The 57,671-nt window shown below is 53.2% G+C and carries 53 protein-coding genes and 1 pseudogene (2 of these 54 cut by a window edge); 38 read left to right on the top strand and 16 right to left on the bottom strand.

Annotated features, from left to right (window positions below):
- From nrdE to DNH61_RS26120, 7 genes are all read left to right on the top strand, one after another.
- Positions 1-1,959, top strand: partial view of a class 1b ribonucleoside-diphosphate reductase subunit alpha gene (gene nrdE, locus DNH61_RS16890; RefSeq protein ID WP_111147859.1) — the 3' portion only. Its footprint begins 126 nt before the window's first position; only the last 1,959 of its 2,085 coding nucleotides appear in the window; its start codon lies beyond the left edge, outside the window; its stop codon occupies positions 1,957-1,959.
- Positions 1,960-1,994: 35 nt separating this feature from the next.
- Entirely contained in the window at positions 1,995-2,987 is a 993-nt protein-coding gene (nrdF, locus tag DNH61_RS16885) for a class 1b ribonucleoside-diphosphate reductase subunit beta (RefSeq protein ID WP_111147980.1), read from the top strand.
- Between the two features lie 368 nt (positions 2,988-3,355).
- Positions 3,356-3,754: a GNAT family N-acetyltransferase gene (locus tag DNH61_RS16880; RefSeq protein ID WP_111147858.1), complete on the top strand. Its 399-nt coding sequence runs from the start codon at positions 3,356-3,358 to the stop codon at positions 3,752-3,754.
- 135 nt (positions 3,755-3,889) lie between these two features.
- A complete protein-coding gene (locus tag DNH61_RS16875) occupies positions 3,890-5,800 on the top strand; it encodes a sensor histidine kinase (protein WP_111147857.1) in 1,911 nt (636 codons plus the stop codon).
- The gene (locus DNH61_RS16870) at positions 5,797-7,128 is read left to right on the top strand and encodes an ABC transporter substrate-binding protein (RefSeq protein WP_245948217.1); all 1,332 of its coding nucleotides are present in this window, start codon (positions 5,797-5,799) and stop codon (positions 7,126-7,128) included. The genes DNH61_RS16875 and DNH61_RS16870 overlap by 4 nt, the downstream gene beginning before the upstream one ends.
- Before the next feature lie 69 nt (positions 7,129-7,197).
- Entirely contained in the window at positions 7,198-8,259 is a 1,062-nt protein-coding gene (locus DNH61_RS16865) for a LacI family DNA-binding transcriptional regulator (protein WP_111147856.1), read from the top strand.
- 48 nt (positions 8,260-8,307) lie between these two features.
- Complete coding sequence (locus DNH61_RS26120; RefSeq protein ID WP_146241066.1) at positions 8,308-8,547, top strand: hypothetical protein; 240 nt, start codon at positions 8,308-8,310, stop codon at positions 8,545-8,547.
- A gap of 945 nt (positions 8,548-9,492) precedes the next feature.
- Here the strand turns inward: DNH61_RS26120 and DNH61_RS16855 are convergent.
- The 4 genes from DNH61_RS16855 to DNH61_RS16840 all read right to left on the bottom strand — a co-directional run bounded on the left by DNH61_RS16855 (position 9,493) and on the right by DNH61_RS16840 (position 14,338).
- Positions 9,493-10,179 carry a DUF559 domain-containing protein gene (locus DNH61_RS16855; protein ID WP_111147854.1) on the bottom strand — a complete coding sequence of 229 codons (687 nt, stop codon included), beginning with the start codon at positions 10,177-10,179 and terminating at the stop codon, positions 9,493-9,495.
- A gap of 781 nt (positions 10,180-10,960) precedes the next feature.
- Positions 10,961-12,139 carry a glycoside hydrolase family 130 protein gene (locus DNH61_RS16850; RefSeq protein WP_111147853.1) on the bottom strand — a complete coding sequence of 393 codons (1,179 nt, stop codon included), beginning with the start codon at positions 12,137-12,139 and terminating at the stop codon, positions 10,961-10,963.
- 13 nt (positions 12,140-12,152) lie between these two features.
- Positions 12,153-13,373, bottom strand: coding sequence for an AGE family epimerase/isomerase (locus tag DNH61_RS16845; protein WP_111147852.1), 1,221 nt, complete (start codon positions 13,371-13,373; stop codon positions 12,153-12,155).
- Positions 13,374-13,387: 14 nt separating this feature from the next.
- Positions 13,388-14,338 (bottom strand): glycoside hydrolase family 113, encoded by a 951-nt coding sequence (locus tag DNH61_RS16840; RefSeq protein WP_425452266.1) that lies wholly within the window; start codon positions 14,336-14,338, stop codon positions 13,388-13,390.
- 370 nt (positions 14,339-14,708) lie between these two features.
- Between DNH61_RS16840 and DNH61_RS16835 the strand changes: the two genes are divergently transcribed.
- From DNH61_RS16835 to DNH61_RS16820, 4 genes are all read left to right on the top strand, one after another.
- On the top strand, positions 14,709-16,016 hold the full coding sequence (locus DNH61_RS16835) for an ABC transporter substrate-binding protein (RefSeq protein WP_111147850.1): 1,308 nt from the start codon (positions 14,709-14,711) through the stop codon (positions 16,014-16,016).
- Between the two features lie 105 nt (positions 16,017-16,121).
- Complete coding sequence (locus DNH61_RS16830; RefSeq protein WP_111147849.1) at positions 16,122-17,006, top strand: carbohydrate ABC transporter permease; 885 nt, start codon at positions 16,122-16,124, stop codon at positions 17,004-17,006.
- 2 nt (positions 17,007-17,008) lie between these two features.
- Positions 17,009-17,839 (top strand): carbohydrate ABC transporter permease, encoded by an 831-nt coding sequence (locus DNH61_RS16825; protein WP_111147848.1) that lies wholly within the window; start codon positions 17,009-17,011, stop codon positions 17,837-17,839.
- Between the two features lie 135 nt (positions 17,840-17,974).
- Positions 17,975-18,721 (top strand): response regulator, encoded by a 747-nt coding sequence (locus tag DNH61_RS16820; RefSeq protein WP_111147847.1) that lies wholly within the window; start codon positions 17,975-17,977, stop codon positions 18,719-18,721.
- Positions 18,722-18,791: 70 nt separating this feature from the next.
- On the opposite strand, the gene DNH61_RS16815 is transcribed toward DNH61_RS16820, so the two are convergent.
- Positions 18,792-19,127 carry a LytTR family transcriptional regulator DNA-binding domain-containing protein gene (locus tag DNH61_RS16815; RefSeq protein WP_111147846.1) on the bottom strand — a complete coding sequence of 112 codons (336 nt, stop codon included), beginning with the start codon at positions 19,125-19,127 and terminating at the stop codon, positions 18,792-18,794.
- A 192-nt stretch (positions 19,128-19,319) separates the two neighbouring features.
- Between DNH61_RS16815 and msrA the strand changes: the two genes are divergently transcribed.
- Positions 19,320-20,321, top strand: a complete 1,002-nt coding sequence (msrA, locus tag DNH61_RS16810; RefSeq protein ID WP_111147845.1) for a peptide-methionine (S)-S-oxide reductase MsrA — start codon at positions 19,320-19,322, stop codon at positions 20,319-20,321.
- A gap of 106 nt (positions 20,322-20,427) precedes the next feature.
- Here the strand turns inward: msrA and DNH61_RS16805 are convergent, their stop codons facing one another.
- Positions 20,428-20,862: a pyridoxamine 5'-phosphate oxidase family protein gene (locus DNH61_RS16805; protein WP_111147844.1), complete on the bottom strand. Its 435-nt coding sequence runs from the start codon at positions 20,860-20,862 to the stop codon at positions 20,428-20,430.
- A 154-nt stretch (positions 20,863-21,016) separates the two neighbouring features.
- Between DNH61_RS16805 and DNH61_RS16800 the strand changes: the two genes are divergently transcribed.
- Positions 21,017-22,942: an MHYT domain-containing protein gene (locus DNH61_RS16800; protein ID WP_111147843.1), complete on the top strand. Its 1,926-nt coding sequence runs from the start codon at positions 21,017-21,019 to the stop codon at positions 22,940-22,942.
- Between the two features lie 138 nt (positions 22,943-23,080).
- Here DNH61_RS16800 and DNH61_RS16795 read toward each other — a convergent pair whose 3' ends face one another.
- The 4 genes from DNH61_RS16795 to mnmL all read right to left on the bottom strand — a co-directional run bounded on the left by DNH61_RS16795 (position 23,081) and on the right by mnmL (position 26,181).
- Positions 23,081-24,052 (bottom strand): type I phosphomannose isomerase catalytic subunit, encoded by a 972-nt coding sequence (locus DNH61_RS16795; RefSeq protein WP_111147842.1) that lies wholly within the window; start codon positions 24,050-24,052, stop codon positions 23,081-23,083.
- A gap of 125 nt (positions 24,053-24,177) precedes the next feature.
- Positions 24,178-24,570 (bottom strand): VOC family protein, encoded by a 393-nt coding sequence (locus tag DNH61_RS16790; RefSeq protein WP_111147841.1) that lies wholly within the window; start codon positions 24,568-24,570, stop codon positions 24,178-24,180.
- Between the two features lie 58 nt (positions 24,571-24,628).
- Positions 24,629-25,216, bottom strand: coding sequence for a tRNA 5-(aminomethyl)-2-thiouridylate-methyltransferase MnmM (mnmM, locus tag DNH61_RS16785; protein WP_111147840.1), 588 nt, complete (start codon positions 25,214-25,216; stop codon positions 24,629-24,631).
- Entirely contained in the window at positions 25,216-26,181 is a 966-nt protein-coding gene (gene mnmL / locus DNH61_RS16780) for a tRNA modification radical SAM protein MnmL/YtqA (protein ID WP_245948216.1), read from the bottom strand. Before mnmL ends, mnmM begins: the two co-directional genes overlap by 1 nt.
- Before the next feature lie 391 nt (positions 26,182-26,572).
- Between mnmL and DNH61_RS16775 the strand changes: the two genes are divergently transcribed.
- A complete protein-coding gene (locus DNH61_RS16775; RefSeq protein WP_111147839.1) occupies positions 26,573-26,773 on the top strand; it encodes a hypothetical protein in 201 nt (66 codons plus the stop codon).
- A 120-nt stretch (positions 26,774-26,893) separates the two neighbouring features.
- Positions 26,894-27,664, top strand: a pseudogene (gene trmB, locus DNH61_RS16770) (tRNA (guanosine(46)-N7)-methyltransferase TrmB); the annotation flags it as partial.
- 40 nt (positions 27,665-27,704) lie between these two features.
- Here trmB and DNH61_RS16765 read toward each other — a convergent pair.
- Positions 27,705-28,289, bottom strand: coding sequence for a phosphatase PAP2 family protein (locus DNH61_RS16765; RefSeq protein ID WP_245948215.1), 585 nt, complete (start codon positions 28,287-28,289; stop codon positions 27,705-27,707).
- Between the two features lie 270 nt (positions 28,290-28,559).
- Here DNH61_RS16765 and DNH61_RS16760 point away from each other — a divergent pair, with 270 nt between their 5' ends.
- From DNH61_RS16760 to DNH61_RS16735, 6 genes are all read left to right on the top strand, one after another.
- Positions 28,560-29,738, top strand: a complete 1,179-nt coding sequence (locus DNH61_RS16760) for a glycosyltransferase family 4 protein (RefSeq protein ID WP_111147837.1) — start codon at positions 28,560-28,562, stop codon at positions 29,736-29,738.
- Between the two features lie 305 nt (positions 29,739-30,043).
- Positions 30,044-31,285, top strand: coding sequence for a glycosyltransferase family 2 protein (locus tag DNH61_RS16755; protein ID WP_111147836.1), 1,242 nt, complete (start codon positions 30,044-30,046; stop codon positions 31,283-31,285).
- A 254-nt stretch (positions 31,286-31,539) separates the two neighbouring features.
- Entirely contained in the window at positions 31,540-32,088 is a 549-nt protein-coding gene (infC, locus tag DNH61_RS16750) for a translation initiation factor IF-3 (protein ID WP_111147835.1), read from the top strand.
- Between the two features lie 39 nt (positions 32,089-32,127).
- On the top strand, positions 32,128-32,328 hold the full coding sequence (gene rpmI, locus DNH61_RS16745; RefSeq protein ID WP_111147834.1) for a 50S ribosomal protein L35: 201 nt from the start codon (positions 32,128-32,130) through the stop codon (positions 32,326-32,328).
- A gap of 47 nt (positions 32,329-32,375) precedes the next feature.
- Complete coding sequence (rplT, locus tag DNH61_RS16740) at positions 32,376-32,741, top strand: 50S ribosomal protein L20 (RefSeq protein ID WP_111147833.1); 366 nt, start codon at positions 32,376-32,378, stop codon at positions 32,739-32,741.
- A 190-nt stretch (positions 32,742-32,931) separates the two neighbouring features.
- A complete protein-coding gene (locus tag DNH61_RS16735) occupies positions 32,932-33,288 on the top strand; it encodes a hypothetical protein (protein ID WP_111147832.1) in 357 nt (118 codons plus the stop codon).
- Here the strand turns inward: DNH61_RS16735 and DNH61_RS16730 are convergent.
- Positions 33,285-33,773: a GNAT family N-acetyltransferase gene (locus DNH61_RS16730; RefSeq protein ID WP_181438751.1), complete on the bottom strand. Its 489-nt coding sequence runs from the start codon at positions 33,771-33,773 to the stop codon at positions 33,285-33,287. The two genes, DNH61_RS16735 and DNH61_RS16730, sit on opposite strands and share 4 nt — an antisense overlap.
- A gap of 553 nt (positions 33,774-34,326) precedes the next feature.
- Between DNH61_RS16730 and ilvB the strand changes: the two genes are divergently transcribed.
- The 14 genes from ilvB (at position 34,327) to DNH61_RS27275 (ending at position 50,201) form a co-directional block, all read left to right on the top strand.
- A complete protein-coding gene (gene ilvB / locus DNH61_RS16725; RefSeq protein WP_111147830.1) occupies positions 34,327-36,069 on the top strand; it encodes a biosynthetic-type acetolactate synthase large subunit in 1,743 nt (580 codons plus the stop codon).
- A gap of 2 nt (positions 36,070-36,071) precedes the next feature.
- Positions 36,072-36,563 carry an acetolactate synthase small subunit gene (ilvN, locus tag DNH61_RS16720; protein WP_111147829.1) on the top strand — a complete coding sequence of 164 codons (492 nt, stop codon included), beginning with the start codon at positions 36,072-36,074 and terminating at the stop codon, positions 36,561-36,563.
- A gap of 315 nt (positions 36,564-36,878) precedes the next feature.
- Positions 36,879-37,871, top strand: coding sequence for a ketol-acid reductoisomerase (gene ilvC / locus DNH61_RS16715; protein WP_111147828.1), 993 nt, complete (start codon positions 36,879-36,881; stop codon positions 37,869-37,871).
- A gap of 182 nt (positions 37,872-38,053) precedes the next feature.
- On the top strand, positions 38,054-39,598 hold the full coding sequence (locus tag DNH61_RS16710) for a 2-isopropylmalate synthase (RefSeq protein ID WP_111147827.1): 1,545 nt from the start codon (positions 38,054-38,056) through the stop codon (positions 39,596-39,598).
- 28 nt (positions 39,599-39,626) lie between these two features.
- Positions 39,627-40,703, top strand: coding sequence for a 3-isopropylmalate dehydrogenase (gene leuB / locus DNH61_RS16705; RefSeq protein WP_111147826.1), 1,077 nt, complete (start codon positions 39,627-39,629; stop codon positions 40,701-40,703).
- Positions 40,704-40,923: 220 nt separating this feature from the next.
- Entirely contained in the window at positions 40,924-41,346 is a 423-nt protein-coding gene (locus DNH61_RS16700) for a hypothetical protein (protein WP_111147976.1), read from the top strand.
- Positions 41,347-41,496: 150 nt separating this feature from the next.
- On the top strand, positions 41,497-42,339 hold the full coding sequence (sigI, locus tag DNH61_RS16695) for an RNA polymerase sigma factor SigI (protein WP_342771452.1): 843 nt from the start codon (positions 41,497-41,499) through the stop codon (positions 42,337-42,339).
- Positions 42,336-44,186 carry an anti-sigma factor domain-containing protein gene (locus DNH61_RS16690; protein WP_111147824.1) on the top strand — a complete coding sequence of 617 codons (1,851 nt, stop codon included), beginning with the start codon at positions 42,336-42,338 and terminating at the stop codon, positions 44,184-44,186. The genes sigI and DNH61_RS16690 overlap by 4 nt, the downstream gene beginning before the upstream one ends.
- A gap of 264 nt (positions 44,187-44,450) precedes the next feature.
- Positions 44,451-44,858 (top strand): ATP-binding protein, encoded by a 408-nt coding sequence (locus DNH61_RS16685; RefSeq protein ID WP_111147823.1) that lies wholly within the window; start codon positions 44,451-44,453, stop codon positions 44,856-44,858.
- Position 44,859: 1 nt separating this feature from the next.
- Positions 44,860-46,233, top strand: a complete 1,374-nt coding sequence (locus DNH61_RS16680) for an ATP-binding protein (protein ID WP_111147822.1) — start codon at positions 44,860-44,862, stop codon at positions 46,231-46,233.
- 118 nt (positions 46,234-46,351) lie between these two features.
- Positions 46,352-47,881: a leucyl aminopeptidase gene (locus DNH61_RS16675; protein ID WP_111147821.1), complete on the top strand. Its 1,530-nt coding sequence runs from the start codon at positions 46,352-46,354 to the stop codon at positions 47,879-47,881.
- Between the two features lie 55 nt (positions 47,882-47,936).
- On the top strand, positions 47,937-49,217 hold the full coding sequence (locus DNH61_RS16670) for an MFS transporter (RefSeq protein WP_111147820.1): 1,281 nt from the start codon (positions 47,937-47,939) through the stop codon (positions 49,215-49,217).
- Positions 49,218-49,327: 110 nt separating this feature from the next.
- Complete coding sequence (locus DNH61_RS16665; RefSeq protein ID WP_111147819.1) at positions 49,328-49,906, top strand: sulfite oxidase-like oxidoreductase; 579 nt, start codon at positions 49,328-49,330, stop codon at positions 49,904-49,906.
- Positions 49,907-50,069: 163 nt separating this feature from the next.
- Positions 50,070-50,201, top strand: a complete 132-nt coding sequence (locus DNH61_RS27275; protein ID WP_220036951.1) for a putative holin-like toxin — start codon at positions 50,070-50,072, stop codon at positions 50,199-50,201.
- 190 nt (positions 50,202-50,391) lie between these two features.
- On the opposite strand, the gene DNH61_RS16660 is transcribed toward DNH61_RS27275, so the two are convergent.
- Positions 50,392-50,961 (bottom strand): nucleotidyltransferase family protein, encoded by a 570-nt coding sequence (locus DNH61_RS16660; RefSeq protein ID WP_111147818.1) that lies wholly within the window; start codon positions 50,959-50,961, stop codon positions 50,392-50,394.
- A 120-nt stretch (positions 50,962-51,081) separates the two neighbouring features.
- Here DNH61_RS16660 and DNH61_RS16655 point away from each other — a divergent pair, with 120 nt between their 5' ends.
- Complete coding sequence (locus tag DNH61_RS16655; RefSeq protein ID WP_111147817.1) at positions 51,082-51,501, top strand: HD domain-containing protein; 420 nt, start codon at positions 51,082-51,084, stop codon at positions 51,499-51,501.
- Positions 51,502-51,575: 74 nt separating this feature from the next.
- Here DNH61_RS16655 and DNH61_RS16650 read toward each other — a convergent pair whose 3' ends face one another.
- Genes DNH61_RS16650 through DNH61_RS16640 form a run of 3 tightly spaced genes read right to left on the bottom strand, consistent with a single transcriptional unit; the run spans position 51,576 to position 54,684 of the window.
- The gene (locus tag DNH61_RS16650) at positions 51,576-52,619 is read right to left on the bottom strand and encodes an ABC transporter substrate-binding protein (RefSeq protein WP_181438750.1); all 1,044 of its coding nucleotides are present in this window, start codon (positions 52,617-52,619) and stop codon (positions 51,576-51,578) included.
- A gap of 60 nt (positions 52,620-52,679) precedes the next feature.
- The gene (locus DNH61_RS16645) at positions 52,680-53,681 is read right to left on the bottom strand and encodes a FecCD family ABC transporter permease (protein ID WP_245948214.1); all 1,002 of its coding nucleotides are present in this window, start codon (positions 53,679-53,681) and stop codon (positions 52,680-52,682) included.
- Entirely contained in the window at positions 53,671-54,684 is a 1,014-nt protein-coding gene (locus tag DNH61_RS16640) for a FecCD family ABC transporter permease (RefSeq protein ID WP_111147973.1), read from the bottom strand. Before DNH61_RS16640 ends, DNH61_RS16645 begins: the two co-directional genes overlap by 11 nt.
- Before the next feature lie 216 nt (positions 54,685-54,900).
- On the opposite strand from DNH61_RS16640, the gene DNH61_RS16635 reads away from it, so the two are divergent.
- Together DNH61_RS16635 and DNH61_RS16630 are read left to right on the top strand one after the other, a co-directional pair.
- Positions 54,901-56,493: a helix-turn-helix domain-containing protein gene (locus DNH61_RS16635; protein ID WP_111147816.1), complete on the top strand. Its 1,593-nt coding sequence runs from the start codon at positions 54,901-54,903 to the stop codon at positions 56,491-56,493.
- A gap of 88 nt (positions 56,494-56,581) precedes the next feature.
- On the top strand, positions 56,582-57,671 hold the 5' end (the start) of the coding sequence (locus DNH61_RS16630) for a glycoside hydrolase family 3 N-terminal domain-containing protein (protein WP_111147815.1). 1,178 nt of this gene lie beyond the right edge of the window; 1,090 of the gene's 2,268 nt are visible here — the first part of the coding sequence; its start codon is at positions 56,582-56,584; its stop codon lies beyond the right edge, outside the window.

Below are 57,671 nucleotides of genomic sequence, written 5' to 3'. Positions count from 1 at the left end.
GCTTCGACGTCAGAGAAAGTCAGATATATGATTGACAATGACTATTACGAGAATGTTTACCTCCGCTATTCCGAAGCGGATGTGGAGGAAATTTATGATATAACGCACAGCTACCGGTTTGAATTCCCTTCTTATATGGCGGCTTCGAAGTTCTATACCGACTATGCGGTGAAGAGCAATGACCGCTCGCTTTACTTGGAGCACTACGAAGACCGTGTGGCGATTGTGGCGCTACATCTGGCGAGAGGGGACATGGACCATGCCAGAGCGCTTGCCGCTTCGATGATGGAGCAGCGCGTACAGCCGGCGACACCAACCTTCCTTAATGCGGGCAAGAGCAGACGCGGCGAGATGGTATCCTGCTTCCTGCTGGAGATGGATGACTCACTCAATTCCATTAACTATGTTCTCGGCACCTGCATGCAGCTGTCCAAGATTGGCGGAGGCGTAGCCGTTAACCTGTCGAAGCTGCGCGGACGCGGAGAGCCGATTAAGGGCGTAGAAGGCGCTGCGAAAGGCATCATGCCGGTTCTGAAGCTGATGGAGGATGCCTTCTCCTACGCGGACCAGATGGGACAGCGCAAGGGCTCAGGCGCAGGCTATTACAATATTTTCGGCTGGGATGTCATGGAGTTTCTGGACAGCAAGAAGATCAACGCCGACGAGAAGACACGCCTCAAGACGCTGTCGATCGGCCTGATCGTTCCGGATAAATTCTATGAGCTGGCTGAACGCAATCAACCGCTTCATGTCTTCGGGCCTCACTCGGTACATAAAGCATATGGCATCCATATGGACGATATGAACCTCGATGAGATGTATGACACGCTGCTGGCTGATGACCGGGTTAAGAAGAAAGTCATTATGAGCGCACGTGACATGCTGGTCAAAATTGCTACGATTCAGCTTGAATCCGGCTATCCGTATATCATGAACAAGAGCAATGCAAATCGCGGCCATGCGCTTAAAGCGATCGGTGCGATCAAGATGTCGAACCTGTGCACGGAGATTTTCCAGCTGCAGGAGACATCCGAGATCGGCGACTACGGCCATGAGGATATCATCCGGAAGGATATCAGCTGCAACCTGGCATCGCTGAACATTGTCAATGTCATGGAGCATAAGAAGATCCGCGAGTCGGTACATGAAGGCATGACCGCCCTGACTGCTGTAAGCGACATGACGCGCGTTGCAAATGCGCCGGGTGTTGCCAAAGCGAACAGCGAGCTGCACTCAGTGGGTCTTGGCGCCATGAACCTGCACGGCTTCTTGGCGAAGAACGGCATTGCGTATGACAGCGATGATGCCAAGGCATTTGCCCGTACCTTCTTCATGATGGTGAATTTCCATTCCATCGAACGGAGCATGGAGATTGCCCGTGAGCGCGGCATCGTCTTCGAAGGCTTCGAGCGTTCGGATTATGCGACAGGCGAATACTTCGAGCGTTACGAGCAGACGGATTACCGTCCTTCCTCCGAGCGTGTGAAGGCTCTGTTTGACGGTATACCGGTGCCAACGCCTGCTGACTGGACGGAGCTGAAGAACCAGGTGGCGCGGTATGGCCTTTATCACGCTTACCGTCTGGCGATTGCGCCGACGCAGAGCATCTCGTATGTGCAAAATGCCACATCGAGCGTTATGCCGATTGTGGAACAGATTGAGACACGGACTTACGCGAACTCGACAACGTATTATCCGATGCCGTATTTGAACCGCGATAACATGTTCTTCTACAAGTCGGCTTATCATATGGACCAGTTCAAGGTGATTGATCTGATTGCCGAAATTCAGAGTCATGTTGACCAAGGCATTTCCACTGTCCTGCATGTAAACAGTGACGTGACGACCAGACAGCTTGCCCGCTACTATATTTACGCGGCCAAGAAAGGGCTGAAATCTCTCTACTACACCCGGACGAACCGGCTGTCCGTAGAAGAGTGCATCAGCTGCTCCGTGTAAGTAAGGAACGGAACAGGGAAGGGGAGCGCAGCAAAATGAGCAGCAAGGAAGCAGCAGGCGCCAGAGGCGCGATCAAGGCGGTTAACTGGAACCGCCCGGATGATGATTTTACGGCAATGTTCTGGAATCAGAACATTATGCAGTTTTGGACGGATGAGGAAATTCCGCTCTCGGATGACAAGATGTCATGGATGACATTAAACGATGCCGAGCGCGAGCTATATATGAAGGTGCTTGGCGGCCTGACCCTGCTGGATACGGTTCAGGGCGGCGTAGGCATGCCGAAGATTCTCGAACACGTGGATGGCCTGCAGCGTAAAGCAGTGCTTGGCTTCATGGGCATGATGGAGCAAATTCATGCGAAGTCCTACAGCAGCATCTTCACGACGCTTGCGTCGACCGAAGAGATTGACGGCGTATTCCGCTGGGTGGAGAACCATCCGCTGCTGCAGACGAAGGCGGATACGATCTCTCAGTATTACAAGAACATTGAGACACCTAAGGATCTGTGGCTGGCAATGGCCGCTTCCGTGCTGCTCGAAAGCTATCTGTTCTACAGCGGCTTCTTCTACCCGCTGTACCTGGCTGGACAAGGCAAGATGACCAGCAGCGGCGAGATCATTGACCTGATTCTTCGTGATGAGAGCATTCACGGTCTGTACGTCGGCGTGCTCGCACAGGAGCTGTATGCCGAGCTGGATGCTGAGGACCGCAAGGATGCGCTGGAAGCCTTCCACGGCCTGTTCCAATATCTGCACCGCAACGAAGAACTGTACACGGATGAGCTGTATACGGCGCTGGGCCTGGCTGAGGAAGTGAAGGATTTTGTCCGCTATAATGCGAACAAAGCCTTGATGAACCTGGGACTTGATCCGCTCTTCCCGGAGCAGGAGGTCAATCCGATCGTGTTCAACGGTATCAGCACACGGACGAAGCAGCATGACTTCTTCTCGAAGAAGGGTAATGGCTATGTGCGTACGACCAACGTGCAGTATCTGACAGATGATGATTTTAAGTTCGATCTATAATCACACCCTATAACGATATGCCTAAACACCTCATATTACGTAAATCGGTTAAATACTCCGGTGTCGGAGCCGATATACGCAGATGAGGTGTTTTTTTGTGCAAGCTGGCCATACTAGCAAAGAGGATCATAGTACTAGTTTCAGGGGAGGGAAGACCATGTATCGAAAGTGGATGTGCAAGGAGCACGGTCGGCAGCTCCATGCGTATACATGTCCGCACTGTCAGCGGGATATGCAGGCGGTATACGTACCGATTTTCCATGCTGGATCTGTAAAGAAATAAGGAGGATTATCCTACCAAATGCTCTGTTAACCTGCTATAATCAAGCAAAATAAACAGCCATATGGCAGCTAACGGAGGCAGAAGTATGGGAATCGTATACAAGCTTAACGCGGCGGTACAAACCGAGGATGTCATTCGCGTATTCAGGAGCAGCGGGATCAAGCGTCCAGTCGATCAGCCTGAGCGAATCGCGCAGATGCTTGCTGAAGCAAATCTTACCATCACAGCATGGGATGGTGACAAGCTTGTTGGCATTGCCCGGGCGCTGACGGATTTCAGCTACTGCTGCTATCTCTCGGATCTGGCGGTAGATGCGGACTACCAGAAAGGCGGCGTAGGAAAGGAACTGCTGGGTCTCGTCAGGCAGCATATTGGGGAGGAAGTCTCACTTATTCTGCTATCGGCACCGGAGGCCATGGAGTACTATCCGAAGGTTGGCCTGGACAAGCTGGATAATGCATTTGGTGTCCGCCGTCTTCGCTGATCCCTTCTGTATGTTTGCAGCGTCCTTTTCCTGTCAGGAAAGGGGCGCTAACATTGCATTAATTTGTTATAATAGATGTTAGGTTTTAATGATAGCGCTTACAAGTTTGTAGGCAGAAGAGATGAGTGTGCAGCAATGAATAATTCTAGTTGGCTGAAGCGGGTATGGCACGGAATTCTTGATATGCGGATGGAGCGGAAGCTGCTGTTTATTTTCGTCGTCGTCATTACGATTCCCCTTGGCTTTATCGGCTATATATCATACAGTAATTACTCCCGTTCCATAGAGGAGACGACAATCGCTTATTCAACCAATCTGCTCGAGAATATGATGCAGCGGGTGGATGATTATATCGAAGATATGACGAGGATTTCATCCATACCAGCTTATCAGGATGACATTAAGCACAATCTGATCCGCTCCAACCGGTATTATGAGCAGCAGAAGAGGCTGGAGCAGCATACGGACCAGACGGTCCCTGCAGACTTTAACCAGCTGCTGTCGATCCAGCGGGGGATTCAGTCGGATATCAAATTTATTAATAATATCAAGCGCGGCGCTAACTCGGTTTATATTTTTGACAAATACGGCTCAGGCTACTTCTCGGCGGAGGCCGGCGGCATCCGGCTTAATATTGAGGAGAGCTACATGTATTGGATGGAACGGGCGGAGCAGTCGGGCGGGGAGGCGGTGCTGTTCGGGACCCAGAAGTACACCAGCAGCCTGAAGAGCACCCGCTATGCGTTCACGGTCGTTCGTAAAATTATGGATCAAACGCTGCGGCCGATCGGTTTAATCGCGGTAGATGCCAATATTGATGTGATTGAGGACCAGATTACGCGCCTGGACAAGCTGACAATGGGCAGCTCGGTAATCATTGATGGGAATGGGAATGTAATTTATGACAGCGGCAGGGAGCGGCTTGCCCTGTCTATTGCCGAGGATCCAATCGTCCGTGCTTCTGAAGGGGCGGCAAGGGGGAGCTTTTACCATAAGGTGAACGGTGAGCGCCAGCTGCATATCTTCACGACTTCTCCCAATACAAACTGGAAAGTAATCATCTCCATTCCGGTTCACGAGCTGATGCGGGATTCAATTGTGACCCGTAATGTGACATGGATTGCGACCTTCCTGACCATCGGGGCAGCACTTATCCTCTCCATTATCTTTTCCTTTACATTGACGAAGCCACTGCGTAAAATGATGCGGCTGATGCGGACTGTGCAGCAGGGGGACTTCAATGTGAAGTTTCCGGTCAGGAATCGCGATGAGATCGGTCAGCTCGGCAGCCAGTTTAACCGGATGATCGTCAGGATTGATGAGCTGATTCAGGATATTTATCAGATGGAAGCCAAGAAGAAGGAAGCAGAGCTGCATGCGCTGCAGACCCAGATCAATCCGCATTTTATGTACAACACACTGGAAGCCATCCGAATGGTGGCCGAGCTGAACGACGATGATAAGGCAGCTGATATGCTGGCGGTATTCGGCAAGCTGCTGCGTTACAGTGTGGGCAGCCTGCATCAGCACACGACGCTGGAACGGGAGATTCAGCATGTCAGAGATTATATCAGCCTGCTGAATTACCGCTACCCAGGACGGTTCCGCCTGGACATATCGCTGCCATCTGAACTCGCTGATTATCCGATGATCCGGCTGCTGCTGCAGCCCATTGTGGAAAATGCCGTCTATCACGGTTTGGACGACCGGAAGCGGCAGATGGTCATCGGCGTGAAAGCTTGGCTGGATGAGCGGCGGTATCTAACCGTCCAAATTCACGATGACGGGCTTGGTATGCATGCGGACAAGCTTGCGAGGCTCAACTTTTCGTTCCGCCAGGTACAGCAGTCTGATCAGGAGCATGGCGGAATCGGGCTCAAAAATATTAATGAGCGGATGATGCTCCATTACGGGAGCGATTACGGACTGCAGGCCTCTGCCCGCGAAGGGGGCGGGACAGTCGTACGGATGCTGTTCCCTCCTGAGACAGCCTCATCATCACAACTACAGTCATTACATCATCCGGCAGGGAGGGGGGGCCAATGAGGAGACCCATGAAGAGACCGATGAAGAGATATCGTGTCGCTGCACTGATTCAGCTGATGCTTGTATTGTGTATGACTGCAGGTTTGAGCGGATGCGTAACAGGCGGCGCAGACAGGGAGCATCTTCGTGAAGAGGTGGTTAAGCTGAACCCGGAAGCCGCCGGTTCGGAGACGTTAACCGTGCTGACCAACCGGATTGATTTAATCGAGAATGGGGTTCTGCAGCAGTATGCCGAGCGCTTCGAGCAGGAGCATCCGGGTGTGCAGGTAGAATTTGAAGGCTTAACGAACTACGCCACGGATATTATGGTCCGTCTGTCGACCCGGAGCATGGGGGATGTGCTGCTGCTGCCCACAAACTTGATGGCTCAGGATCTTCCGGCGTATTTCGAGCCGCTGCCGGAGGACATGTTTAAGGAGATGCGCTTTGCTGATTATAAGTCTTACAACGGCAGCCGTTACGGCATCGCAACAGGTGCGACGACAGACGGGATCGTGTATAACAAGCGGGCGTTCGAACAGGCCGGGATTACAGAAATTCCCCGGACGCTTGATGCGTTCTATCAGGCATGCGAGAAGCTCAAGCGCAGCGGGATTACCCCCATCTATATTAATTATGGGGCCCAGTGGCCGATGAAGCTGTGGGGAGAGGATCTGGTGAGCTTCCGGACGGGTGATGCAGACTATCTGAATGCGATGGCCCTGCAGGATGCTCCATGGCAGATGAATAATCCATGGGGAGAGTCGATCTCGATCGTTCGCACCCTGATCGACCGAGGGTTCGTTGAGGAGGATTTAATCGCGAACAATTGGGAGAAGTCGAAGACAGACCTGGCGGAAGGCAGGGCGGGCATGTATCTCATGGGCAACTGGGTCATCAGCCAAGTGATTGACGCTGGTGCTGCACCAGAGGATATCGGATTTTTTCCATTTCCGTATGACAATAATCCCGATGAACGATATGCGCCTCTTGTTGCCGACTGGTTCATAGGGGTGAGTAAATTCAGCGGCAGTAAGCCGCTCGCAAAGGCATGGGTGGAATACTTCGTGAAGTCGTCTGGCTATGTGGATGACGGGGGCTTCCTTCCTGTTTTACGGAACGCGAGTCCTGAACTGCCGCAGTTTCAGGAGTTTCTATCGTTCTCGCCAATCTTTGTCGAGAGTGAGCCCCCAAGTGACTTGTTCCTCGAGGTTGCGGAGCAGGCGGGAATTTCCTTTTGGTCGGGAGATTATATTCAGGAGTTGATTGCAGCGGAGGATTTAAGTGAAGCCTTTGCCCAGTTCAATGTACGCTGGATGGAAGCGCGAAGGACAATTCCGGCGGACTAGCATGATGCATGACGGCGCTTGCTTCAGATGGTATACTAAGAGGAATGTGAAAGCGGTTGGAGTGGGATTATGTCAAAAAAAGTCACCATGCAGCAAATAGCCGATTACCTGGGTGTTTCCAAATTCGTCGTCTCCAAGGCGCTCTCTGGAAAAGGCGGCGTCAGTGCCGCTACGAAGGAACGGGTTATACAGACTGCATCACAGCTCGGTTATTTTGCACAGAAGAATGCATATGTCAAGAATATTAACCTGGGGCAGCCGCTCCCGATAAGCACGGCGGGCAGCAGGCAGTCTGTACTCGTCTTGATGCCAAATATTCGTTTTCAGACGAAGGACTCCGTGTATTGGGGCCGAATCCTGGATGGAATCTCAGCGAAGACAGAGGCGGAAGGGCTTGGGATGGTAATTGTGTCCGAGCAGAATGTTGATAACTTCCTGCACATTCTGAACCCAAACGGCATACTGGGGATGGTCGGAGTCGGGCAGATTAGTTCGTCTCTGCTGCTCGAGGCGCACAGAGTTGGCGTCACCATGGTGCTCGTCGATCATGAGGACCCGCTGATTCCAACCGATACGGTGTTCGTCAATAACTATGATTGCATGTACCGTCTGACTAAGCATCTGCTGGCAACCGGTCATCAGGAGATCCGGTTTGTAGGCGATGTCCGTTACTCCAGGAGCTTCCTCGACCGGTTCGCCGGTTTCCGGAGTGCGCTGGAGGAGCAGGGCATACCGCTGAGGGATGACAACCTGACCCGGCTGGGTGAGGAGGGAGAAGGCGAAGAGGTGATCCGGCAGTGGGCAGCGCGGAAGAAGAGAGCCCATACTCTGCCGACAGCTATTGTCTGCGCGAATGATTCCATCGCACGCGACATGATCCGGGTCCTGTCCGAGCTTGGCGTATCGGTGCCGGGCGAAGTGTCCGTTACAGGCTTCGATAATATTGAGGATGCCTACCGCATCAGCCCGGCCTTGTCTACCGTTCATGTGCCGAAGGAAGCGCTTGGGGAGAGGGCGGTGATCCGTCTGCTGGAGCGTGTGCGGCATCCGGGAGAGCCGCTTGAGAAGATTTTATTGGCAGGCGAAGTGATCTACAGGGATTCTACAGCAGATAACCGAATGCGCAGCTAGGCGGCGTCAGCCGCTTGCCGCGCATTCTTCTGTTTGGGGGGCGTTAACATGCTGTGCCATTTGTGTCATGTGGAGAGTGGGCTTGGCTCTGCGGCGTTTGGGAAGCTGGCGCCGCAGCCTGCAGCCTGGCTGGTACGGCGCGCGGAGGTGCGGCGTGCGGGGGAGGCATGCGGTGGAGGCATGCGGAGGTGCGGCGTGCGGGGGAGGCATGCGGTGGAGGCATGCGGAGGTGTGGCCAGCGGTGAAGTGGCGTGCGGTGGTGGCGCGCGGAGGTGTGGCCAGCGGTGAAGTGTGGCGTGCAGTGGCGGCGTGCGGAGGTGTGGCCAGCGATGATGCGGCGGCGGTGGGGTGCTTTGCATAGTGGGCTGGGGAGGGACGTTGGCGCAGCATGCGCCTGTGGGGTGTTCTTTTGCACGCTAGGGGGCGTCCTATGGGAGCGCCATTATGGGAGGACCTAGAATTTAGAGTGCCACATAGCCGGGAGAATGAATAGTTGCGCCTGTGGGGCATATCTTTTGCGGGTAACATGCTCTGGTACATAAAATTCCTGCTAAAGTGCAGGCTTTTCTACTCGTGTTTGCAAGCCGGATCAAAAGCCTGCGATTGTGCAGGTATTTTCATTGCGCTCGAATGAAATGAGCCTGACGTGCTCAAAAGCCTGCACTTTTGCAGGTATTTCAGCAATTTCCCCTGATTTCTCCTGAAAAGGATGCATTTTTGCAGGAATTTCACCGGCATGCCAGCATAGCCTAGAGCAGCCTAACAGCCCAGCTCAACATTGCTCAGAACAGCACAGCCCACCATAGAGTAAGTACAGCCCACCATAGAATAAGCACAGCCCAGCATGGTATAGCCAAGAGCAGCCCAAAACAACCGGCCCAACACAGATCAGTACAACCAAATCCAGTACGTAACAGTCCAGCCAGCCCAGCATGGTATAGCCAAGAGCAGCCCAAAACAACCGGCCCAACACAGATCAGTACAACCAAATCCAGTACGTAACAGTCCAGCCAGCCCAACACGGAATAGCCCAGAGCAGCCCAACACAGCCGACCCTCCAACACAGCCCAACACAGTCTAGCCCAGAGTAGCCCAGCCCAGACCGTTCCAGAACACGCCTATGTGGTTGACTCAAGTCATGCTACAACGAGCATCGCGCGCTAGCCCCCTCATCCCCCTCCCGGAAATGACCATTAACCTCGCAGAAATGTTAATCCGTCCAAAAAAGCAGTGTTAGTAGCTTAGCAAGGTGTGCAGATGCTGCATATTGTGGCTTTGGAGCCGATATCTGACAACATGCTTGCCGTCTGTTCCGGTAGCGGATGTAAACCAGCCTTGTGAGCATAGGGATTGAAGATAACGGACAGCGGTGCGATGATTCACGCCGAGATGCTTCTGCACATCGATTGGTCTTAGAGGACGCGCGAGTGTGCAGGCTAGCCGGACAATCTCTTTTTCTATAAGTCTCGGGAGGCCATGACAGGTCATGCTTGACTGGTAACGGCTCAGTACCATACGAAGCAGAGTTATACATAATTCAGGCCGGTAAGCAACGTCATCGTAAGAAAATGAGATCAGATGATAACCCATCGCGGTTAGAAAAGTCTCCCTGTTCAGCTCGCTGCAGTACTTTTGCCGATCCATATCCCGTACATGCGGACCATAGCCTTTGATCTCAATGATCAGTCTTACCGCATTCGTGATCCATACAAAGTCGCAGAAGTAGGAATATCCGCGCCAATCCAGCACCTCATATTCCGGAAGCAGATTCTCGAAACTTCCTCTAAGCGGCCACCATACGTTACGGCAAAATAACATTTCGGCCTCTCTGTGTCCGCGTTCAAGCCGGCCTTTGCGTTCTCCGTTCCTTCTCTCCATGTGGTGCGAAATAAATGCGGCATGCGCTTGGTCAAAATCCAATTCCTACACCTCCGAAAAATAGAAAACGCCCCGTTTCTCTCCAAGATGGAAAGACCGGGACGTTCTTCGTCTTATGTATGATTATAACGATAGTGTGCGGAGAAACCAAGGTGAAAATTATAAGGTCGGTGCTATAAGTTAGGCGGTGACTAATCAACGACGACTAATCAATAAGGAAATCTGCTGCTAATCCTGAGAGCTACAGGCTATTCCCATGGAGAAGCATACCGCCGGTTACTAGTAGAAAGCGATAGAATGGAAGTACAGACAAGAAAGCAGTGATCGGGAGCAAGCACAACATCAAGTGTAGAGCAGGTTTACTTGAAACCAGTTACAGGTTATAGTGGAATAAGATGGTGAAGTGACGCGGCCTGGGATCCGCGAAATATTCGTTATCAAGAAGGGTCTGGCAGCCTGCTGAAGTGATCCTACAAGCAGGGCATTTAGCAGAGTAGTTTCTCAAAACTATCAAATGGAGGTCCAATCATGAGATGGCTTAGAAGGAATTGGTGGTTTGTACTGGTTGCCGTATTCCTCGGGTACTGGCTGTTCATGGCTGCAATAGCCAGCTGGTGGTTAAACGGGGATTGGGGAGGATGAGGGGTTGTTTCCAGCAATTTTGCCGGAAGCAGCCTCTTCTATTTACTAAAGCAATCTCATCCTACAGCCAGAAGCAGCCTCATCCTGCTGTATGAGCAATCTAGTCTTGTACTGTCTGAGGATCTAGTCCTGTACTGTATGAGCAATCTCATCCTATGCTGTTTAAGCAGCCTATCCCTTATTACTTTAAATAAGCGAGGTTTCGGTCAATCAGTTCGATACGCTGCTGCACGCAGGCATAAGAGCGCAGCGGGTCCTCTGGCGTATTCATAACGTAGTCGAGCAGTCTATCGACTGTCGAGGTGGCGACATGACAGCGGGTATCCGAAGAGGCGTAGTAGATATACACGTCGCCGTTGTCGCGGGCAATGACACCATTGCAGAAGACAACGTTCGAGACATCGCCGATCCGCTCGATTCCTTCGGGAGCAATGAAATGACCGCCTGGGCGATGGGTAACCTGGTAAGGCTTGTCCAGATCCGAGAGAAAGGCATACAGCACATAGCGCAGACCGGCGGCCGTATTGCGGACGCCATGCGCGATATGAAGCCAGCCCTTGTCGGTCTTGATCGGAGCAGGCCCTTGGCCGTTCTTCACTTCCTTGATCGTATGGTAATGGCGCTCATCGATAATGATTTCCTGCTTCACCTCGGCATTCTCGATGGAATCCGATAACCCCCAGCCAATGCCTCCGCCTGACCCCGTATCAATAAAACCGTCCTGCGGGCGTGTGTAGAAGGCGTACTTCCCGTCGATAAATTCCGGATGCAGTACAACGTTGCGCTGCTGGTTGGAACCGGTCTTCAGATCGGCGAGCCGTTCCCAGCTCTTCAAATCCTTCGTGCGCGCTATGCCACATTGGGCGATAGCGCTCGACAGGTCGCCGCGCGGCGCATCCGGGTCTTTGCGCTCCGTGCAGAACAGGCCGTATATCCAGCCGTCCTCATGCTGGACCAGACGCATGTCATAGACATTGACGTCCGGATCATCCGTCTCCGGCATGACGACCGGGTGATCCCAGAACCGGAAGCCGTCTACGCCACTTCTGCTCTCGGCAATGGCAAAGAATGACTTGCGGTCATCGCCTTCAACGCGGGCAACCAGATAAAACTTCCCATTCAGCTCAATAGCGCCTGGGTTAAACACACAGTTAATGCCGAGCCTTTCCATGAAGTGGGGGTTGGTTGCGGGATTGAAGTCATAACGCCAGATCAGAGGAGCATGCTGTGCAGTAAGCACAGGGTCTCGGTACCTGTCATAGACACCATTGCCTAGTGGTTCCTTCTCATTCCTGCGGGCCAGAAGCTCTTCGTACTGCTCTGTCAGCTGCTGCTTGCGCGATTGAAACAGATTGTTCATTGTAGTCATCCTCCTATTCATTTCCTGTATAATTGCCAAGACGTTGGATCATCTCGAAGCAGGCTCTGCCGTTGTGGTAAGGACATTTCCATGCGCTCACCTTAGCATGACCTTCGGTAGGTACGCCGTCTCGGGTCACACTCCAGAACCATTCCCCATTATCCTTATCCACGATATACTGCCGGATGAATTGCCATGACGCCTGAGAGGCTTCAAGGTACTTAAGATCACCAGTCATCTGATAGGCATTGTAAAATCCGATGACTGCCTCGGCTTGCGGCCACCAGTCTTTATCCGTGTCGACATAGCCGGTGGAGTCGGCCTCATTCAGCATCCCGCCATCGGGGTCCACTCCCTCGTTCAGCGCTGCCTCAGCCATCCGGACGGCCATCCGCTTGACCTCCAGGAGCAGCTCTTCATCTCCGAGGACCTCAGCAGCTTCTACTAGCAGCCAGCTGCCCTCAATGTCATGACCATAGGAAATATGGTCAGACTTGCTCACCCACTGTTCGTCGAAGAACAGCTTGAAATGAGCGGTATTCCTGTCAATGATGTGCTTCAATGTTACCTCGACCAGCTCCCTTAGGGAGCTGCGAAGCTCCTCAGACGGCCATACACGGAAGAGGTTGGTGTAGCCTTCCAGCACGTGGAGATGCGTGTTCATGGACTTCTTCTCGTTCAAGTCCTTGCCGCTGAGGCTGAGGTTATCCGTCTGGGACCAGTCCCGGGCCAAGGCCTCCACATAACCTTTATTGACCGGATCATAGCTGTGCTTCTCCAGCAGCCGGAACAGCTCAATCGCCAGATTAAGCGCTTCGTGCCTGCCGGCCGCACGGTAATATTCGGACAGCGCGTAGATCATGAACGCCTGCCCGTACACCTGCTTCTTATCTTCCGTCGGATTCCCTTGAGGACTTACCATCCAGAAGAGCCCGCCATGCTCACGGTCAATGAAGTGACCGGTCAAATACTGATACGCCCGCTCGGCAGTCGCAAGGAAACGTTCATCCTTGTAGATGCGGTAGGCGGAAGCGAAGGTCCACAGTATGCGGGTATTCAGCACAAGACTCTTGTCCGCCTGCCGGTTCACCTGCATAGTCTGAGCTATTTCCCCGAGGAAACCCCCGTGCTCTTCATCCCGTGTATGCGTCATCCAGAATGACAAAATATTCTCCTGCAGCTCTTGTTCAATCTCAGCAATCCAGTTATTACGCCAGTCGGCCGGGCTGCTCATCTTCACGACACCTCCTAATCACTTGTTTTCCTGGTATAGTACTGCGCAATTACGGATTCGGCCTGCTTGCCATACATGCAGTAATCATCATTGGCGGAAGCATCGCTTAGATCATATAAGCGCGGCGGCCAATCCCAGAGCATGAACCCGCTCACCCAGCCGCGGCGGTCACAGCTTGTGAACATGGTCTCATAATAACGCTTCTGGACTTCCTCATCCGGCGATCCCTGTAACCCCCAATCGTTCGGGAGATGCTCAGACCCTGTGCGGCTGGGAACTCCCGCTTCCATGAAGAAGAATTGCTTGCCATGATGCTTTACAACTGCTTCAATCCGGTCAAGCTGCTCTTCCCATGCAGCAATCGGGTAGTAGCCGCTGGAGGAGATGATGTCTACCGCGTCCCACCATTTCACATGATCCTCCTGATACTTGTCACAATTGTAGGTAATCGGCCCGGAGTAAACATTACGGACCTTAGCAATCAGCTCGCGCCATTCCAGCTCCCGCCTGTCGGTCTGGACCATCTCGCAGCCGATGCAGAATAGCTCGCAGCCGGTTTCTTCGGCAATTGCAGCATAGTGAAGGATGAACGCCTCATAAGCGGCAAACCACTCGGACCATTTGGGTTCACAGGGCACATCCATGTCGAAGAAGTTAATATGGGCCCGCCATGTCCCGTTACGGACATTGACAACGGGCTTCAGCACAACCTTTAGCCCCATGCTTTTCGCTTTGCGGATGGCCCATATCACCTCATCATCTGTTACGGTAGGCGCTTCCCAGTAAGGAATCTCCGTCGACTGCGGGTGCTCCTGCAAAGCGCCGAAGGCAATCGCTGTCCAGTTCACATTGAGCCTCTGCTTCATCAGCTCCATGGATTTCTCAGCTTTACCATTTCCCCATGTACCCCGGACCCCGGTCCAGCCCCAGGTCATACCGGCTATGTAGGGATCTAGTTTCTTCATGCTCATCACTCCTGTCTGAATGCCGGGCCTAGCAGGTAAAGAAGTGCCAGACAATCTAGTTTTGTTTGTTTTGTTAGTTAATATAGGATACCTGTTATCATAAGTTACCATCAATGTTCTCATTTTGACAAGATTACAGCTTTATTTAGCTGTTTTAGTAGAGGGGGATATGAATAATGGACGGTATGATGGTACTTGTTCCCCTAGTATAAACGCTTACAGACATATTTGTTAGCAAAATTTTATGGTTTTGCAAAATGGTAAACTGAAGACCAGAAAAGAAAATACAGACCATTTAAAGTGAGTATATTGTCAGATATAATCGAAATGTAAACGTTAACAACACAAATCGTTATAGGGGGCAAGAATAATGAGAAATATCATTTCGTTAGCTATGATTATTGTGCTTACACTAACTTTATTATCTGCTTGCAGTGGTGGAAACAACAATTCGAACACCCCAAGCAACCCGCCTGCAGGCGAGTCGGGCAGTAATGAAGGCGCGCAGGCGGCCGGCAGCGGAGACATTAAGGGTGAGCTGGTCTTCCTGACGAACCGGACAGATATGGTCGGCAAGCAGTATGCGGATTACGAGAAGCGCTTCGAGGAGCAGTACCCGGAAGTGGACCTTAAATTTGAAGCGATTCAGGATTACGAGAAAAATATGAAGATCCGGATCTCCTCCGGCAGCTTCCCAGATGTTGTACTGATCGGGCCAGGAATTGCAAACGCGGAGCTGCCGAAGTACTTTGCACCTCTTGATGATATCGAGTTCTCCGGCGACATCTGGTTCGCTGAGTCGAAAGCGTCGGAAGGCAAGATGTACGGCGTATCCTCCGGCAACAGCACAGTAGGCATCGTGTACAACAAGAAGGCATTCGAGCAAGCTGGTATTACAGAGGTTCCGAAGACATGGGATGAGTTCTTGGCAGCAGCCCAGAAGCTTAAGGATGCCGGCATCGTGCCGCTGGCTTCTAACTTCAAGGACAAGTGGCCGCTGGGCGCATGGGTGTATGATGTGCCAACGATGATCAGCGCGGACCCGAATCATCAGAACGAGCGGGCCGAGACGGATACGCCATATACCATGGACAACGTGTACGGCCAGTCCTGGAGCATGCTGCGTGAGCTGAAGGAGAAGGGATATCTGGAGAAGGACATTAATTCCACGAACTGGGAGCAGTCCAAGAAGGCAGTGGCACAGGGCGATTTTGCCATGTATCTGCTCGGCAACTGGGTCATTAACCAGGTAATCGAGAATGGCGCTGCATCCGAAGATATCGGCTTCTTCCCGTTCCCGGCTGATAACTCTGGCGAGCTTAAAGCACCACTTAACCCGGATTGGTTCTATGCGGTGAACAAGGAAGGCAATGTCGCGGCAGCCAAGGCATTTGTCCAGTGGATGATTGAAGATTCGGGCTATGATGAGTTTGCCGGGTTCATACCGACCTTGAAGGATAAGGAAGCAAGTCTGGCTCAGCTGAAGGAATTCCAGGGCTATAATCCGCAGATGATTGAGGCAGGTCCTCCAAGCTCGGAGGCTACCGAAATCCAGAACAAGGCGCAGATTGATCAGGAAGCGGCTGTGCAGGAATTCGTTCTTGCCAAAGATCCGCAGACGATTCTGGATAAGCTGAACGAGCAGTGGGCGAAAGCGAAGAAGTCGCTCGGCTACTAAGGAATCTTGGCCTTAGTCCAGACGGGCAGCCAGGCAAAGTGGATTATCCCGCTGCGGTAATCCACTTTGCGCTTTCATACACGAATTGGGAGAGGAGAGAGCCATATGCTCAGCAGACTTTCGTTTGGCGTACAGAGAAAAATCGTTATCATCGGCTTTATTATGATTCCGCTTGTCCTGCTGCTGACATTCGCCTATTACCCGGCTCTTGAGCTGATCAGACTCAGCTTTACGAACTGGGACGGGCTCAGCCCTGACATGCAGTGGGTGGGGTTTGAGAACTACCGGGAGGTCTTCCGCAACCCCGAGATCTTCGGCGTTTTCTGGCACAACCTGGCTTACTTTGTAATTGGCATCATTCAGAACATACTAGCAATTTACTTCGCGGTCATTCTGAACAGCAGGCTTAAGGGCAAGCACTTTTTCCGGCTGCTGTTGTTCCTGCCCTACATACTGAACGGCGTGGCGGTTGCTTATCTGTTTGGCTATGTATTTGATACGACGCAGGGTTCGCTCAACCTGTTCCTCGGCTCGCTTGGGCTGCCGTCTGACACCAGCTGGCTGGGGAGTGAGAGCTTCGTCAACTATACCCTTGCTTCGATTGGTCTGTGGCGGTACATGGGCTTTAACATGGTCATCTACTTGGCGGCTCTGCAGTCGATCCCGGCCGATATCTATGAGGCGGCATCCATTGACGGGGCCAGCGGCTGGCAGAAGTTCCGCTTCATCACACTGCCGAACATTTACCGGATTATCGAGCTGAACCTGTTCCTGACTGTTACGGGAGCGCTGGAGGTATTTGATATTCCATTCGTTCTGACTAACGGCGGTCCGGCAGGGGCGAGTGAAACCTTCGTGATGAAAATCATTGAGACGGCCTTCCAGTTCAACAACTACGGGCTGGCCTCAGCCATGAGTGTTGTCCTGCTCGTTATTGTGGTCGCTGTGCTTTCCATACAGCGTTATTTCTTGAACAGGGGGGATCAGTAAACATGGGCAACGAGAATAAGATCTGGACGGGTTTGAAGTACCTGTCTCTGCTGCTTGCCGTGTTTGTCGTCCTGTTCCCTCCTTATGTAATTGTGGTCAATGCATTTAAGACAAAGGACGAGTTTTTCAACAAAACCTCCCTGCAGCTTCCCGAGAGCTTTGTAAACTTCGGCAACTTTGTGGAAGCCTTCCGGCAGGCGGATATGGGGACGGCATTCGGCAACACGTTAATTATTGTCGTCGTGACCCTGCTGCTGAATATTCTGCTGGGTTCAGCCTTCTGTTATGCGGTGGGGCGGTTTCAATTCAGGTTCAGAGGGCTGCTCGTCGGGCTCTTCCTGTTCGCGACGATCATTCCGCAGATTACGACCCAGGTCGTTAACTACAAGACCATTCTGTCGCTTGGCCTGACCAACAATCTGATGGGACCCGTGCTGCTGTATATCGGCGCCGATATCCTGCAGATTTATATTTACCTGCAGTTCATCCGGAATATTCCCTATGAGCTGGATGAGAGCGCGCTGCTGGAGGGAGCGTCCCTGTTCCGTATTTATGCCACTATCATCTTCCCGCTGCTGGCTCCGGCCACAGCTACGATTGTGATACTGAAGACGATTAACATCTATAATGATATGTTTGTGCCGTTCCTGTATCTTCCAAGAGCTGAGCATGTAGTGGTATCCACATCGCTTATGCGATTCTTCGGCACGAACAGCGGAGATTGGCAGATGGTATCATCGGCCATCCTGATCATCATGATTCCGACTGCGGTCATGTACTTGTTCCTGCAGCGTTATATCTTTGCCGGCGTAACCAATGGAGCTGTCAAATAACCGGCTGGGCCTTAACTAGGCGTAAGGCTTGCGGGCTGTCTGCCTTCGCCTCTGCCGCTTCTCCATAAGAATCCGGTTGCAGGCCGCTGCCATTTCCGGCACACTTGGCAATAGAGGAAGAAGGAGGACGGGAGCATGAAGATCATGCTGGTGGATGACGAAGACGTGATCCGGCTTGGGCTCGGCAAGATCATTTCCCGGATGGATATCGGCTCGGAGCTGATCGGTTCATACGCGAACGGAGAAGAGGCCTGGGAGCATCTGTCCCGGCTGCAGGAACGGGAGCTTGATCTGCTTATCACGGATATTAAGATGCCTATGATGGATGGGCTGACACTTATTGAGAAGGTCAGGGAGCGCGAGCTCCGGGTACATATTGTCGTCTTGAGCGGATTCGGCGAATTCGAATATGCGCGTACTGCCCTTCGTCACGGTGTGCTGGATTATCTGCTGAAGCCTGTAGACAAGGAACAGCTGCATGAGCTGCTGCTGCGGGTGAGCAAGGAACGCAATCAAGCTCCTGAATATATGGAAGAGGACGGCGACCATTACGCAGTCGAACAGGTTCGGGCTATTTTGGATAAGGAATACGGGCAGCCCTTCGAGCTGGAGCGTCTGGCCGAGCAGGTCGGCATGAATGCCAGCTACTTGAGCAGATTGTTCAAGAACAAGACGGCTATGACGATCACCGACTACCTGATTCATATCCGGATTGATAAGGCGAAGGCGCTATTGCTTGATAACCCGAGCCTGAAAAATTATGAGATCGCCCAATATGTGGGCTATCACGACCCGGTATATTTTAACAAGCTGTTTAAGAAGATGGTGGGGATGACCCCGCGGGATTATAAGGAGAAGAAGAGCACGGGCAGGCTCCCTTAAAGCAAACAGGACACCGGACCCTTGAGGATCCGAGTGTCCTGCTGCCGGCTGGAGTAGAGAATGAATGGAGTTATCGGGCAGAAGATATCAGACTGCGCAGTGTTTGCTGGTTTCGCTTGGAAACCGGGAGGCTCTTGGATTCAGGGCCTTTCTCACCGAAATAGAGACGGTCGTTCTCGATGTCTGCAATTCTTCCGATATTGACGTAACAGTCGCTGCCTACCTTGAAGAAGCTTGCATCATGAATCAATTCCTGAATTTGCTCCCCGGTCATTCTTTTGCGGATATTATAATTAGTCCCGTGGAAGCATACTAGTCCGGGTGCGCCTAACCGGAAGAAGATGACATCCTTCTTGATATCCAGATCCTCATACCGGTTGCGGGCGTCCAGTGCTACACTCATCATTGGTGAGTCCCCCTTAAGAAATGATTGATAGCGCTTTCATTATAGCACAGCTGTTTTTGTAATGGAAGCGTTATCTTGGAGAAATAATTGGTCATATTTAATGGGCCATGTCCCGGATTAGAGGGGTGGGGTGGAATCGGGGGAGCTTATTCCTCTATAATAGAGGAAATAATGCGAAGGAGGCGTGCCGATATGCAGCAGCATTCGAATGAATCTCAGAGGACCGGTGAAGCATCCGCTCAAGCAGCCGAGCTTGCCACTTTCGCGGGCGGCTGTTTCTGGTGCATGGTTTCCCCGTTCGAGGAAATGCCGGGTATCCTGAAGGTTGTATCCGGGTATACGGGCGGGCATAAGCCGAATCCCACTTACGAGGAAGTATGCTCGGAGACAACAGGCCATGCGGAGGCCGTTCAGATCACATACAATCCCGCTGTGTTTCCTTACCGGAAGCTCCTGCAGCTGTTCTGGCAGCAGATTGATCCGACCGATGCAGGCGGGCAGTTCTTTGACAGGGGACATTCCTACCGGACGGCGATCTTCTATCATACGGAGCAGCAGAGACAGGAGGCGGAAGCCTCCAAAGCCGAGCTTGAGGCGAGCGGAAGGTTTGACGGTCCGATTGTGACGCCAATTGAACCGGCTTCCGAATTTTACCCGGCAGAAGATTATCATCAGCAGTTCTACAAGAAAAATCCGAAGCGGTATAACAGCTACCGCCAGGGCTCGGGCCGCGATGCTTTCATTGAGAAGCATTGGCGGGTAGAGAAGGACCTTGAGCAGCTGCGCCGGGAGCTTACGCCAATGCAGTACAGGGTGACTCAGGAGAATGGCACCGAGCCTGCCTTCCAGAATGAGTTCTGGGATGCCAAGGGGGAAGGAATTTACGTTGACATCGTATCAGGCGAGCCGCTGTTCAGCTCACTCGATAAATACGATTCCGGCTGCGGCTGGCCAAGCTTCACCAAACCGCTCGTCAAGACGCATGTAGGGGAGAAGATGGATCTCAGCCACGGCATGGTACGGGTGGAGGTTCGCAGCAAGTACGGGGATTCCCACCTTGGACACGTGTTCCCGGATGGACCCAAGGAGCAGGGCGGACTGCGTTATTGCATCAACTCGGCTGCACTGCGCTTTATCCCGAAGGAAGACCTGGAGAAGGAAGGGTACCCTGAGTATCTGGCTTTGTTTGAATAGTCATGGAAAAACCCCGGGCAGTCCGCTGCCCGGGATCCGTGTCGTTGCAGGACAGTCCCTTCATAGAAGAGCTGCCTGGCCTGTTACATATGGTTAAAAGGACTATTTAACGTACGCCTGCCTTCTCGCGTTCCCAGATCCGGCGTTCGCTGCCTTTTTCCGTAAACTCGATCCGGACCGGGTCGATATCCAGGATTACATAGTCCGGGTCATCCGGGCCATAGAACCAATGCTTGAGATCCTCTCTCCAGACCTTAGCCCGCAGGGACTCGTCCTTGGATATACTGCAGGTGCCTTCAATTTCCACCACATCAGATGGCCACGAGCCATCGTAGCCAAAGAGCAGGTAGACATTAGGATTTGCTTCAAGCTCATCGACTTTTTGAGTCTTCCGGCTTGTAGCCAGGTGAATATTCAGCCCTTCATGAAACAAGGCCATATACCTTACTTTAGGCCTGTTCCCCTCGACGGTTCCGAGTGAACAGTATTGGTGACGGTCCAGTGCTGCGGAGATGCGTGCTTCGAGCTCCTTCTTTTCCATGGCAGAAACCTCCTTGTAATGAACCTCTTTTCACACCAATATTGTACCCTGCAGGTATGGGAATGAACCGTAGGACCTATTTCCTGAACAGTCTGCGGCTGTGGTAGAATAGACAATGCCGGGCAACAACTTAATATGCATTTAGGAGGATACAGTGGGACATTACATCCAGGGCACTCATCATACATCTCTTGTTCTCCTGTCACTGTTAATAGCCGTATTCGCGGCTTATTGCTCGTTATATTTATTTGAGAAGGTCAAAGGCTTGAAGGGAGCCGGAAAGGCCGTATGGATCTGCTCCGGTTCAGTCGCCTTAGGCCTTGGAATATGGTCGATGCATTTTGTGGGCATGCTGGCTTATCAGCTGCCTGTGGCACTTGGTTATAATTTTACACTTCTTATCGTATCGATGCTTTTGCCTATGGTAGCCGCAGTTGCGGCTTTTGCCGTTATAACGGGAAGCCGGGGACAATGGTCCCGTCAGCTGGCGGGCGGCTTGTTCGTGGCGCTGGCTGTGGTCGGCATGCACTATACGGGTATGGCCTCCATTCATGTGGCAGCCTCCCAGCACTACGATCCATTACTGGTTTCGTTGTCATTCGTCATCGCACTCTCGATATCGGTATTTGCTTTGCGGGTTGCTGCAGTCTACCACACGGATTCCGGGGGATTGTCCAACAAAACCAAGCTGAAGGCATCCCTGCTCCTGGCTGCGGCTATTGCAGGCATGCATTATACGGGAATGGCGGCCGTCAGCTTTGAGCTCCATCATGGGGCGGACCAGACAACCGGCGGCATGCACGCCATTCAGGAGACCAAGCTTGCACTGCTTATCGGCGGGACAGCGATCGTTATCCTGATTCTGATTGTCTTCGGTCAGATGTTTGACAAGCGCATTGCGCTAAAGCTGGCTGCCTGGAACAAGTACAGATATGATTCTATCTTTGAGCATAATCCTGACATGGTGTGCCTCTTTCATGCGAGCGGGGCAATGATCCGCACGAACCCGGCCGTAAGCCGGATTACCGGCTATGGGGAGCAGGACCTGCTTGGTATGGAATTCCTCAAGCTCCTGAATGAAGCGGACAGGGCGCTTGTACAAGCTGCTTTCGAAGGAGCGCTTAATGGAGAATCACAGACAATCGAGCTTGCGGTTCGTCATGCTGAAGGACATGCCGTGTATCTAAGCACCACTATTGTGCCCTGGCAGCAGTACGGCACCGTTCATGATATCTATACCGTCTCCAAGGATATTACGAAGCGGGTCCAGGCTGAGAAGGCACTGCTCCAGGCAAAGAAGGAAGCGGAAGACGCCCTTCGGGTCAAGAGTGATTTTCTGGCCATTATGAGCCATGAAGTCCGGACGCCTCTTAATGGCGTAATCGGGATGAGCGACCTGCTGATGGAAACAGAGCTGACAGATGAGCAGATGGAGTATGTCCAAATCATTCACACGAGCGGCAGCAGTCTGCTGGCGGTGATGAATGATGTTCTGGATTATTCCAAGCTGGAGTCCGAACGTATGGATCTGTGCTCCGACTGGTTCGACCTTGGCAGTGTAATTCAAGATTCGCTAGATATGTTCAAGTCACAGCTGCTGCAGAAGGATTTGTGGACGAGCGTTGAGATTGACGCCAGCCTAACGGGAGGCGTTGTCGGTGATGAATTGAAGATCAGGCAGATTCTGGTTAACCTGGTCAGCAATGCTGTGAAGTTTACAGAGCAGGGCGGGATCACCATACAAGTGTGGAGGCTGGAAGAGGACGAGGAATCGGAGCAACTCCATGAGACAAGCTCTGATGCTTCCGGTCAGTCATTGATCACCGTATGCTTCCGGATTACGGATACAGGGATTGGCATCGCGCCGGGGGATATTGAGAAGCTGTTCCAGCCTTTTGTTCAGACAGATGCGTCCATTACGAGAAAATATGGCGGCACCGGACTGGGTCTCGCGATATGCCGCAGGCTTGCAGCCTTGATGGACGGAACCATCGCGGTATCCTCCCCGCCGGACGGAGGCTCAGCATTTATGTTCAGCGTGAAATTGAGCCGCGCCACTGGCGGAGCGCATATTGATTAACCAATGAAGCGGCCGAAAGGCAAATAAAAGCACCTGAAGACCCGTCACTCTTAATGAGCCGGGCTTCAGATGCTTTTTATTAATTTACAAATAAAGTTAACAGAAGGCCGCAATGTTCTGTATTAAGACACAACACTATTAAGGCACAACACTGCGGATGACGGTTAAGGAACCGGCCAGCTCGTAGCTGCCGAGATTGGCTGGCAGCAGGAAGCATTCGCCGGCATTCAAGGCCAGTTCGCCGTCTGACCAGGACAGCTTGCCGCTGCCGCCTGCAATGACTAGCACCACGAAGCTTTCGGGTGAGGTGGCAAGCTGTGAGACGCCTTCAATGACTCCTTTTTGCACAAGGAAGTAAGGGGACTCTGCAATGGTGAGCCAGCTTCCAGGGGCAGTATTGTCGGTCTTCATCCGGGCTGCTCCGGAGCCTTCATAGGCGATGACATTAAGAGAATCTTCAATATGCAGCTCACGCAGCTTGCCGTCGAGTCCCGGCCGGTTGTAATCATACAGGCGGTACGTTGTATCGGAGTTCTGCTGAATTTCGGCTACCACGACTCCTGCACAGAGCGCATGGACGGTACCTGCGGGGATATAGAAGGCATCGCCTGCTTCCACCGGCACCTCCTGCAGGCAGTCCATGATTCGTCCTTCCTGAACAGCCGACTCCAGATGCTCACGGGTCACACCGTCCTTGAGGCCGTAGATGATTTTGGCGCCTGGCTTGGCGTCTAATATGTACCACATTTCGGTCTTGCCGAGCTCGCCTTCCGGGAGGCCGCCGTACTGGTCGTTCGGATGGACCTGGACCGACAGGTCGTCATTGCAGTCGAGGAGCTTGATCAGCAGCGGAAAACGGCCGTTCTTCTCGGAGAAGCCTCTGCTCCCGAAGAATTCACGCCCATAAGCCTGACGAATTTCATCGAGTCCCTTGCCGGCTAGCTCGCCGTTGATGACTCTGGTAGTTCCGTTCGGATGATCGCCTATCATCCAGCCCTCTCCAATGGAGCCTTCCGGCAGTTGGAGACCGAATCTCTCCAGTGCTCTGCCGCCCCAAATCCGCTCCTTCATTTCCGGTTTGAACTGCAGGGGATAAGGTCTTACACTCATCGTTTGCACGCTCCTCTATTCAATTCATTTCTATTTATATGATAGCTGGTCCGGGCGGCAAGAGCCGCCGCGGGAACTCTGGATGCTCGTGCGGGTTAACACGCCTGCGGTGCAAGCTGGGAAGGTTACCCGGCAGCAGGCTCAAAGAGTTCAAGCAGTTCGCCATCGGGACCGTAGAAGAAGAAGTACCGGCTGCCGTCGGGCAGTATGGTGATCTCGGTATCACGAAGCGGAATGTCCAGACCCCGCAGCCGTTCTACATCCTGATCGAGATCATCAACCGTAAACGCGATATGATGAACCTTGCCCTCGGCAGGGAGTGCATCGTTGTAGCCTTCAATTAATTCAAGCACGGTCTGATCCGTGTCCTGAAAGCGCAGGAAGGCCAAGCGAATGACGCCATTAGTATGAAGCATGGTCCGTATATGCTGCATGCCGAGCGCTTTGGTATAAAACTCGACAGACGCTTCAATGCTGCGAACCATCAGCCCGACATGCTCAAGCTTGCGAATGGCCATGGTGAATCACTCTCCCATTTTCCAATAATATAACATGCCTAAAAAATATCGCAGCCGCTTATCTGCGCTCTACCGCGATCAGGTAGGGAGCGGCGGGCTTCTGGACCATCCGGTATAGGATGGCTTGTCCGGAAGCTGAAGGCAGCTGTCCTGCCCAGGACAGCACGGCCTCCGCTTCTTCGGCGCCGCCTGAATGACCCGGGTAGACTACAATGGTCAATACGCCGCGCGGGCGCAGAACATCCAGCGAGGCCTGGAGAGCGGCGATAGTGGATTGCGGCTCTGTAATAATCCGCTGCGCTTCCCCGGCATCCTCATTTGGCAGATACCCAAGGTTGAACATGACGGCAGCTGTTTGGCCGTGGCAGTCAGCAGGCAGGTGCCGGAGCAGATGCTCATGACTGTCGAGAATCAGCCTCATGGACTGGGCAGCGGATCCGCATTCGCGATCAACCCGCTGCCGAGCCGTTTGAAGCGCGGCTTCCTGTATGTCAAAGCCGAACACAGTTCCCTTAGGGCCTGTAAGCTTGCAGAGCACTACGGTATCATTACCATTGCCTACGGTTGCATCCACCGCACAGTCACCCGGCTGGACACGCTCCTGAACAAGCTTGTGTGCCATAGCCAGAACAGAGATGAAGCCCATTAGTAGGTCCCCCAGAGCCGCCCCTGCCAGGTCCCGCGGCGCTGAAGCTCATCATCAATCGCATTCAGTACCTCCCACTTCTTGAGGCTCCACATGGGCCCGATGAGCAGCTCGCGCGGCGCATCGCCAGTCAGGCGGTGCACGACCATCTCGGGAGGCAGCAGTTCAAGCGTGTCAGCGATTAAGCTCACGTACTCATCACGGTCCAGAAATCTAAGAAGTCCGGCTTCGTATTGTCTGACCATCGGTGTCTTGCGCATAAGATGGAGCAGGTGAATCTTGATGCCCTGCACGTCCATCTTGGCCACTGCCCGCCCTGTCGCCAGCATCATTTCGTGGCTTTCCTGAGGGAGCCCGTAGATGATATGTGTGCAGACCCGGATGCCGCGAGCTCTCAGCTTGGCTACCGCTTCTTCATAGCATGCCGTATCATGCGCGCGGTTGATCAGGTCCGATGTGGATTCGTGGATCGTCTGCAGCCCCATCTCCAGCCAGAGATAGGTGCGCTCATTGAGCTCCGCGAGATAATCAATGACGTCATCCGGCAGGCAGTCCGGCCGGGTTGCGATGGACAGGCCGACGACGCCGGGCTGCTTCAGAATCGCTTCAAAATATTCACGCAGCTCCTCGACGGGCGCATACGTGTTGGTATAGGCCTGAAAGTAGCCGATGTACGAAGCCTCGGGCCACTTCTGGTGCTGCAGGTCACGGATTTTATTGAACTGGACGACTAGATCGTCCCGGCGGCTCCCGGCAAAATCGCCTGAACCCCTGGCGCTGCAGAAGGTGCATCCGCCTGTTGCGATGCTGCCGTCGCGATTGGGGCAGGTGAAGCCGGCATCAAGCATGACCTTGAATACCTTGCCGCCGAACTGCTCCCTCATTTCATAATTCCAAGTGTGAAACCGTTTATCTCCCCATAAGCGGGGCTCGCCGTGTATATTCGTTGATGCCATTGTTGTCATTGCAAAAGCTCCTTTGTCCGGATTGCTCGGTGAAACGCCAAGGGCAAGCGCAGCTGTAAGCCCTTGGCCCATCAATTATACCTGATAGGAGGCAAACAGTGCCAGCCGCATTGGCGAACAAACCGGTATCAGCGCAGCGGGGAATGCGGCAGGGGCGGGAGGTTTGGCGAACGAATTGTCACCAGGAGAGACGGTTCGTCCGGAACTGGAAATAAAGGCGCAGGCATATTACCTGTAAGCGATTTCAATATTGCTTCACCTTACACTTTATGTTATATTAAAAGTGCGCCAAATCAATAAAAAAACCTTACATCATCTATTTCATGCCACTTGTTATAACGGTGTGCTCAACTGGGAATACTTTATTAAATTACTCGTGAGGTGATGTGTAATGAACCAAGTGAAAATTCCTCAAGGCGATGCCAAAGTTAAGGTTGAACTGACGGTTAAGGAATTGATGGCTCTAACTGGCGTCCGGTTCCATGATAATCATACGATGAAGGTAGCTGCGAAGAAGAAGCTGAATGAGGCGCTGGAAGAGACGTATGAAATCGAGCAGAGCAAGGGCAAGGAAGCAGAGCTGCTGAATTAGGGCAGATACCGGCCGGATCCGTGATCCGGCCTTATTTTTTTGCTGTGGATGGCCGTACAGGCTTTACATTCCCTCCGTTCTTGGGCACAATAAGGACTAGTTTGCAGATGGAGGACGAAGAACATGCGTTTACGTGGGAGAAAAGGAATCCGGGAAACGATTGAGGAACAAAAAGATCTTGTCGTACTGGACGCGGGTCCATTAAAGGGGAAGTGGCATACTTTCTTTGGCAATGACCGGCCGATTTATGTAGAGCTCGGGATGGGTAAAGGCAAATTTATCAGTGAAATGAGCGGGAAGTATCCGCACATCAACTTCATTGGCGTGGATATGTATGATGAGCTGATCCGCCGCGCTAGCGAGAAGGCCCGCCGGGTCTGGGAGGACAAGGGGGAGGACTCTCCGCCAAACCTCGCACTTCTCAGAGCTAACATTGAATTCATCGAAACGATGTTCGAGCCGGGAGAAATTGAACGGATCTTCCTGAATTTCAGTGATCCCTGGCCCAAGAGCAAGCATGCCAGAAGACGGCTGACGCATCACCGGTTCTTGGAGAAGTACAAGGAGCTTCTCAACGAACGGGGGGAAATTCACTTCAAGACCGACTCGCGGTCGCTGTTCGAATTCTCGCTTAACAGCTTTGCCGATATGGAGATCGTACTGCGCAACATTTCGCTCGATCTGCACAAAGACGGACTGCGCGACGACCTGGTCCTGACGGAATACGAATCAAAATTTGTAGAGCGGGGGATGAACATTCACCGGCTGGAAGCGGTCATTGGCGAGGAAGCGCTGCGTGTCCATAGACAGAACAAAGCGGCCGAGCTCGCCGGCAAAGGCGGAGCAGCAGCCGCTGAAGATGAAGACGATAACGCGGATGATACGGAATAATAAGCAGAACAGATAGAATCGTGTTTGAAAGCTGGTGGCATCAAGGCAGCCAGCCGATATAGGATGATCCAAGTGCCGTGGCCGTGCCGAGCAGTCCGCCAACCGCAACATCTGACGGATAATGCAGGCCCAGGTACATCCTTGACCAGGCAACTGACGTGCCGATAATAAAGGCCAGCGGCAGGAGCAGGGGCATCAGGCTTGCTTCAGCCATTAACAGGGGAATCATCCAGGCGAAGACAGCCGTTGTGTGACCGGACGGAAACGAAGGGTCAACCAGCGGCTTTCTGCCTATATTGACCTTCTCCAGCTTCTGATAAGGTCTCAGCCGTTTGAATTTACGTTTTACGATGAAGACGGGAATATGGCTGATTGCGACCGCTGCAAGGCTTTGCCAGCCTGCCGTATTCCATGGGGGCGGCGCCAGCAGTCCCAGCAGCAGGGCGGTTACGAGTGTAAATGTTGCTCCGCCCATATGGGTTACAGTGCCGAGCCATCTTCCAAGCCAGGTATTAACCGAAGCGTTCATAGAGCGCCGGTTCGCCCAGAACAGCATCCGTTGCTCACCGGTTTGCAGCAGGTGGCGGATTCGCTCCATTAATGTCCCTCCGATATTGTTCTTCATGGTCACCTCCATTATAGCCGGCATGTGTTCTCGCCATGTCAACGCCGTATAAAATTCATTACAGAGTCAGAGCTTCACAAGCCCGCTCCTTAATCGTATTCAGTCGTCCCGGCTTCATTATGCAAGGGGCGCGATTTACAAATCTTTAGGATCTATTCACCGGAATTTGATCTGTCTCTAACACATACCCATTACAATACGATTGAAAATGGCTTAGGGTTGCGGACGGCTGAGCTTGTCTGTACAACCGAAGCGAGGGAGGCGACAAGCATGCGATTGGCGTTGTTCACCGACACCTTCGAGCCGGACGTGAATGGTGTAGCGCGGACACTGGGCAGATGGACCGAATATTTACGCAGGCAGGGTGTCCAGGTCAAGGTGTTCGCTCCTGATCCTGTGGGCAGATCCGAGACGTCACCGTCCCACCAGGTGGAAAGGTTCATCAGCCTGCCTTTCTTTCTCTACCCCGAATGCCGGTTGGCGCTCCCGAATCCTATACATCTTCGCAAGACACTCGCATCTTTCAAGCCCACTCTCATCCATGTCGCTACGCCTTTCAACATGGGGCTGTGCGGCATTCACTACGCCAAGAAGCACGATATCCCTCTTATAGCATCATACCATACTCATTTTGATCGTTACCTGCCGTTTTATAATTTACAATGGATGGTTAAGATGTTATGGAGATATATGAACTGGTTTCATCAAGACTGCCGCAAAATCTTTGTCCCGTCCCGCTCGACGCTAACTGACCTGCTTGACAAAGGCTGGCCGGCTGATAAGCTCGAAATATGGAGCAGGGGCATGGATGCCAGGTCCTTTCATCCCAATGTTAACCGGAAGGCATGGCTCGAGGGCCACGGAATTAATGCCGACCGGTACCTCGTTATGTATGCCGGAAGGCTGGCACCCGAGAAAAATGTCGGAATTGCGCTGGATGCCTTCGCGGCTTTTCAAGCCCGCACCAATGCAGATGCCCAGATGGTTGTGGCAGGTGACGGCCCGGCTGCCGAAGCGCTCAAGGAAAGATGCGAGCAGGAGCAGCTGCCGGTCAAATTCCTGGGCTTCCTGAAGGGTCCGGAGCTGCAGCAGTGGTATGCCTCTGCCGACACCTTCCTGTTTCCCTCGCCAACTGAGACCTTTGGCAACGTCGTGTTGGAAGCTATGGCGTGCGGCGCGCCTGTTGTCGTGGCGGATGCCGGAGGGGTAACGGATACTGTTGAGCACATGGTAAACGGGGTTCGCTGCCCGGCGGACCAGCCGGCCGCCTTCGCGGCGGCACTCTCGGAGCTGTATTATAACCGGACACTCCGGCTGAGTCTAGCAGCGAGAGGCCGGGCTTACAGCCTTCGCCAATCCTGGGACTCCATATTTGCCGGTCTGCTGAACCAGTGCAGCCAGGTGGAAGCGGATGGAGGAAGTTCAGTATTTTGTCACATAGGAAAGTAACTTTTTGGGGGACTAATTCGTCTAACTAGGAGAACAATAAAAAAAGCTCAAAAAAGCGTTTTATTGGTGCAAACAACACCAAAAACGGATTGTTAGCCGGTAGTATAGAGAGATAGCTGGCGCTACCTGCTTCAAGCTGACGCTTCTGCGGCTATGCGGCTTTTGACAAAACGACTGATTCCATGGAAAATCAGAAGGGCCGCATGGAAATTATAGAGAAACTAAGCCGCCGCCGTTTTGAACAAAAGAAGCAAGACAAACAGAGAGAGTATAAAAAATGGGGTCTCAAGGGGGCACAACCGAATATGGTCAATGTTTTTCTCGTTATAGCACAGGTTGCGATGGCGTTTGTTGGTGTGTATCAATTTGCAATATCAATGTTCGGCATCGCAAAGCGCAAGCTCCGCAAGGAGCATGCGCCGGCCAAGTCGTTTGCTGTGCTGGTAGCGGCGCACAATGAGGAAGAGGTAGTTGGCGCACTGATCGAAAACCTGCAGAAGCTGGACTATCCGCAGGAGCTGTTTGATATTTTTGTCATTTGCGATAACTGTACGGACGGAACGGCAGAAGTCGTAAGAAGCTACGGCGTGCAGGCATGCGTGAGACAGAATCCGCATCTGCGCGGCAAGGGCCATGCCATTGAATGGATGCTCAAGGAGCTTTGGAGCATGCCCAAAACGTATGATGCTGTCGTCATGTTTGATGCAGATAATCTCGTTAACCGTGATTTTCTTAAGCTGATGAATAATGATCTCTGCGAAGGGCATCAGGTCATCCAGGGTTATCTGGATACGAAGAACCCTTCGGATTCCTGGGTAACAGCGGCATACGGCATTACCTACTGGTACTGCAACCGTCTCTGGCAGCTGTCCCGGACCAACCTCCGCATGGCGAATTTCCTTGGCGGCACGGGCATGTGCTTTGAAGCGAAGCTGCTGAAGGAAATGGGCTGGGGAGCGACGAGCCTGGTTGAAGACCTTGAGTTTACGATGCGCTGCATCAAACGGGGGATTAACCCGGTACTGAATTACGATGCGAAAGTGTACGATGAGAAACCGCTCACGTTCCAGGCATCAGCCCGCCAGCGGCTGCGCTGGATGCAGGGGCACTTCAATGTTGCCCGCCGTTTCTTCTTCCCGCTGCTTTGGCAGAGCATCAAGGAAAGGAACTTTATCAAGTTTGACGCCGCGCTTTATTCTGTCACGGTATATAACGTGCTGATCGGATTTGTGGCAACTATCCTGCTCTGGGCGGACAACCTGATTCCAGCCGACAACCTGTTTGTTTCCATCTATGAGTATTTGCCTACATGGATTATGTTTATTGCGATCTTCGCGGCGCTGATCCAATTCCCGCTTGCGCTTGCCCTGGAGAAGGTGAAGAGCTGGAAGATGTACGCGCACTTGTTCACCCTGCCGTTCTTCCTTCTGTCCTGGTGGCCGATTACGTTTTATGCGTTCTTTACACAGAACAATAAGCAGTGGAGCCACACGAAGCACACGCGGGTTATCCGGCTTGAGGAAGTGCAGAGCAAACAGGTATCCTGATATAAGTGTTGACTTTCCTCTTGGATGCTGGTAAACTATATCAGTACGTGATGAGATACTCTTCATCAGCACAAGCAGAAGCGCCCCGCTTCTCACCTACCCGGCTAGGCCGGATGGTTTGCTAGGATTCGAAGAGGCCGACACAATCTGTGATTACGGATTGAATGCCTAACTACGATGATTGGTAATGGAATGCGGGCCGGATGCGGCTCGCATTTTTTTATTTTAAGTGAGACAGGGTAATAGGTTGATGAATGTGCTCAGACCATTTTTGGAGGTGGAGAACTATTAGCAGAGATCATCAAATTAACGACGAGATCCGGGCAAGGGAAGTACGCCTGGTGGGTCCGGAGGGCGAGCAGATCGGTATTAAGCCGATTCGCGAAGCACTGCAAATGGCTATTGACGCGAACATGGACCTGGTCAATGTAGCTCCGACGGCTAAGCCGCCGGTATGCCGGATTATGGACTATGGCAAGTTCCGTTACGAGCAGCAGAAGAAAGAGAAGGAAGCACGCAAGAACCAGAAGATCGTCGATCTGAAGGAAGTGTGGTTCCGTGCCAATATCGAGGAGCATGACTATCAGGTGAAATACCGCAATGTCGTGAAATTCCTCGGTGAGGGCGACAAGGTGAAGGCATCGGTCCGCTTCCGCGGCCGTGAGATTACCCATGCGTCTATTGGCCAGCGAATCCTGGACCGTCTGTCCAAGGAAGTTGCCGATATCTGTACGGTTGAGCGTGCGCCGAAGCTGGAAGGCCGGAGCATGATCATGATTTTGGCACCGAAGAACAACGCTTAGTATTGACAAGAAAGCCAATGAAGATGGAGGATCATTCAAATGCCAAAGATGAAAACACACAGCAGCTTGAAGGACCGTTTCAAAATTACCGGTACTGGTAAAGTGAAGCGTTACAAAGCATACAGAAACCACCTGCTTTCCGGTAAATCCGGACGTCAGAAGCGCGTTCTGGCTAACCAGCCGCTGATGGCAGCTGGCGACGTAGCTCGTCTGAAGCAAGGTCTTGCACAAATTAAATAAATTCGTTAATTGCACGTATATAGCAGATTCCACAGGAGGGTTTACACATGGCAAGAGTTAAAGGCGGTTTCGTCCGCACACGTCGTCGGAAAAGAATTTTGAAGCTGGCGAAAGGTTATTTCGGTTCCAAACACAGACTGTTTAAAACTGCGAAAGAGCAAGTGATGAAGTCCTTGCTGTACGCATACCGTGACCGCCGTCAGCGGAAGCGCGATTTCCGCAAGCTGTGGATTACGCGTATCAACGCTGCAGCGCGCCAGAACGGCCTGTCTTACAGCAAATTCATGTACGGCCTGAAGCTTGCGGGCGTTGAAGTAAACCGCAAGATGCTGGCTGACCTGGCAGTGAACGATTCGAACGCGTTCAACTCGCTGGCCGGTATCGCCAAAGAAAAAATCAACAACGCTTCTTAATAAGAAGCGCTGTCCGAATACAAGAAGAGACTGCCCATTTACGAATGGTGCAGTCTCTTCTTTTTGCGCCGGCTGTGCCTTGCATCTGTCTATTTTACCGCCCTTTAGCGAGGGAAGGGGGCAGAGGTACAGGAGGAAGGCCTTGCTTCCGAATAGCCTGTAGCACTTGAAGATAAGGAGGCTGCAGGCATTGGCTAAAGTAACGTTGAAGCAGGTGCGAGGACTGGTGGGTAAAGATATCGTCGCCGTACTAAGCAGCGGAGCGAGGGTGAGCGGCAGACTGGAGAGGGTCAGCCGCGGCCGCTTATACGTTAGACCAGCAGGAAAGGGCAAGAAGGTAAGGGTCAAGGCGATTCTTCCGCTGCTGCTGTATGATCTGCTTGCGGTAGGAGGAGCACAGCCTTATACAGGTGCTGGTTATGGCGCTTATGGGGTATATGGCGGATATCCGAACACGTATGCAGGTTACCCGTATGGCGGTGCGCTGCCTTATGGAGGCTATCCATACGGCGGTGCAGTTAACCCGCTGTACCCTTATCCCTATTAATTAGCAGGCAGCAAGCTGGCAGCCAGCTCAGCAAGCGCCGGCAGGGTCTTCGCCAGCTCGAAGCAGGCAAGCTGAGGGTGATAGCGGATCGTCTGGTAACCAAGCCTGTCATAGAAGCGGTGTGCACGCTCGTTCCCATGATCGACAAAGAGCCTGGCTATCCGGCAGCCCTCAGCGATACCGTATGCTTCGCCGATCTCCATCAGCCTTCGGCCAATCCGTTTGCCTTGGCTGGCGGCGCTGACAGCGAGCATATCAACGTGTAATGTATCATCCTCAGCAACGATATGGATAAAGGCGTCTGGTGTTTCGAGTCGTCCTCGACCGCATGAGACGTAGCATTTACCTTCCGACAGCCGGGCAGCCAGCTCGGCGTCGGTCGGTATATTTTCCTCTTGGACCGTGTGGGACAGCGGAATAAGCTCCTTCCGTATAAGCCTGACAACAGCTGTGAAATCCTTATAGGGTTGATATGATCTAATCACAAGGTATTGCCCCCTTGTATAGTAGTCTTGCTCGCTGAGCATTTTCGGGTTTTGATATACTATGTAGCTGCTGCCGGGCTTGCGCGGAATAGGATGTATAACTTTTTGCCAGGGTGCGGATATTATCCTTGACGAACATACAGGCAGAGCTTATAATTATTCACAAGCATATATATTGTTAACAGCAATGATGAGGACGAAGTGTTAAGGGCTCTTTTGCTCAGAGAGTGGACGGAACCTGCTGAGACCGTCACCAAAATCCCTTTTCTACGAGCTCACCTCGGAGCTGTTTTCCTGAAAAGCTGTCCGCCTATTAGGGAAAATCGCAAGGCATGCGTTACGATGCCAAAGGTAAGAACGTTTTGCGTGCACGCCGTTCTTATCCTGCTGAGGTTATGCATTGCGAGATGTATGACAAATTTGGGTGGTACCACGGAAGCGACAACCTTTCGTCCCTCAACACAGTGATGTGTTAGGGATGGAAGGTTTTTTTGTTGTTTATAACTTTGTTTGGTTTAGAAGAATGGCTTTACGAAACGGAAGGAGGATGACTATGAGTGCGCAAGGTGCATCACTACGGTCAAAACAAGAAATCATGGAGAGGCTGTCGAAGCCCGAAGTCATAACCGGCTCGGAAATTCTGCTGCGGAGTCTCGTGCTGGAGGGCGCGGAATGCGTATTCGGTTATCCTGGTGGCGCTGTTCTCTATATATATGATGCCATGCATGGCTTCTCGGATTTTAATCATCTTCTGACCCGCCATGAGCAGGGGGCGATTCATGCGGCTGACGGCTATGCGCGTGCAAGCGGCAAGGTCGGTGTCTGTATTGCTACCTCGGGTCCGGGAGCAACCAATCTGGTTACCGGTATCGCGACTGCTTTCATGGATTCTGTACCGCTGGTCGTTATTACAGGCAACGTGGTGCAGAGTGCAATCGGAACGGATGCGTTCCAGGAAGCGGATATTATCGGGATCACCATGCCGATTACGAAGCACAGCTATCTGGTGCGCGATGCGGCTGAACTGCCAAGAGTCATCCATGAAGCGTTCCATATTGCCAATACAGGACGCAAGGGTCCTGTCCTGATCGATATTCCAAAGGACGTATCCGCTGCAACGACCCTGTTCCAGCCGGTCAATGAGGTCAGTATCCGCGGCTATAACCCGACAGTTCAGCCGAACATGAAACAGGTTGACAAGATGATCAAGGCCATCGTGGAAGCAGAGCGCCCGGTTATTCTCGCTGGAGGCGGAGTTGTTTACTCCGGCGGACATGAGGGGCTTCTGGAATTCGTAACGAAGACGGAAATCCCGGTAACGACAACGCTGTTAGGCTTGGGTGCTTTCCCGAGCGGTCACGAGCTGTGGATGGGGATGCCTGGCATGCACGGAACCTTTACGGCGAACAAGGCGATTCAGGCTGCGGATCTGCTGATTAACATCGGCGCCCGCTTCGATGACCGGGTAACGATGAAGCTTCAGGGCTTCGCCCCGCATGCGAAGATCGTTCATATTGATATTGACCCGGCGGAGATCGGCAAGAACGTGCCAACTGATATTCCGATCGTAGGTGATATCAAGACCGTTCTTGAGCTGGTCAACAAATCAGCCAAACGCGCGGATAAGGCGGACGCTTGGCGAGAGCAGGTTCAGCAGTGGAAGAATGATGTGCCGCTCAGCTATGTGGATTCCGATACCGAGCTTAAGCCGCAGTGGGTTATCGAGATGATTCATGAAACGACCAAAGGGGAAGCCATTGTCACGACGGATGTTGGGCAGCACCAAATGTGGGCCGCACAGTATTACCGGTTTAACCAGCCGCGTTCCTGGATCACCTCAGGCGGCCTGGGTACAATGGGCTTTGGTTTCCCGTCGGCGATCGGCGCACAGATGGCCCAGCCGGACCGGACAGTCGTATCCATTAACGGAGACGGCGGTATGCAGATGTGTGCCCAGGAGCTGGCAATCTGCTCCATCAACAACATTCCGGTTAAGGTAGCCATTATTAATAATCAGGTGCTTGGCATGGTCCGCCAGTGGCAGGAGATCATCTACGACAACCGCTACAGTCACATCGATCTTGCGGGCAGCCCGGACTTCGTCAAGCTTGCGGAAGCTTATGGTGTAAAAGCATTCCGTGCTTCCAATAAGGAAGAGGCACGCACAGCGTGGGAAGCGGCTCTTCAGCATGACGGCCCGGCTGTCGTCGAGTTTGTCGTCCGCAAGGGCGAGAATGTGTATCCGATGGTAACCCAAGGAAACACAATCGATGAGATGATACTGGGGGATGCATAAATATGAAGAAGCATACAATCGCAGTTCTTGTGAATGACCAGCCCGGTGTTCTGCAGCGCGTATCCGGCTTGTTCGGGCGCCGCGGCTTCAATATTGAGAGCATTACGGTAGGAACCAGTGAGGAAGAGGGACTCTCCCGCATGGTTATTGTGACCCATGGGGATGACAAGACCCTGGAGCAGGTCAGCAAGCAGCTCTATAAGCTGATTGATGTCATCAAGGTAGTGGACTTAAGCGCCAACCCGATGGTAGCCCGTGAGCTTGCCCTGATTAAGGTGACAGCTGAGCCAGCGGCGCGCCCTGAGATTCTCGGGGTTGTCGAGACATTCCGGGCGGCTGTTGTAGACATCGGCACCAGCACGATGATGGTTCAGGTCGTTGGCGACACCGATAAGATTGACGCCATGATCGAGCTCCTTAAGCCTTACGGTATCAAGGAATTGTCCCGTACAGGGGTAACTGCGATGATGCGCGGGAACGCGACAATCCGTTAACGTTGACAGCAGTATGAGTTGGGGTTGTGGCTTACGCAGCCACAGCTCCAGCGATATTTTCTTGGACCCGTAGACTTGCTCGCTTCAACGCTGTAAACTATAAATGTTTAGCCGCGGGCTTGGAAATAGTGTAAGATAGAACAAACGGATTGCAGCTTGTCCCGTAGAAGCGGACGGCAAGCCGTACATAACAACTGGATGAATCCCGTTTTGAGCGGGTGCTCCAGCGGGGGATAACGGGCTGCTTGCGGCGCGCTGCTCCCCCTCTCGATCACCCGTTCAAAAGGGTTTAAACTAAAGGAGGCTTTTATTCTCATGGCAGTTAAATTATTCTACGAAAAAGATGCGGACCTCGGCGTTCTGCAAAACAAAACAATCGCAGTAATTGGATACGGAAGCCAAGGTCATGCCCAGGCGCAGAACCTGCGTGACAGCGGACTGAAAGTCGTTATCGGTCTTCGTGCAGGCAAATCCGCCGACAAGGCGAAGAATGACGGCTTTGAGGTCCTTCCGGTAGCAGAAGCGGTAAAAGGTGCGGATGTGATCCAAATCCTAATGCCGGATGAGACACAAGCAAAGGTTTACAAGGAAGAAATTGAGCCTAACCTGAAGAAGGGTGCAGCTCTGATGTTCTCTCACGGCTTTAACGTTCACTATGGCCAAATCGTACCAAGCAAGGACACAGACGTTCTGCTGGTAGCGCCAAAATCGCCAGGCCACATGGTTCGCCGTACTTATGTTGAGGGCTTCGGCGTTCCTGGCCTGATCGCAATCGAGCAGGATGCAACAGGCAATGCACAGGCAATCGGCCTTGCTTATGCAAAAGGTATCGGCTGTACGCGTGCAGGCGTTATCGAAACATCCTTCCGTGAAGAAACCGAGACAGATCTGTTCGGTGAGCAGGCCGTTCTCTGCGGCGGTGCAAGCGCACTGGTTAAAGCAGGTTTTGAAACGCTTGTTGAAGCCGGATATGCTCCTGAGATGGCTTACTTCGAGTGTCTGCATGAACTGAAGCTGATCGTTGACATGATGTATGAGGGCGGTCTTGCTTCCATGCGCGATTCGATCTCCAACACAGCGGAGTACGGTGACTATGTAACGGGTCCTCGCGTGGTGACGGAAGAGACGAAGAAAGAGATGAAGCGTGTTCTGGACGACATCCAGTCCGGCCGTTTCGCACGTGACTTCATCCTGGAGAATCAGTCCAATAAGGCGATGATGACAGCTACCCGCCGCCGTGAAGCCGAGCACCCGATCGAGCAGGTCGGCAGCCAGCTTCGCGAACTGATGCACTGGATCAAGAAGTAATAAACCTGGAACAGCTGACTGTCAGCTGAACACATAGGAACGCGATCAATCCCGGAGCGGCGGATGACAGCGCATCAAGCTTGTTACAGAGCCTGGTACCGCTGCGCCTGCTGGTCCGGGATGTTCCGCTTTACAAGGGGTTATCCAACGTTTCACCCACAGCCACAGGGGAGGTGCTATCCATGCGTAAAATTTATATCTTCGATACCACGCTGCGTGACGGGGAGCAGTCACCAGGTGTGAACCTGAACCGAAAAGAGAAGGTTGAAATCGCACTTCAGCTGGAGAAGCTGGGCATTGACCGGATTGAAGCCGGTTTTCCGGCTGCCTCCCCCGGAGATTTGGAGGGAGTGAGCGCGGTAGCGCGCGCGGTCAAGAATGCAACGATTATCGGTCTTTCGAGATCACGAATTCCGGATATCGATGCGGTGAGAGAGGCGCTGAAGGATGCACAGGACCCGTGTATCCATCTGTTCCTCGCTACTTCACCAATCCACCGGAAGCATAAGCTGCGGATGGAGAAGCAGCAGGTGCTGGAAACTGCCGAAGCGGCAATCCGTTATGCGAAGCAGTATTTTGACAAGATCGAATTCTCGCCTGAGGACGCCGGCCGTACAGAGCTTGATTTTCTGTGCGAAGTAACAGATATGGCTATTCGGGCGGGAGCCACCGTTGTTAATATTCCGGATACGGTTGGTTATATGACACCGGCTGAGTTCGGCAACATCTTCAAGACGCTGAAGACAAATGTGCCTAATATTGAATCGATTCAGCTGAGTGCACACTGTCATGACGATCTGGGGCTGGCAACAGCGAATGCACTGGCGGCCATTCAGAACGGGGCGGACCAGATTGAAGGGACGATCAACGGTATTGGAGAGCGTGCAGGCAACACGGCGATCGAAGAGGTGGCCCTTGCCCTTGCAACCCGCTCTGAATATTACCAGGCCCAAACGACGCTGAACCTCAAGGAGATTGCCAAGACCAGCCGCCTTGTGAGCAAGCTGACGGGGATGGTGGTGCCCGGCAATAAGGCTATCGTCGGGGCCAATGCTTTTGCCCATGAATCGGGTATTCACCAGGACGGAATGCTCAAGGAGAAGACGACCTACGAGATTATTTCTCCGGAGACGATCGGCCTTGTGGAATCGAAACTCGTGCTCGGCAAGCACTCCGGCCGGCATGCTTTCAGGGAGAAGCTGATCGACCTTGGCTACGATCTGGGCGAGGAAGAGCTGAATGCGGCATTTGCCAAATTCAAGGACCTGGCGGATAAGAAGAAGACCGTCGGTGACGAGGACATCCGTGCCATGCTGGAGGAGAAGCTGGTCGATACGCCGGAGGTGTATACCTTAGAGAAGATCCAGGTGCATTACGGGAACCAGTCCGTGCCTCACGCCACGGTGTCCATAGCTGTAGCAGGAGCAGGCATGAAGGAAGACACTGCCGAGGGCAATGGCTCTGTTGATGCGATCTATAATGCAATCGACAAGGTAACAGGCGAAGCGGTTGAGCTTGAGGACTATTCCATCAAATCGGTTACCCACGGCAAGGATGCGCTAGGCGAGGTGCATGTAGTATTGAAGCAAAATGGCGTAACGGCTTCCGGGCGCGGCGTGCGGACGGATATTTTGGAAGCGAGCGCGCGGGCTTACGTGGACGCACTTAACCGGTTGATCGATAAGCGGAATTCACCGGGACGACGGGATAATATGAGCCTGATCTAGACTTATTATGAGGGAGTGTAAGCACACGATGGCAGATGTAAAAAAAATCGCAGTTATCGCCGGGGACGGAATCGGTCCTGAGGTGGTTGAAGAAGCGATCAAGGTAATGAAGAAGACGGAAGAGCTGTACGGCTTGAGCTTCGAGTTCGAGCATGGACTCTTTGGCGGAATCGCTATTGATGAGAAGGGAACACCGCTGCCGGATGAGACGCTGGAAATCTGTAAGCGTTCGGACGCCGTTCTGCTTGGTGCCGTCGGCGGCCCGAAGTGGGACAGCAATCCGAAGGAGCTTCGGCCGGAGACAGGCCTTCTCGGTATCCGTAAGGCGCTGGGACTGTTCTCAAACATCCGCCCGGCCACGATCTTCGACTGCCTGAAGGAAGCTTCCACGCTGAAGCCTGAAGTGCTGGAAGGCACGGATCTTATTGTAGTACGTGAGCTGACCGGTGGTATCTACTTCGGCGAGAAGTTCCGCCGTGAGGGAGAGCATGGCGAGGAGGCAGTTGACACCTGCGTCTACAACGCGGTTGAGGTTGAGCGTATTGTTCGCCAAGCATTCGAGATCGCGCAGAAGCGCCGCAAGAAGCTGGCTTCTGTTGATAAAGCGAACGTACTGGAAACCTCCCGTCTCTGGCGCGAGGTCGTAAACCGGATTGCGCCAGAATACCCGGATGTTGAGCTTGAGCACGTGCTGGTTGATAACTGTGCGATGCAGCTGCTGCGCCGTCCGTCCAGCTTCGATGTTATCGTTACGGAGAATATGTTTGGTGATATTCTGTCTGATGAAGCAGCGATGCTGACCGGTTCGATCGGTATGCTGTCATCCGCTTCGCTCGGCGAGGGCGCATTCGGCTTGTATGAGCCGGTACACGGTTCTGCCCCTGATATCGCAGGCCAAGGAATCGCAAATCCGATCGCTACGATCCTTTCCGTAGCGCTTATGTATCGCTTGACCTTCGGTTATGAGGAAGCGGCGGCTTCCATTGAAGAAGCTGTCAAAGCCGTTCTTGATGCCGGACATCGTACGGGCGATATCGCAGTGGATAAGAGCCAGGCAATTGGAACGACTGCAATGGGCGACCTGATTGTTGCAGCAATGAAATAGAGTAAAGTCTGTTACGCAAAGGCTGTCCGCAGGAAGCTGTTCCTGTTGGATGGCCTTTTGCATTTTTGCGGTAACGGGTAAATCATATTTATCAACCGTGCCTGCTGCAGCTTCAATTAATTGGGGAATGCGCAAGCAGGAATTTCTGCATCTGTACTCGAATAAAGTAACGTATGTTTCGTTTCAATCCGGACTGGTTAATAGTATGGAGGTGACGTGTATGAGCTTCTGCTGTGGAGCAAGCATGATCGGTACGAAAGGCACCTTAAAGCATTACCGGACTCATATTCATAACGTTCCGATTCTGTTGTGCCCGGTATGTCATCGCGTAGATATTCATTATCTCGTTGAAAGTGAATATGAGATACTGGCGGAATATGCACATGGAGACGGCGCCCCGGAAGTGGACTTCCACGATTATGTGGATCAGGACGGTTTGGAACTGCTTGAGAACTGCGTTAATCATGAGAACGAGGATCCCATGGAGGTCGTGAAGAATCAGATCGACATGGCGCTTGATTTGATGAGCGTAGCGAAGCAGCTGAGTGATGCCGAGTGGGAGGATCAGCTCAAGCAGAGACTTGGGGTTCTCAGCCGCCGGCGGAACCGGTTAAGGCAGCGTCGTCCTTCTGAAAAGTACTGAAACAACCGGGACAACCATGCTGACATGGGTATTTGATGCCTCCTGCGGGAGGCTTTTCTTGTTGTATGACGTTTTTGCAGTCTGCAGTGCGGTAAATTTGCTTCGGCTACCCCCGAATCAACGTTGCAGCTGACGAATGATATATAAGAGGTGGAGCGGTTGTTACTCCTATTGATTAAACGCTTTTTTGCAAAAAGTGGCAGCACGAAAGCCGCGGAGCGGCCGCATCCTTCCCCTGAATCCATTGTGGAGCGAATCAGGTCGGGAGAGGCAGGCTTGCGAGACACCTTCATTGCGGATTACCGGCCTTACATAGCTAAGGTCACCAGCAAGTTTTGCAAACGGTACATCGATCCCGAGAAGGACGATGAATTCAGCATTGCCATGATCGCTTTCAATGAGGCGATCGAACAATTTTCACCGGCGTCAGGACGCTCCTTTTTGGGCTTCGCTGAGACAGTGGTCCGGCGGAGGCTTATTGATCACCTGCGCAAGGAACAGCGTCACCGGATGTCGGTGCCCATTAGCGCATTCGAGAAACCGGAAGAGGAAGAAAGTGCGGTTAACCCTGTTGAGGTCTCGATGGCAATTGAGCAGTATGAACAGGAGCGACAGCGTGAACAGCTGCAATTTGAAATTGAGGCATTCAGCAAGCACTTGAAGACGTATGATATTACGTTTGCCGATCTGGCCGATAAATCCCCGAAGCACACCGATTCGAGAAGCACGCTGTACCGGATTGGGCGATTAGTGGCTTCGGATGAGGAATTATTTGCGATGCTGGAAGCAAAACGCAAGCTGCCGGTGAAGGAGCTGCTTGACATCTGTGGTGTTTCCCGGAAAACGATCGAACGCAACCGGAAGTTTATAATCGCGGCGGCGCTTATTGTGAACGGTAATTTTCCGCACTTGCAGGCTTATTTGAAGCTGCCGGAATACCTGCCGCTGCAAGGGGCCAAGGAAGAGGAAGTTGCGGAAGGAGTAGGATCATGAAGCGCGGCATAGTAGTTGAAATAAATCCACGATACAGCATCGTGCTTACTCCTGATGGGGAATACAAGAGGGTTGCGGCAGGGGATTATCGGATAGGTGAGGAAATCAGCCTGCAGGATGTACGAAGGCGGAGAAGCAGAGGGATGCTCTGGTCTTGTACGGCAGCTGTGATGGTTATTCTGGTGCTCCTCATACCCAATCTGTGGCCTGCCGCTTCGGCTGAGCCGGCCGTCTACGTGACGATGGATATTAATCCAAGCATCGAGATGGGATTAAGTGTGCAGGGGAAGGTTGTGTCGCTGAGCGGACTTAATGAAGACGGACAGCGGATTGTAGACGGTATGGCGTACGAAGGGCAGCCGGTGCAGCAGGTGACCGCTTCGATTATGAAGCGTGTATGCGATTTGGAGTATCTGTCGGGCACTGACAATACCGTGCTGATTACAGGGATGGCTGTTGGCGGCAGGGACAGCGGTCAGGTTGAGGAGAAGCTGACAAGCCTGGTTGACGAGGCGGTGAAGACGGCTGCTGTTAATGATTCACAGGAAAGGTCCGACGCCCGGATAATTAATGTGCAGGTTACCCGGCTGATGGCGCCTGAAGAACTGCGGGAGGCTTCGATCGAAAGCGGGCTGAGCCCAGGTAAGATGGCGGTATTCCTGCTTGCAGAGGCTAACGGGTATTCTATTGACTTGTCTGAGCTGAAGGAAAGATCAATCTCCCAGATAGCGGCTCAGCTAGGCGGCTTGGAGAAGGTTATGGGCGGTGATGCGGACGGCAGCTATCATCTTAACGACTTGAAAAAGCTGCTGTCGCTTCCTGTTCGCGGAGTCACGGATTCAGTTGCTCCGGAAGAGCCAGAAGCTGACGGGAAGTTATCAGACGAAAGCAGCGGCCGAACAGAGACACAGCAAACAAGCGCTCCCTCCAACGGGGATAAGCTAGATAGGCAGGATAAAGAAGATGAACAGGACAAGAAGGAAGAGAAAGACACGAAGAAAGACATGAGGAAAGAAAAAAATAAGGAAAAAGATAAAGAAAAAGAGACGGGGAGTGACAAGAAGGAAGATCAAGCCGCAGAGACGGCCCCGGGAAGTAAGACTGCGGATAAAGCAAAGCCAGATGAGACCGGCAAGGCAGCCAAAGCTGAGAAGGAAGACGGCACAAGCAGCAAGGCCGGCAATACAAAGAAGGACCAGGCTGGAACATCCAGTCAGCCGGGGAATTCAGGCAGCAAGGGAAGCAATTCTAAAGTGTCAAGCCCTGGCCAGAGCAAGCAGGCTGAGGAAGCCGGGGCAAAGGTGCAGACGGAACAGACAGACAAGGCGGATTCTGGCACTCCAGCAGGTGAGAAAGAGGGAGAGGGGAGTAAAGCGGCATCCTCCGGCTCCTCGGGCAAGGAAGCAAAGGGAGGGAAGCAGGCTGACGCCGGCAGCCCTTCTTCTTCTGCTCAGCCAAAGCCGCACCAGGCAGAACAAAAGCCCGGCCAGAGAGAAGCAAAGGAGCAGAAAGAAGCCGAGAAGCAAGCTGGGAAAGAAAAACAAAAACCGAGTCAAAAACAAGAGGTGCCTGCTGCTGCGGCAGGGCAGGACAGGGCCAAGTCCGCACAGGCCGCGGGTCGTGAAGGTGGAGCGCCTGCCAAGAGCAAGCCAGAGAGCACCAGTCCGAGTGGCGGTGATGGAGCTGCCCCGGTTCCTGCTGCAGCGTCCGGGGCCCCATCAGCTGACAAGGCCGGGAGCTCTTCCTCAACACAAGGGCCGGCTGCCGAAGCCACGGGCGGAAGCCCGGGCAGCGCCCAGGAGCCAGCCGGCAAAGCCAAGAATGACAGCAAGGCCAAGAATAAATGATCTATTGAAGGAGCTGGCAGCGCTTGTCTTCATATGCCAGCAAGACAAGCGCTGTATATAGGATGCCATTTTCGCCGAACCTCCCTTTTTACCCCAATCGACAGGGGTATGAGACTTTTAGCACAAAGCTTGTCTAATTTCATCTACTTCCCCGCTTGTTCGACAAAGTCTCCCATTGACACTATATCTCATCCCTAACTATGATTATATTATGTCTAATTGAAACCGTTGAGAAAACGCTTGCAGAAGCGGAGGCGAAAGCAGTTGGAAACATTCCTTATCACCAAGCCTTCTGATGCCATTCGTGCGCGGCAGCGTGTACGGGAGATGGCCAGGACGCTCGGATTCGGGCTTGTAGACCAGACGAAGATCGCTTTCACGGTCTCGGAATTTGCCTTAAAGCTGATATCTAGGGCTGATCAGTGTCGCATGAATCTTGATTATGCAGGCAAAGAAGAAGGAAAGACAGGTATTGAAGTGAGATTGTATGAACAGTACCAATCCCGTGAGATTGTGGATTCCGATTGGGCTGCTCAGCTGGTAGACGACTTGGACGTGAACCGTAATTGTTCGGATGAGACATTTATCACGTTTCGCAAATGGCGGACTCCTACACTCGCACATGAATCTATCATGTCTTCTCCTGTTTTTGCAGCAGGGGAGGAACAATAAAATGCAGGCAATCCGCAAGCGGTATTTTCCGGCACTCGCGGAATACATACGCAACGGCAATGAGGCTTCCCTCTATGAGGCTACGGAGCTCGGCAAGATGCTTCACGGCATCCACCCGGAGGAGATCGTCGCCCTGCATGAGGAAACGATGCAGACGCTGGTCTCGAATGTAGAGTCAGAGGAAGCGCTGGAGCTGTATAACCGCTCATTTATTTTCTTGATAGAATTGATGGTAGCCTACCGCTTTCGGGTACAACCGGATGAACCGGAGGACAAGCGTTACTCGGATATGCGTGAAATGCTGTTCCGTTCTCATCTCTCATTCCAGAGTGTCAAGAGCAAGTATGAGAATGTGCTCCAGCATATGGATAGCGGAATCGCACTGTTTGACAGTGAGGGGCTGCTGTCCTTCATTAATCTGCAAATGGCCAAAATTCTCGATATACCAAGGAAAATGCTGCTGGGCTGCAGCCTGAAGGAAATTTTGTATCATCCGCAGCTGCGCAAGAGTGTAAAGCGGATGATCGTCAGGGTATGCAAGGAGATGATGCTGCAGCGCAGCCGGTACTATGAAATCCAAGACTCGGCAGGCCGGCATCTGCTGATCACCATCACCTACGGCGACCAGCTTGACGGCGACTATCTGATTAGTGTCAAGGATGTTTCAGAATATAAGCAGATTGAGCAAACCGCATACCAGAATGATAAACTCGCGATGCTGGGCAAAATTGCCGCCGCAATCGCCCATGAAATCCGCAATCCGCTGACTTCCATACGCGGGTTTATTCAGCTGCTGCGGCCCCATCTGATGCAGCTCGGCAAGGAAGAATACGCCCGCATCATCTTAGCTGAGATTGACCGGGCCAATGATATTATCTATGAGTTTCTTAATTCCTCCAAGCCTTCTGCTCCAATGGCACAAGAGGTAAGAATTGCAGCTCTGCTGAAGGAAGTCATTCTTCTGTCGGAGAGTGAAGCGCTGATGCGCGGTTGCCAGCTGCAATTTGAAACCTGCGATGAATCTCTCTGTGTGTCCATCGACGTCAAGCAGATTAAGCAGGTCATCCTGAATCTGGTGAAGAACGCCATGGATGCGATCGGTGAATTGAATGGTGAGCGTCCGGGGCTTATCGCGATCAAGACGCAGCGGAACGAGCAGTTCGTGGAAATCTCGATTCGAGACAACGGCAGAGGCATGGACCGGTTGACCATGAATAAACTGTTCGACCCTTTCTTTACAACGAAGGAGGCGGGTACCGGGCTGGGACTGTCGGTCAGCTACCGGATCATCCGCAATCATGGCGGCACAATCCGAGTGGACAGCAACCTCGGCGAAGGTACGGAATTTAATATCTATTTGCCATTGGTGCTATAAATGATTAGAATCGGGATAGAGTCCGATTCTTTTTTTTGTGGCCGGCGGCCATGACAGAGGAAGAGCGGAACAATTAGCCCTGCATGCTTGGCGTGTATTTGAAGGAGGACTTACATTTATGATTCAATTTCGCGTGGAACCGTCAACTGTCAAAGCATTAGAGGCAGATGTCGTTATTCGGCTGGTTGATGCCAGTACGTTAAAGACCGGCACAGCAGCAGCGATTTCGGGCCTGCCGGCTGTCTTGGACCAGGCTGTGGGCTCTTATGTGAATAACGGACTTTTTAAAGCTGAGCCGGGAGACGTTCAGGTGATACCCACCCTTGGATTGGTGAAGGCGGCTCATGTTGTATATATCGGCTATGGCGGGGACCCGCTTGGCATGGAGGGACTTCGCAAGGCAGGTGCAGCGGCAGCCAGAACACTGAAAAAGCTGAAGGCAGCGAGCGCGTCAGTCCTGGTGGAAGTGGGCTTGTACGGAGGCTCGGAGAACTGCAGTACAGAGCGTGCAGCGCAGGCCTTGACCGAGGGCATCATTCTTGGACATCGCACACGCCAGCCGCGTCTTAAGGAAACGGCTGCTGAGCAGATGGTTGATATAGCCTTTACGCCGGTACAGCTCGAAGGAGGCAGCCTGGCAGATGAGAGGGCGGACGAATGGGAGTCTGGCATGAACCGGGGCCGTATCTTCGGCGATGCCGTTGCTTACGCAAGGGGGCTTACAAATCTGCCTGGCAATATGCTTACACCGGAGATGCTGGCTATGGAAGCTGAGGCGCTCGCTGGTGAGTTGTCACTTGACATTGAGGTTATAGATGAGTGGTCAGCGGCTGAGCAGGGCATGGGCGGACTGCTGGCCGTTGGCCAGGGAAGCGCAAACCCGCCGCGGATGATCGTGATCCATTATGAAGGAGCACCGGAGAGCAAGGAGAAGCTGGCGCTGGTCGGAAAAGGCATTACCTTCGATACAGGCGGAATTTCACTGAAGCGTGCCGACGGTATGGAAGAGATGATTTCGGACATGGGCGGAGCAGCAGCGGTACTTGGCGCAATGCGTATTATTGCCTCGCTTAAACCGGCAGTAAATGTCGTTGCCGTCGTGCCGGCAGCGGAGAATATGCCTTCTGACCGTGCGCTCAAGCCGGGGGATGTTATCACGACCATGAGCGGCCGCACGATCGAGATTGTCAATACGGATGCAGAGGGCCGCGTTGTGCTTGCCGACGGACTGACGACGGCGATTCAGCGAGGCGCAACGCGCATCATCGATGTGGCTACCTTGACTGGGGCCGTCATGGTCTCCCTTGCGGATGTGGCGACAGGGGCGGTGACCAATGATGAAACCTTCCTCCAGCAGCTGGTGCAAATCAGCAATCAGACAGGCGAGCGGATCTGGCCGCTGCCTTCCTATCCGGAATTCCGCAAGATGCTGGACAGTGATGCGGCAGACCTCAAGAACAGCGCCGGTCGCTACGGCGGCGCATCGACTGGCGGGCTCTTCATCGGGGTGTTTGCCGAGGAGCTTCCCTGGGTACATCTGGATATAGGAGGCACAGCCTGGTTGTACAAAGACCGTGGATGGGAGCCGAAGGGCGCTACAGGTGTGATGACCCGTACACTAGCGGAATATGTCCTCCAGCAGGGCTAACCGGAGCTGATAGACACCTGCTTGAATTTTTACATCATAAGGGGATACGACAGAAATGCCTAAGAGGCAGTATTTCAAGCCATTCATTCTGCGGAAGAACTCCTCCGCGCAGCGTAAATCGATGCAAATTGCCGTCATTGAAGGTATTCCGGCGACGATCATTGCAAATATACTGGGCGGTCCGATTCTGACCGCCTACTTGCTGTTCCTGCATGCTAATTCACAGCAGGTGGGGTTCGTGCTGGCCATTCCTCCGCTTGCCAACATGATTCAGATCGCCGCTGCCTTCTTTATGCAGAAGATGGAGAACCGCAAGCTGTGGATTTTGGTAACCAGTATTATCCACCGGTCCTTATGGACGATGACGGGCCTGATTCCATTTTTTGTGGCGGATCATATGCAGGTTGCGGTATTTATCGGTATGTTTCTGGTTTCCTTCATATCGACCTCAATCAGCGGGGTCATCTGGTCGTCACTTATCTCGGATCTGGTTCCGGCACAGGTCAGGGGAAGGTATTTTGGCATCCGAAACACGATACACTGGGCATTCGCCAGTGTGACCCTGCTGATCGGCGGCCAAATTTTGGAGAGGGCAGCATCGGAACAGACTGCTTTTATTATTCTGTTTTCCATCGCGGGCCTGTCAACGGTATGGAATGCCTTCGAGCTGGCACGGTATCCGAATCCGCCGTTTGAGAAATCTCAGGCGGCAACCGGGGCAGAGAGGCTGCTTAAGCCGCTTAAGGACCGGTCTTTTATGCTTGCGACGCTGTTTATTGCCGGCTTTATACTGCTGCAGAACACCGCGGTTCCGCTGTTCTCCTTCGTTATGCTTGATGTACTGGAGATCAGCTACACGCAGCTTACCGTTGTAACGGTCGTTCAGATGATTGTCATGATGATCAGCTACTATTACTGGGGTACACTTAATTCGCGCATTCCTACCATTACTCTGCTGCTCTGGAGTCTGCCGATTATTGCGCTGTCATGCGTGATCTGGATTGGGATGGAAATTATCCCCGTCATTGTGGTACTTGTACTGGTGCATATCCTGCTTGGCGTCGGACAGGGCGGCTATAACCTGCTGGCCTTCAACTTTATGATCGGGGAAACGCCGAAGGCAGACCGTCCGATGTATATCGCCATGTTCTCGGCATTTACCGGCCTGACGGGTTTCATCGGACCAATGATTGGCGGGGCGCTGTATGAGTGGAGCGAGGGCGGCAGCATGTGGATTCAGAGCTATGGGATTTCATTCTTTACGGGTGCCGCCATGCTGATTGTAGCGGTGGGTATCGGGCCTTTCATTCTAGGCCGGAATAAGCGCCGCCGCTAACTGCTCTTCGCAGAGATGCCGCTTTGGCAAAGGTGAGAAGTTTGCTGCTAACGGGTAAAGGGAATGATAGGACCATAGGAAGATTTCAAGCTTGAAGGAGCGTGTCATCCATGTCTGAAACGTTTACGGACCGTGTGCCGCCAGGACAGACTGTTACGGAGGGGTTTCCGGTGCTGCATTACGGCAGTGTGCCGATTTACCGGGATATGGACAAATGGGATTTGCGGCTGTTTGGGCTGGTGGAAGAGGAGATCAGCATCGGCTATCATGATTTCATGAAGCTGCCGCAGCAGGAATTCCGCAATGACATCCACTGTGTGACAACTTGGTCGAAGCTGGATAATGTATGGGAAGGTGTTGCTGTCCGCACCATCATGGACAAGGTGAAGCTGAAGCCTGAAGCGTCTTATGTTATGCTGCATGCGGAGGAAGGATGGACCACGAACCTGCCCCTGGAGGACTTCTTGAGGGAGACATCGCTGCTGGCGGTCAAGCACAACGGAGAGCTGTTGACACCCGAGCACGGGTACCCGGTCCGGATGGTCGTTCCCCACCTGTATTTCTGGAAGAGTGCGAAATGGCTGCGGGGCATCGAGTTTCTGGCATCCGACAAGCCGGGCTTCTGGGAGCGCAATGGCTACCATATGTACGGCGATCCATGGGAGGAACAGCGTTACGATTTTGATTAAGCGTCAGACCCCTCGGTTAACCAGGGCCGCGGAACACAAGACTCCTGTTGTTTCTGGGGGCGGTGAATAATTGCTGCGTATGGACTGGTGACGGTAAGGGCTCATACGAAATAAGCCCCCTCAGTGTGGGAGCAAGATGGTATAATATAGCTAAGTACATAGAATGGCTTGCAAGGGCGGTCGGCTAATCTCCCGGAAGGGAGGTGATGCTGTGGAGGTATACCAAGCACTGACGCTGATGATATCATTCGCGACGCTGGTTGTGCTGATACTTTCCTTCGACAAGAAGAAATAGACCGCCCTCGCCAGGAACCGGTCTATTTCGGACTGCTATTCCGAAGCCACCGCCCTTAAAAGCGGCTGTGTACCCAAGGCCGTGGATGCTACCAACATCTGCGGCCTTTTCTTATTGTTATCTTATCACAGCAGATTTAGACGTGCAATCCAATACGGCCACGCAGCGATCCCTGCGGTTCCGCTGCTTCCTATGTGTGAATGATCGTCAGCCCCTCCCAGGTGTTGTGCCATCTCTTCTCGGCAATACGCCGTTCATAGAGGGTAGCGAGCTTTGGGACTTCCCGGAAAAGAGGTGTGGGTCTGATTGTCATGGAGAGAGCGTCATCAAGGCCATAAGGGGCCGCCAGAATGATCCGGCCTTGCCCGGTGAGAGATACACCCAAAGCGGTTGCGGTTTCCGGGAATTTGGACATCGCATCCTCAGAGGACTGGTATGGAGGCATGGCATTCAGCAGATGCATCCTGGCTTGGTTTTTGACCGACCACGGCATATCCGGATTATTAGCCCGCAGCTTCGCTTCAAGCTGCTTCTCAACAGCCTCGTCTGTATCGGATGGGTCGTAGTAGATAACATCCACATCTGGAAGAGGTGTTCTGCTCGGACAGCCGAGCTGGACATCCCAAATTTTCGAGCGGACAAATCCTGCACATATCCACCAGTCCGGCAGGCGAAGGGAGGCCGCTGCTCTCAGCGCCTCCATCATCCATTCATCTTCCTCGATCCGCTTAATAAGCTCTTCTACGTTTCGAATGTTCATTATGAGACCACCTGACTCAACATGATGAAGGACTTCTTGCATCCGTTCTTTCTCTTATCCGTATAGTAGCATAGATAGGCTGGCTGGAGGGTAATAAGTAGACAAGGGAGGAATGAAGATATGGCGACATTAGCAAAAGCAATTGCGTTGGCGGCGAGCGCCCATGAGGGTCAGACGGATAGGGGGGGAAGCCCGTATGTCTTTCATCCCATTCGTCTTATGCTTCGTGCGGTGACAGGCGAAGAGCAGATTATTGCAGTCCTCCATGACACGATAGAGGATACCTCGCTAACATTGGAGGATCTCAGGAAGGAAGGGTTCAGCGACAGTGTGGTGGAGGCTGTTGACAGCTTGTCCCGGCGTGAAGAAGAGGATTATGATGCATTCATTCTGCGGATCAAGCAAAATCCGCTGGCAAGCCGGGTAAAGATACTGGACCTGCTGGATAATATCGAGCAGACCAAGAAGAAGAAGCCTTCGGAGAAGACTCATAAGAGGCTGGACAAATACAGCCGGGCGCTGGATACGCTGCTGACATGACAATGCAGCAAATAAGAAGAGGCTGGATACAAGCTGCAGTCAGCTTGTGTCCAGCCTCTGTACGTTTGTTCGGATTAAAGCTTTTTGCCGTGCTCGATAACTTCATCTACCAGCAGGTTAGCGGATTTGATGCCCCCTGAGAGGTTCCAGATGACTTCGTCCACCTTGAAGGTCATATTCGTTTTGGCCACATTCAGACCAGCGAAGAGCGGATCGCTGAACCATTCCTCCTGCATCTTGGTGCCGCCCTTTTCTTCATCATAATCAGCATTGAAGTAGAACATAATGTCGCCGTCCATGTCTGCCATGCGTTCCTTGCCAATGACCTCCATGAATTCGTCCTTGTCCTGGGAGGCCGGACGTGCAAAGCCGATGTCCGCCAGAATAACGCCGGCAAACGTGTCTTTCATATAGAGGCGGACAGCCTGCGGCAGGAAGCGGACAAGCGATACTTGCTTGGAAAGCTTGTCGCCAAGCTCAGCCTTGGCCTGCTCGACATGTGCATCATAAGCCGCCATGGCCGCTTCGCCTTCCGCCTTCTTGTTAAGCGCCTCTGCATAAAGCACGAAGTTTTCCTTCCAATTGCCCGCAAGATCCTCGGAGAGGACAGTTGGTGCGATTTCCTTAAGCTGGGAGTAGATTTCTTCATGACGAACCTTGTTGCCTAGGATAAGATCCGGCTTGAGGCTGAGTATCAGCTCAAGATTAGGCTCTGTTTCATCACCAAGCTCTGTTACGCCTTCCATCTCGCTGCGAATGTGCGGGAACCAGTCATCACCGAGGCCGGAATTGACAGCCCCTACTGGCTTGATCCCAAGCTCCAGAACAGCTTCAGTTCCTTCCTGTGTCAGGACAACTACACGCTCAGGCGTACCTGTGAGCGTTTCTTCACCCATACTGTGCTTGACAGTGCGAGTAGTCTCCGCCGTTTGGGCTTCGCCAGGCGCAGGCTCACTGCCAGCATTGCCGGCATTGCTGTTGGCGGTTGTTTGGCTGGCTGGCGGCGTATTAGTGCTGCTGCCGCTGTTATTGCCGCCGCAGGCGGACAGGACGAGCGAGAGGGACAGGATCAGCATTAGAATAGAAAGAACGGTCTTGTTGGAATGTGTACGGAACATGATTAGCAATCTCTCCTTGGTTCTCAAGTAAGTAATAAGTTCGGTAAATAGGTGCTGCGGTCATCCTGAAGTCTTGTGACTGCGCTTTAGCAGCAGATAAAAGAAAAACGGAGCTCCGAAGCCGGCTGTGAATATTCCCGCTGGCAGGGATTGCGGAGCAAACAGGGTGCGCCCAGCCAGATCGGCTAGGACCAGCAGGATAGCTCCTAGCAGCGCGGACACAGGGATAATAGCCCGGTGACGAATGCCGGCGAGGCGGCGCGCCATATGCGGTGCCATCAATCCGATAAAGGCTATGCCGCCAGCTATGCCGACACATGCGCCGGCGAGCGCTACACCTATCATAAGCAGCACCAGCCGGGTACGCTGTACATCGCTTCCTACGCCGGTTGCCGTCGCATCGCCAAGCGCCAGGACATCAAGGTGTCTCGACATTCCCCAGGCAAGCGGGATCAACACAGCCACCCAGGGAATAAGTGCATACACATGCTCCAGGGATTTGCCGTAGACCGTACCGGTCAGCCAGCTGACAATCTGTACCGCACGGTAGGAATCCCCGCTGATCAGCAGGAATGTGGTCAGAGCGGAAGCGGCAGATGAAATGCCGATACCGATCAGAATCAGCCGGAATGGCGATGCTCCGTTCTTCCATGCTAATGCATAGATCAGTGCGGCGGCACCTGCCGCCCCGGCAAATGCTGCGACAGGCAGCAGGTGAATGCTGTATTGGCCGCTCATGAAGAGCAGAAAAGCAGCAGCGGCTGCTGAAGCGCCGCCATTGATGCCAATGATGTCGGGAGCGGCGAGGGGGTTGCGGAAGATGCCCTGCATAATGGCGCCTGCTACGGCCAGTCCTGCACCCACCATGGCTGCGACCAAAATCCGGGGGAGCCGGAGACTGAAGATCAGCCGCCGGTCCGTTTCATCCCCTCCGCCCAGCAGCGTGGCAGCTACCTCCAGCACCGGTAGGTTCATCGAGCCGACGGAAACGCTCCATGCCGTTGTACCAAAAAGGATGGCAGTGAGCACCGTGCAGAGAGTTACAAGTCGCTTATTGCTCACGGACACCCCTCCTGGCAAGATAGATCAGGAAAGGAACGCCGAGCATCGCTGTTGTGACGCCGACCGGTATTTCCTTCGGCATCAGCACGAGGCGGGATACAAGATCTGCCGTTACAAGCAGCAGCGCTCCGTAAACGGTGCAGTAGGGAATCAGCCATCTGTGATTGCCGCCGGCCATATACCGGCATATATGGGGCACGATCAGCCCCACGAAGGCAATCGGTCCGGCGATTGCCACGGCTCCCCCGGCGAGCAGTACGACTGCCGCTACAGCTCCCGCTTTTGCTAGGGCAGTCCAGTGTCCAAGCCCTTTCGCCACTTCCTCATCCATAGCCAGCATGTTCAGCGATTTCCCCATGCTGAATGCCAGCAGCAGCCCCGCCCCTATGTAAGGAAGCACAGCTGTAAAGTGCTCCAGCTTGCGTCCTGAGACAGAACCGACGAGCCAGAACAGCGTCTCGCTCAGCGATTCCTCTCTCAGCAGCATGACCCCTGACGTAATGGACGTTGCGAAGGCTGCTACAGCTGCACCAGCAAGCGTAAGCTTAAGCGGCTGCAGTCCGCCGGGACCGGCCGAACCGCTGGCATACACGAAGAGCGTTGTCAGGGCCGCTCCTGCAAAGGCGACCCAGATCAGCTGTCCGGTACCCAGGTCGAGCCTTGCGAGAGACAAGGCCAGCACAATCGCCAGAACGGCTCCCGCATTCACGCCCAGCACAGAGGGAGAGGCGAGCGGATTGCGGGTAAGCACCTGCATCACAGCTCCGGCAGTGGCAAGCCCGGCTCCGACGAGCGCGCCGATCAGCACGGTCGGTGTTCGGACAGAACGGATGAGCAGATGCTCCGTCGACCCGTCGAACCAGAACACAGCCTCGGCAAGCTGGACCAGCGTGAAGCGGTGATAACCGAACAGCAGGGCTGCAAGCATGCTGAGCAGAAGAAGCAGAATCCCGCCAGCAAGCCCTGCAGCTTTCTGTTTGGGAGTGTTCAACAAGCTATTCATCTTGTGCTGCAGACCACCTGTTCGTCTAATTGTGACGGTTTCCGACATGAGCTTATTGCTGTATACAGGCAGAATTTCTTGAGAAATTTCTTCCTGGCCCAAATCAGCCCTTCCACTAATAATGATTCTCATTTACAATATAAAGAATAAGAGAAGCGCTGACTATGGATGCCATTATCTCTTTTGCATGGACGCCATTGTCCTTGGGGGTGACAGATGAGCACTTATTACCCTATTGTTTATACCTTGCGTTCGGTTAAGGAGCACCAGCTTCGCGAAGGGGTATCCTTGAGGAGCTTTAGGCCTGCCAGAGATGCACTGTGCCTGATAACGGAGGGCAGGGGGACGGCTCGAATCGGGTCGAATGAATTTGTATTGAAGCCTGGCATGTGCCTGAGGGTACGGCCGGGTGAGACTGTCAGCCTGATGCCAGCTGGTAAACAGGCCAAGCTGTTTTATATTCATGGTGCAGCGGTCATGCTGGATCTGGGGGATCCGGAAGCGGCGGTTGCAGCCTCAGGGCTGCCGCTGATGGAATGCGGCAGTGTCATGCTCCCGGCCAAGGCGGCGGCAGAAGCGGCAGCGTTGCTGAAACAGTTAATACCGCTCGTGATAAGCAATGAGCATACGGACAGACACCGTAGCCAAAGCCTGTTTCATGAATTGCTTCATATGCTGGCCCTGTATGCGGAAGCGGGCAAGCTGCCGGCCGATGATGCAGTACTGCGTACGATGAAATGGATGGATAGAAGCTATAACAACCCGGTTTCACTGAATATGCTGCCCGCGCTTGCGGGACTTACCCCCAGCTCATACTGCAGGGCATTCAAGCGGGTAACCGGTATGACGCCCGGAGCGTATCTGACAAAGGTAAGGCTGACAGAAGCGAAGCGGCTTCTTACCGACCGGGGCCGCACTTTAAAAGAGGTCGCAAGAAGCGTCGGGTTCCAGGATGAGCTTTACTTCAGCCGAACCTTCAAGAAGCGGGAGGGTATATCCCCGTCAGAATACCGCAGGAAGGGCAGCAGGCGGATCGCGATTGTCAGCCAGCTGTTCCTCCAGGATCATATGCTGGCACTGGGTGTTCAGCCCATAGCCGCACCGTCTTTTCCGAGCTTGTTTCCTGGACAGGGTGTGCCCGGTTATCTCAGGCCGATGCTCAATCAGACCATTCCGCTTAATGTGGAGCGGAGAATCCGTTACAGTGAGCTGTCCGCCTTGTCGCCGGATATTGTGATCAAGACGAGCTTCCGTCATGATCCGTTCGATCAGGACTGGAGGGAACAGAGCAACACTGTTGTGCTGGATGGGGTAACGAAATGGACAGGCTATCTCGAAGCCTTCGCCACGCTGCTAGGCAAGGAGGCTGAGGCTGAGCAGATTATACGGAATATAGATGCGCAGCAGCAGGCTGCAAGAGATGCCTTAAAGGGGCTCATACCCGCCGGAAAGTGGACGGTCATTCGTGCGTTGGCTGATGAGGTCCGGCTGTACACAGGCCGCAGCCATGCCATGACCGATCTGCTGTTTCAGGATCTGGGGCTTGAGATGCATGCCGTGGACGATGCTGAACCGTATATTTCGCACGGGCTCGCCAAACTGGCGGAGCTGGATCCCGAACGGATCTTAATATTATGGAGCGATGCGGGTTCGCTCGGCAGACTGAAGGCAAACCCGCTGTGGCAAAGTCTTCGGGCGGTGGCAGAAGGCCAAGTTTACGCCCCGGACAGCCGCGAGTGGGATCCTTGGGGACCGTTGGGACGGGCTCACACCATCAGGGAATGCGTGAATTATTTCAGCCGGATTTAATGTGCCCGAGTAAGACTGCAACATTTCAGCATCTCGGCGGCGTTTATGAAAGATACATGACGAATACAACGGAAGAGGTGCGGCAGCAGTGAAGAGATGGCAAAAGGCAGTTATCACGCTAGGGTGCACGGGGCTCCTGTGCGGATTGGCCTGGGGGACGGAAGCCCGTGCGGAGGAGAGATTCCGGGACCTGCAGAAAGCCGGGTGGGCGAAGGATGGTATTCAGTACCTGGCCGACAGGGGGACAGTAGCGGGATACGGAGGCGGGAGGTTCGGACCGTTGAATCCAATCACCCGCGCGCAGGCAGCGGCTTACCTAGTACGCGAGCTGGTACCGGGGGAAACGCAAGGAGCTGCTGGCAAGCTTAACTATCTGGACGTTCCGGAGAGTCATCCTTTCTATAATGAAATTGCAGCAGCATCGACTCACGGCTTTACCGGCGGATTACCGGATGGAACCTTCCGGCCGGATGCGCCGGTCAGCCGGGCGGAGACAGCGGTTATGCTGCTTCGTGCCTACGGGCTCAAGCCGGGTGCCGCCGGCAGTCCGGCTTTCACGGATATCAGCAGGCACTGGGCGGGCGAATCGGTTCATGCGATGGCTTCCCTCGGCTTGATTGGCGGTTATCCGGATCAGACCTTCCGTCCGGACCGGCCGGTTAACCGGGCGGAATTTGCCGTCATGCTGACGCGCGTCATCCGCTCGGAACGTGAAAAGGCGATCGCAGCCCGGGACTGGGACAGGCTGCTGTCGCTGATGACGCTCCCCGAAAAGGCAGGACAGATGCTGATGCCCGACATCCGGATGTGGGAGGGCAAGCGTACAACAGCAGTTAATGAAGGCGTGGTAAGACTGATTGAACAGCAGCATGCCGGCGGTTTGATCCTGTTCGACAAGAACATCGACAGTGCCGCGCAGCTGACAACCCTGACCGATGAGCTACAGCGGGTACGGGGAGATATACCGCTGCTACTGGGCATTGACCAGGAGGGCGGCGTCGTGAAGCGGATTCCGGGAGGCACCAACCTGCCGGGAAATATGGCGCTTGGAGCCACAGGAGATCCGGGGCTGTCACGGGAAGCGGGCAAGCTTACCGGGGAAGAGCTTCAGGCGCTCGGCGTGAATGTGAACTTTGCGCCTGTACTTGACATTAATGTGAATGCCGGTAATCCGATCA

The sequence above is a fragment of the Paenibacillus sambharensis genome (assembly GCF_003233845.1).
GTDB lineage: Bacteria > Bacillota > Bacilli > Paenibacillales > Paenibacillaceae > Paenibacillus_I > Paenibacillus_I sambharensis.
This window is presented reverse-complemented; position numbering and strand designations above follow the sequence as displayed.

What these genes read in the sequence shown, in the direction of transcription:
- leuB (WP_111147826.1), top strand. Translation starts at nt 39,627, where the DNA reads ATGGCAGATGTAAAAAAAATCGCAGTTATCGCCGGGGACGGAATCGGT.
- ilvN (WP_111147829.1), top strand. Translation starts at nt 36,072, where the DNA reads ATGAAGAAGCATACAATCGCAGTTCTTGTGAATGACCAGCCCGGTGTT.
- DNH61_RS16845 (WP_111147852.1), bottom strand. Translation starts at nt 13,373, where the DNA reads ATGAGCAGCCCGGCCGACTGGCGTAATAACTGGATTGCTGAGATTGAA.
- DNH61_RS16710 (WP_111147827.1), top strand. Translation starts at nt 38,054, where the DNA reads ATGCGTAAAATTTATATCTTCGATACCACGCTGCGTGACGGGGAGCAG.
- DNH61_RS16830 (WP_111147849.1), top strand. Translation starts at nt 16,122, where the DNA reads ATGCTCAGCAGACTTTCGTTTGGCGTACAGAGAAAAATCGTTATCATC.
- DNH61_RS16650 (WP_181438750.1), bottom strand. Translation starts at nt 52,619, where the DNA reads ATGTTCCGTACACATTCCAACAAGACCGTTCTTTCTATTCTAATGCTG.
- DNH61_RS16820 (WP_111147847.1), top strand. Translation starts at nt 17,975, where the DNA reads ATGAAGATCATGCTGGTGGATGACGAAGACGTGATCCGGCTTGGGCTC.
- infC (WP_111147835.1), top strand. Translation starts at nt 31,540, where the DNA reads ATGTGCTCAGACCATTTTTGGAGGTGGAGAACTATTAGCAGAGATCAT.
- rpmI (WP_111147834.1), top strand. Translation starts at nt 32,128, where the DNA reads ATGCCAAAGATGAAAACACACAGCAGCTTGAAGGACCGTTTCAAAATT.
- DNH61_RS16880 (WP_111147858.1), top strand. Translation starts at nt 3,356, where the DNA reads ATGGGAATCGTATACAAGCTTAACGCGGCGGTACAAACCGAGGATGTC.
- mnmL (WP_245948216.1), bottom strand. Translation starts at nt 26,181, where the DNA reads ATGACAACAATGGCATCAACGAATATACACGGCGAGCCCCGCTTATGG.
- mnmM (WP_111147840.1), bottom strand. Translation starts at nt 25,216, where the DNA reads ATGGGCTTCATCTCTGTTCTGGCTATGGCACACAAGCTTGTTCAGGAG.
- DNH61_RS16660 (WP_111147818.1), bottom strand. Translation starts at nt 50,961, where the DNA reads ATGAACATTCGAAACGTAGAAGAGCTTATTAAGCGGATCGAGGAAGAT.
- nrdF (WP_111147980.1), top strand. Translation starts at nt 1,995, where the DNA reads ATGAGCAGCAAGGAAGCAGCAGGCGCCAGAGGCGCGATCAAGGCGGTT.
- DNH61_RS16680 (WP_111147822.1), top strand. Translation starts at nt 44,860, where the DNA reads ATGCAGGCAATCCGCAAGCGGTATTTTCCGGCACTCGCGGAATACATA.
- DNH61_RS16655 (WP_111147817.1), top strand. Translation starts at nt 51,082, where the DNA reads ATGGCGACATTAGCAAAAGCAATTGCGTTGGCGGCGAGCGCCCATGAG.
- DNH61_RS27275 (WP_220036951.1), top strand. Translation starts at nt 50,070, where the DNA reads ATGGCTTGCAAGGGCGGTCGGCTAATCTCCCGGAAGGGAGGTGATGCT.
- DNH61_RS16865 (WP_111147856.1), top strand. Translation starts at nt 7,198, where the DNA reads ATGTCAAAAAAAGTCACCATGCAGCAAATAGCCGATTACCTGGGTGTT.
- DNH61_RS16675 (WP_111147821.1), top strand. Translation starts at nt 46,352, where the DNA reads ATGATTCAATTTCGCGTGGAACCGTCAACTGTCAAAGCATTAGAGGCA.
- DNH61_RS16775 (WP_111147839.1), top strand. Translation starts at nt 26,573, where the DNA reads ATGAACCAAGTGAAAATTCCTCAAGGCGATGCCAAAGTTAAGGTTGAA.
- DNH61_RS16635 (WP_111147816.1), top strand. Translation starts at nt 54,901, where the DNA reads ATGAGCACTTATTACCCTATTGTTTATACCTTGCGTTCGGTTAAGGAG.
- DNH61_RS16690 (WP_111147824.1), top strand. Translation starts at nt 42,336, where the DNA reads ATGAAGCGCGGCATAGTAGTTGAAATAAATCCACGATACAGCATCGTG.
- DNH61_RS16760 (WP_111147837.1), top strand. Translation starts at nt 28,560, where the DNA reads ATGCGATTGGCGTTGTTCACCGACACCTTCGAGCCGGACGTGAATGGT.
- DNH61_RS16795 (WP_111147842.1), bottom strand. Translation starts at nt 24,052, where the DNA reads ATGAGTGTAAGACCTTATCCCCTGCAGTTCAAACCGGAAATGAAGGAG.
- DNH61_RS16840 (WP_425452266.1), bottom strand. Translation starts at nt 14,338, where the DNA reads ATGAAGAAACTAGATCCCTACATAGCCGGTATGACCTGGGGCTGGACC.
- DNH61_RS16805 (WP_111147844.1), bottom strand. Translation starts at nt 20,862, where the DNA reads ATGGAAAAGAAGGAGCTCGAAGCACGCATCTCCGCAGCACTGGACCGT.
- DNH61_RS16870 (WP_245948217.1), top strand. Translation starts at nt 5,797, where the DNA reads ATGAGGAGACCCATGAAGAGACCGATGAAGAGATATCGTGTCGCTGCA.
- DNH61_RS16755 (WP_111147836.1), top strand. Translation starts at nt 30,044, where the DNA reads ATGGTCAATGTTTTTCTCGTTATAGCACAGGTTGCGATGGCGTTTGTT.
- rplT (WP_111147833.1), top strand. Translation starts at nt 32,376, where the DNA reads ATGGCAAGAGTTAAAGGCGGTTTCGTCCGCACACGTCGTCGGAAAAGA.
- DNH61_RS16640 (WP_111147973.1), bottom strand. Translation starts at nt 54,684, where the DNA reads ATGAATAGCTTGTTGAACACTCCCAAACAGAAAGCTGCAGGGCTTGCT.
- DNH61_RS26120 (WP_146241066.1), top strand. Translation starts at nt 8,308, where the DNA reads ATGCTGTGCCATTTGTGTCATGTGGAGAGTGGGCTTGGCTCTGCGGCG.
- DNH61_RS16790 (WP_111147841.1), bottom strand. Translation starts at nt 24,570, where the DNA reads ATGGCCATTCGCAAGCTTGAGCATGTCGGGCTGATGGTTCGCAGCATT.
- DNH61_RS16765 (WP_245948215.1), bottom strand. Translation starts at nt 28,289, where the DNA reads ATGAAGAACAATATCGGAGGGACATTAATGGAGCGAATCCGCCACCTG.
- DNH61_RS16700 (WP_111147976.1), top strand. Translation starts at nt 40,924, where the DNA reads ATGAGCTTCTGCTGTGGAGCAAGCATGATCGGTACGAAAGGCACCTTA.
- DNH61_RS16835 (WP_111147850.1), top strand. Translation starts at nt 14,709, where the DNA reads ATGAGAAATATCATTTCGTTAGCTATGATTATTGTGCTTACACTAACT.
- ilvC (WP_111147828.1), top strand. Translation starts at nt 36,879, where the DNA reads ATGGCAGTTAAATTATTCTACGAAAAAGATGCGGACCTCGGCGTTCTG.
- DNH61_RS16815 (WP_111147846.1), bottom strand. Translation starts at nt 19,127, where the DNA reads ATGATGAGTGTAGCACTGGACGCCCGCAACCGGTATGAGGATCTGGAT.
- DNH61_RS16825 (WP_111147848.1), top strand. Translation starts at nt 17,009, where the DNA reads ATGGGCAACGAGAATAAGATCTGGACGGGTTTGAAGTACCTGTCTCTG.
- DNH61_RS16665 (WP_111147819.1), top strand. Translation starts at nt 49,328, where the DNA reads ATGTCTGAAACGTTTACGGACCGTGTGCCGCCAGGACAGACTGTTACG.
- msrA (WP_111147845.1), top strand. Translation starts at nt 19,320, where the DNA reads ATGCAGCAGCATTCGAATGAATCTCAGAGGACCGGTGAAGCATCCGCT.
- DNH61_RS16670 (WP_111147820.1), top strand. Translation starts at nt 47,937, where the DNA reads ATGCCTAAGAGGCAGTATTTCAAGCCATTCATTCTGCGGAAGAACTCC.
- DNH61_RS16850 (WP_111147853.1), bottom strand. Translation starts at nt 12,139, where the DNA reads ATGAACAATCTGTTTCAATCGCGCAAGCAGCAGCTGACAGAGCAGTAC.
- ilvB (WP_111147830.1), top strand. Translation starts at nt 34,327, where the DNA reads ATGAGTGCGCAAGGTGCATCACTACGGTCAAAACAAGAAATCATGGAG.
- DNH61_RS16875 (WP_111147857.1), top strand. Translation starts at nt 3,890, where the DNA reads ATGAATAATTCTAGTTGGCTGAAGCGGGTATGGCACGGAATTCTTGAT.